Source organism: Acidovorax sp. GW458-11-26-14-TSB4, from assembly GCF_059423865.1.
The window spans coordinates 230,641-287,259 of sequence record NZ_JBWKYR010000001.1 but is presented as its reverse complement, the minus strand read 5'-3'; the positions used below and the strand labels follow the sequence as shown (position 1 = coordinate 287,259).

Sequence of the window (56,619 nt, the reverse complement as noted above, 5' to 3'; positions counted from 1 at the left end):
GGGGCCGAGTCGCGGCCGGTGATCACGGCCGGCGTGATGCCGGCCTTCTGCAGCAGCTTGAGGCCGTGGCCGTCCAGGGTGTTGAAGCGCTTGATGGTTTCGCCGGCGTCGGTGAACAGCAGGCTGCCATCGGTGAGCACGCCGTCCACGTCGAAGAAGGCCACGCGCACAGCCTGGGCGCGCAACAGGAGTTCGGGGGCGAAGTGCAAGGCCGGCTGTCCGGAAAGGGTGCTCGCCATGGCTCAGATCACCTTGGCGCGCATCAGGTCGCCGATGTGCACCACGCCGACGAGTGCCCCGGCAGCGTCCACCACCAGCACGCTGGTGATGCTGTGGGCCTCCATGAGCTCGGCGGCGTCCACGGCCAGGGCGTCCGGGGCAATGCGCCGAGGCGAGGGGTGCATCACCTGGGCTGCGGTGGCGGCACGCAGATCGGCGCCGGCCTCGATGCGACGGCGCAGGTCGCCATCGGTGAAGATGCCCAGGATCTGGCCGGCCGCATCCACGATGGCCGAGGCGCCCAGGCCCTTGGCGCTCATCTCGCGCATCAGCTCGCTGAACGAGGCCTCGGGCGCCACGCGCGGCACGTCGCCACCCGAGCGCATGACGTCGCTCACATGCGTCAGCAGCTTGCGGCCCAGGGCACCACCGGGGTGCGAGCGCGCGAAGTCTTCGGGGCGGAAGCCGCGCGCATCGAGAAGGGCCACGGCCAGCGCGTCGCCCATGGCCAGCTGGGCCGTGGTGCTGGCGGTGGGGGCCAGGTTCAGCGGGCAGGCTTCGCGGTCCACGCTGCAGTCGAGTACCAGGTCGGCGTGGCGCGCCAGCGTGGAATCGAGCCCGCCGGTCAGTGCCAGCAGCGGGACGCCCAGGCGCTTGAGCACTGGCAGGATGGCGGTGAGTTCGCCGCTCTCGCCGCTGTTGGAGATGGCCAGCACCATATCGTGCTCGGTCACCATGCCCAGGTCGCCATGGCTGGCCTCGCCCGGGTGCACGAAGAAGGACGGCGTGCCCGTGGACGCCAGGGTGGCGGCGATCTTGCGGCCCACATGGCCGCTCTTGCCCATGCCCATCACGACCACGCGGCCGCGGATGGACAGCGCCATCTGCACGGCGTTGGCAAAGCGTGCATCCACGCGGGCGGCCAGGGCGTTCAGGGCGGCGGCTTCGATGCCGAAGGTCTCGCGGGCCAGGCGCAGCGCCTGCTCGGCATCGAAAGGGGGAGGTACGGCGGTCATGCGCGAGATTCTATCGACCGGCCTGCCCGGGCTCGGATAGCATCAGCCTATGTCCTCACTCGCCCTCACCCTGCTCTACCTCTTGGCCGCGGTGCTGGGCGTGGTGGTCTGCCGCAGCCTGAAGCTGCCGCCCATGCTGGGCTACCTCGCCGCCGGGGTGCTGATCGGCCCGCATGCGCTGGCACTGGCCCAGAACTCCGAGGGCGTGCGCCATCTGGGCGAGTTCGGCGTGGTGTTCCTGATGTTCGCCATCGGGCTGGAGTTCAGCCTGCCCAAGCTGCGCGCCATGCGCCGCCAGGTGTTCGGCCTGGGGCTGATGCAGGTGGTGGTGACCATGACCCTGGCGGCCGGTGGTTCGCTGGCCTTCTCCTACCTGCTCGGTGGTATCTGGGACATGGGCTGGCAGACGGCCCTGGCCCTGTCGGGCGTCATGGCCATGAGCAGCACGGCCATCGTGGTCAAGCTCATGGCCGAGCGCGCCGAACTCGAAAGCGAGCACGGCCGCAATGTCATGGGCATCCTGCTGTTCCAGGATCTGGCCGTGGTGCCGCTGCTGGTGCTGATCCCGGCCCTGGGGTCTTCGCCCGACAAGCTGCTGGTGGCTCTGGGCTGGGCCCTGCTCAAGGCCACGGTGCTGGTGGGCCTCTTGCTCACCGGCGGCCAGCGCGTGATGCGCTGGTGGCTGACCCTGGTTGCGCGCCGCAAGAGCGAAGAGCTGTTCATGCTCAACCTGCTGCTCATCACCCTGGGCCTGTCCTGGCTCACCGAGGTGGCCGGCCTGAGCCTGGCGCTCGGGGCCTTCATCGCCGGCGTGCTGGTGTCCGAGACCGAGTACAGCCACCAGGTGGGTACCGACATCCGGCCCTTCCACGACGTGCTGCTCGGGCTGTTCTTCATCACCATCGGCATGATGCTGGACTGGCACATCCTGGTCGACCGCTGGGGCCTGGTGCTGGCGCTGCTGGTGGTGCCGATCACGCTCAAGCTGGTGGTGATCCTGGTGCTGGCGCGCGGCATGGGGGCCACCACAGGGGTCTCGCTGCGCACCGGGCTGTACCTGGCGCAGGCCGGCGAGTTCGGCTTCGTGCTGCTGTCGCTGGCCCAGACCAACAACCTGGTGCAGCCCGCGCTCATGAACCCCATCCTGGCGGCCATGGTGCTGTCCATGCTGGCCACGCCCTTCCTCATCATGCACAGCAACCGCATCGTGATGAGGCTGGTGGCCAGCGACTGGCTGCAGCAGTCGCTGCAGATGACGACGATTGCGCGCAAGTCCATCAATTCGAGCAAGCACGTGATCATCTGCGGCTACGGCCGCTCGGGCCAGAACCTGGCGCGCATGCTGGAGCACGAAGGCATTCCCTACATGGCGCTCGACCTGGACCCGGACCGCGTGCGCCAGGCCGCCGCCGCTGGCGACTCGGTGGTCTATGGCGACGCCACGCGCCTGCAGGCGCTCATGGCGGCTGGCCTGGTGCGTGCCAGCGCCGTGGCCGTGACCTACATCGACGTGCCCGCCGCGCTCAAGGTGCTGGCCAACACCCGCTCCCATGCCCCGCAGGTGCCGGTGGTGGTGCGCACCCAGGACGACCTGCACCTGGACAAGCTGCGGGATGCCGGCGCGACCGAGGTCGTGCCCGAGGCCATCGAAGGCTCGCTGATGCTCGCCAGCCATGCCCTGGCCCTGGTCGGCGTGCCCATGCGCCGCGTGCTGCGCCTGGTGCAGGACCAGCGCGATGCGCGCTACAACCTGCTGCGCGGCTACTTCCACGGGGCCGACGACGACACCGTCAACGAGCGCGACCAGGAGCGCCTGGCCACCGTCACCCTGCCTTTGGGCGCCAAGACCCTGGGCCAGGCGCTGGGCGAGCTGGCCCTGCCTGCCATGGGCGTGCGCGTGGTCAACCTGCGCCGAGCCAACGGCCATGTGAGTGCTGCGGTGGACGATGCGGCGCTGGCCGAGGGCGACACGCTGGTGCTGTCGGGCCACCCCGCGGCGCTGAGCCTGGCCGAGGCCAAGTTGCTGAAAGGCTGACAGGCCGGATCAGCCGGGCTGCAGCGCCTCTGCGGGGCCGGGCCGCCCAAAGAGATAGCCCTGGAACTGCTGGCAGCCGTTGCGCAGCAGGAAGTCGTGCTGGCCCTCGGTCTCCACCCCTTCTGCCACCACGTCCAGGCCCAGGCTGTGCGCCAGCGCGACGATGGTGCAGGCAATGGCGGCGTCGTTGGGGTCGGTGAGCACGTCGCGCACGAAGCTCTGGTCGATCTTGAGCTGGTCCAGCGGCAGGCGCTTGAGGTAGGCCAGCGAGGAGTAGCCGGTGCCGAAGTCGTCGAGCGAGAAGCCCACGCCCAGGTTGCGCAGCACCTGCATCTTCACGATGCTCTCCTCCACGTCGGTGAGCAGCAGGCTCTCGGTCAGCTCCAGCTTGAGCCGCCCCGGATCGGCGCCCGTGGTGTAGAGCGCCTGCAGCACCTGGGGCACGAATTCGGTGTGGCGGAACTCCTGCGCGCTCACGTTCACGGCCACGGTCCAGGCCGCTGTGGCATTGTCGCGGTTCCAGCGCGCCAATTGCTCACAGGCCAGGTGCAGCACGCGCTGGCCCAGCGGCAGGATCAGCCCGGTCTGCTCGGCCAGCGGAATGAACTGACCCGGCGGCACCATGCCGCGCTGCGGGTGCTGCCAGCGCACCAGGGCCTCGGCGCCCATGGTCTGGCCCGTGGCGTTGACCACGGGCTGGTAGTGCAGCAGGAACTCGTTGCGCTGGATGCCCTGGCGGATGTCGCCCTCCAGCGCCGAGCGCGCCGTGGCCGCCGCCTGCATGGCCGGGTCGAAGAAGCACAGCGTGTTGCGCCCCTGGGCCTTGGCCTGGTACATCGCCAGATCGGCCCGCTTGAGCAGTTCGTTGACGGGCTGCTCCCGGTTGCGGAACAGCGCAATGCCGATGCTGGGCGTGCTGTGCAGTTCGCTGCCATCCATGTCGTAGGGCTCGTTGAGGGCCTGCAGCACCTTCTGCGCCACCGCCTCCGACTCGACGGCGGCCCCGGTCTCCTCGCTGCTCAGGCCGGCCAGCACCACCACGAATTCATCGCCCCCCAGGCGCGCCACGGTGTCGGTGGCGCGCACGCTGGCGCGCAGGCGGTCACCCACCTGCACCAGTAGGCGGTCGCCCCACTCATGGCCCATGGTGTCGTTGATGCCCTTGAAGTTGTCCAGGTCCAGGAACAGCAGGGCGCCATGCTGGCCCTCGCGCTCGCAGGCCGTCGCCACGCGCTCCAGCCGGTCCAGCAGCAGGCGGCGGTTGGGCAGCTTGGTCAATTCGTCGTAGAAGGCCAGGCGCTGGATCTCGGCCTCGGCGCGCTTGCGCTCGGTGATGTCGCGCGCCAGCCCGCGGTAGCCCGTGAACTCGCCCTCGGCATTGAAGATCGGCTCGCCGCTGATGGACACCCAGATCGGCTCGCCCGCGGCCGACATGCGCTGGATCTCGAAATTGCGGAACACCTGGCGCTGCGCGAGCTGCTCGCGGTGCGCGCGCCACTGGCCGTCGTCTGCAAAGGTATTGGGCAACTCCCAGCGCGTGAGGCCATAGAGCTGGTTGTCGGGCAGGTCCATCTTGTTCTGCGGACTGCCCTCCAGGCGTACGAAGCGGAACTCGGCATCCTGCTCCCAATACCAGTCGGAGGACAGCTGGGTCAGGCTGCGCCAGCGCGCCTCGCTCTCGCGCAGGGCCTCCAGCGCACCCAGGTAGTCGGTTACGTCGGTGAAGGTGCGCACCCGGCCGCCGTCCTCCAGCGGGCGCGTGCGCACCTCGATGAATCGGCCGGCCACCGTGCGGCGGACGTAGCTGTCCGGCATGGTCAGCTTGCCGCCATGCGCGGCGTACTCGGCGCCCACGTAGTCCCGGGCCTTGGATTCGATCAGCTGGAAGCCGGTGCCGAAGTCGCCGCGCTCGGTCTGGAAGCGCACCACCTCCTCCACCCGGGGCTCTCTCGCGAGCAGTTCCTCGGGCAGGTTCAAGAGCTCCAGGTAGCGCTGGTTGTAGACGCGGATGCGGCCCTCGCCATCGACCTTGGTGATTCCCTGCGACACGCTGGCCAGGGTGCTCTGCAGCGCGCGGGTCTTGTCGGCCAGCAACTCGCTGGTGCGCGCCAGCTGCTCCTCCACCTGCCGGCGGGCGAGCTCGGCCCGGCGTGCCAGCTCCAGCTGGCCGATGGTGCTCAGCAGCGGTTGCAGGAACTGCACGTCGGTGGCGCTGTAGCCGCCGGGCCGGTTGGCCAGCCCCACCACGGCGACCAGCTCGCCCGAGGCCAGGATGGGCAGGCCCATGTAGGAGACGATGGGCGGATGCCCCGGCGGCAGGCCCGCAACTTGCTCGGCAGCCGCCGCGGGGTTGTTGTTCTGGATCACCGGCTGCTCGGTCGCCATGGCCTGGCCTGGCGGGGAGTCCAGGTCGTCGAGCACGATGCCCTCCTGGGCGCCGCCCATGTAGCGCTCGCGTGCAGCCTCGTCCCAGTCCACGTCGGCCATGGAGTGCAGGCGCAGCAGCGGCCTGCCGTCCTGGTGGCGCTGGACCTGGCCCAGCAGGCCGAAGCGGCTGCCCGTGAGCTCCATGAGCTCGTGCAGCAGGGCATCGAATGCCGCGCGGGGCGTGGAGCTGGCGATGAAAACCGCCTGGGCGCGCGAAATGGCCTGCAGCAGCCGGTGCTGGCGCGCCAGCATGGCCTCGGCCGCACGCCGCGCGCGCTGGCTGCTGCTGTGCTCGAGCACCGCTTCGATCTGCGCCGGCAGGGCCAGCAGGTAATTGCAGCCGGGGTCGCGGATGGCGAAATCGGCAAAGCCGTGGCGCATGGCGTGCGCCGCCTGGGCGTCGGCCCCGGCATCCACGATGATCATGGCCGGCACGCGGCCCATGTGCTCGAGCACGTCGTAGGCCGAGCCGTCGGAGAAATGCTGGCAGACCAGCACAATGTCCGGTGTGTGGTCCCTGAGCCACAGCTGTGCCTGCACGAGCGAGGGCGCCACGTGCGCCTTCCAGCCCAGCCAGGGGTCCACCAATGCATCGACGAGCGCCCGTGCGTGTTCCCGGTCGTCTTCGATCAGCAGGACGGAGATGGGCATGGCCGGTGTGGCTGGATGGTCGGATCAGGGCAGGAGGGCCTGCGTACCGCAGGTGTAACGATGATCCATTATGGGCCCGCATTTGCGGCTGCAGACCCCGCGCTGGTGTTTACACTCGCACCCTTTGTGCCATCCACCCCACACCCCATGCAGCCCCTCAGCGTCAACGAATACCTGCGCCAGCACATCCGCACCGTGCCCGACTGGCCGGCGCCCGGCGTGCAGTTCCGCGACATCACGCCGCTGCTGCAGGACCCCAAGGTGTTCCGCGTGCTCATCGATGCCTTCGTGCACCGCTACATGGACAAGGCCCTGCGTCCCGATGTGGTGGCCGGGCTCGATGCGCGCGGCTTCATCCTGGGCGCCGTGGTGGCCTATGAACTCAACGTGGGCTTCGTGCCGATCCGCAAGAAGGGCAAGCTGCCCTTCACCACGGTGGAGGAGACCTACGAACTCGAATACGGCAGCGCCACGGTGGAGTTGCACACCGATGCCGTCAAGCCCGGCGACCGCGTGCTGCTGATCGACGACCTCATTGCCACCGGCGGCACCATGATGGCCGGCCGGCGCCTGCTGGAGAAGCTGGGCGCCACCGTGACCGAGGGCGCGGCCATCGTCGACCTGCCGGAGCTCGGCGGTTCGCAGCGACTGAGGGAATCAGGCCTGCCTCTCTACACCCTGGTGGATTTCGAGGGACATTGAGCCCGCGGCCAGGCGGCGTTCAATGCGCCTGGGCGTAGGCCGCGAGAAGCTGCTGTGCCCACTGGGTGAACTGCTTGCGCATGGCCGTCAGGCCGCGGCAGGCAGGGCATCGGCAGCGCTGGCTGAGCGGCGGCGGGCTGCGCGGTCCCAGGCCTTTTCATGGAAGAAGAAGGCCACGGCCTGCACCGTGGGTTCGAGCAGGCTCAGCGTGAGCGAGGCCCAGAGGTTGCCCGTGACGGCATAGGCCACCATGGCCGCCACGCTGATGTGGATCAGGTAGTAGCTGCCGGTCTTCATGAGCATGGTCTTGTTCTGCTGGGCGAGTTGGCGGATGCGGGCCATGGTGGAATCCTTTCTTCATTCGTGCGGCAGTGCCGCCGATCATGAAATGGTAGGCATTCTCAATAGCCAGGGCCAATTGAGTTCGGCTAGTTTCAGCATTGAAACTATTGATGACCGCGCTTTGGCTGCCGCCCCGCCACACCGTGAATTCCGTCACGCAGTGGGGAATCAAAATGCCCTTGGCGGTGCCAACCCCGTTGCTATGATGGACGTCTTTTCAACTGCGGCAACGCACTAGGGAGCAGACATGGCCCTCATGGACTTCATCAAGAAACAGTTCATCGACGTCCTCCAGTGGACCGAGGATGGCGATGGCACGCTGGCCTGGCGCTTCCCGATGAGCGGCATGGAAATCCAGAACGGCGGCACGCTGGTGGTGCGCGAGTCGCAGATGGCCGTGTTCGTCAACGAAGGCAAGGTGGCGGACGTCTTCGGCCCCGGCACCTACAAGCTCACCACGCAGACGCTGCCGGTGCTGACCTACCTCAAGAACTGGGACAAGCTGTTCGAGTCGCCCTTCAAGAGCGATGTCTACTTCTTCAGCACGCGCCAGCAGATCGACCAGAAATGGGGCACGCCCCAGCCCATCACCATCCGCGACAAGGACTTCGGTGCGGTGCGCCTGCGCGCCTTCGGCAACTACGCCTTCCGCATTGCCGACCCCAAGCTGTTCCACACCGAGATCTCGGGCACGCGCGATGTCTACCCCGTGGGCGACCTCGAAGGCCAGTTGCGCGGCCTGGTGCTGCAGAACATCAGCAACGCCATTGCCGGCAGCGGTTTGCCCTTCCTGGACCTGGCGGCCAACCAGGTCATGTTCGCCGATGCGCTGACCAAGGAGCTGGCCCCCCTGTTCGCCAAGCTCGGCCTGCTGATCGAGAACCTCACGGTGCAGAACGTCTCACTGCCCGAAGAGTTGCAGAAAATCCTGGACCAGAAGATCGGCATGGGCATGGTCGGCAACGACATGGCCAAGTTCATGCAGTACCAGACGGCCCAGGCCATCCCCAAGTTCGCCGAGAACAGCGGTGGCGGCAGCGGCATCGCGGGCGATGCCATGGGCCTGGGGGCTGGCGTGGCGCTGGGCCAGGTGATGGCGCAGAACCTGCAGCAAGGTCTGCAGGGTGGCGGCAACCCCGCTCCTGCAGCGGCGGCCGTGGCCGCGGCGACCGGCGTCAAGCCCGAGGACGTGATGGCCACGCTCGAGAAGCTCGGTGAACTCAAGTCCAAGGGTATCCTGACCCAGGAAGAGTTCGATGCCAAGAAGTCCGAACTGCTCAAGAAGCTGATCTGAGGCCGGTGCAACCTACCTTCGCTACCGGCGCCAGGCGTGCGGGCAGCAGCGGGCTGACGGGCCCCTGCATGGCCGCACCCGGCTGTCGAGCGCACCGTCCGAATGGCCACTGAACCCACACAGCGTTCCTACCGCGCGCCCTGCCCGGGCTGCGGCGCGCCGGTTGAATTCCGCAGCGCGCAGTCCACGCACGCCGTCTGCGGCTACTGCCAGAGCACCGTGGTGCGCAGCGGCGACGTGCTGCAGCGCCTGGGCAAGATGGCCGAGCTGTTCGACGACCACAGCCCGCTGCAGCTCATGGCCAGCGGGCGCATCACGCTCGACGGCAAGGAACTCCCGTTCACGCTGATCGGCCGGCTGCAGTACAAGACCGAGGCGGGTGTCTGGACCGAGTGGTCCGCCTTCCTGCAGGATGGCACCCTGGCCAGCCTGGGCGAGGACAACGGCGCCTATGTCTTCACGCGGCCCATGGAAGCCGGGCGCGAGCTGCCCGAGGCCAGCCGCTTTCGCATCGGCGCCACCACGGCCATTTCCGGCAAGTCGTACTCCGTCGCCTTCAGCGGCAGCGCCACGCTGATCTCGGCCCAGGGCGAGCTGCCCAAGCTGCCGCCGCTGGGCCAGCCCTTCGACATGGTCGAGCTGCGCAGCGCCGATGGCGAGGTGCTCAGCATCGACTACGGCCATACGCCGCCGCACCTGGAGCGCGGCCGTGCCGTGCTGCTGGAGGACTTGAAGCTCACCGGCCTCAAGGACGAGTCGGCCAAGGACGAGAAGGGCCGCCAGTTCAATTGCCCGCACTGCGGTGCGCCGGTGCAGGTGCAGCTGTCCACCACCAAGAGCGTCACCTGCGGGTCGTGCGCGAGCATCATCTCGCTCGATAGCGGCGTGGGCGGCGAGCTGCGCTCGGCCGAGCAGGACGAGCCCGTGCGCCCCATCATCCCGTTGGGCAGCAAGGGCCAGCTGCAGGGTGTGCATTGGCAGGTGGTGGGCTTCCAGCACCGCATGGGGGTGGAGCCCGGCGACGACGAGCACTTCGGCTGGAGCGAGTACCTGCTGTACAACCAGAAGCGCGGCTTTGCTTTCCTGGTCGATGCCGAGGACGGCTGGAGCATGGTGCGCCCCACCACGGGTGCGCCGCAGATGGCGGCCAGCGGCCGCAGCGCCACCTACCTGGGCACCACCTACCAGCTCAAATACAGCTACGAGGCCGAGACCACTTATGTGCTCGGCGAGTTCTACTGGCAGGTCACGCGCGGCCAGAAGAGCTCGAACCGCGACTTCGCCAGCGCCAAGGGCCTGCTGTCGATGGAGCAGACGCCCAATGAGGTGACCTGGTCCTCGGGCGACAAGCTGGCCAGCGACACCGTGGCCAAGGCCTTCAAGCTCGAAGACAAGAAGGATGTGCTGCAGCGCGACGACCCGGGGCCCTTCGTGGCCAAATCGGGCCTGGGCTGCGGCACCATCATCATCATTGCGATCGTCATCATCATCCTGCTGATCCTGCTGAGCAACTGTTCCGGGTCGTCCGGCAGTGGTTACCGCAGTTCGGGCGGCTCGTTCGGCGGCTATTCCAGCGGCGGCGGGCACAAGTAATTTATCAAGGAGCTTCCACCATGATGGGAATCGAATGGCTCAAGCCCGCGGCGTTCCTCGGGTCCATCCTGTACGCGCTGATCGGCGTCGTCATCTTCTGGCTGTGCTTTGTCATCGTCGACAAGATCACCCCCTACGACCTGTGGGGCGAGATTGTCGAGAAGCAGAACGTGGCGCTGGGCGTCGTGGTGGCTGCCATGTGCCTGGGCATCAGCCTCATCGTCGCCGCCGCCATCCATTGAGGGCAGGGGGTGGCGCATTCCAACGGGCCTTCACGGGCCCTGCTCGCGTTTGTGCCTTGGCGTGCAAAGAGTTGAATAAGAATAATTATCGTTTGTATTAAAATGTGTACTTCGTGTGAGCGGTAGCGGCCGGAGGGGGCTGCACGCTCGAATATCTGGAGTACCCATGGCACACAAGCACCCTGCGGGCAGCAACAAGGCTGCCCGTTTTCATTGGACAGCCACCGCAGCCGCCAGCCTGCTGGCCTTGCTGGGCACGGCGCAGCAGGCCTGGGCCCAGGCCGATGCCGCACTGCCTGCCGTGCAGGTCACAGGCTCGCAGTACGACGCCGACGATGTGCGCCCCGAGGGCGTGACCACCGCCACCAAGACCTATATGGCGCCGCGGGACATCCCGCAGACCATCGACACGCTGGAGGTCAACAAATACAAGAGCTACGGCATCAATGACCTGGCGATCATGCTCGACGGTGTGCCGGGCGTGAACACCAAGTACGACATGCGCGGCGAGGGCGTGATGATCCGCGGCTTCAACGCCGACTCGGGCGACATCTACCGCGACGGCGTGCGCGAGAGCGGCCAGGTGCGCCGCAGCACGGCCAATGTGGAGCGCATCGAGATCCTGAAGGGCCCGGCCTCGGTGCTCTACGGCCGCAGCAGCGGCGGTGGCGTCGTGAACCTGGTGAGCAAGCAGGCGCGTTTCGATGCCAAGAGCAGCATCACCCTGCGCGGCGGCTCGTGGGACAACTACGGCGGCACGCTCGATATCAACAAGGTCATCAACGAGCACGTGGCGGTGCGCCTGACGGCCGACCGCGAGCAGGCCAACAGCTTCCGCAGCGGCATCAGCAACCAGAACGAGATGGTCTCGCCCAGCATCCTGGTGGACACCCGCACCGGCCTGCGCTGGGCCGGCCAGTACACCTACGACAACATCTGGCGCGCGCCCGACCGGGGCCCGGCCTACGACCAGCTGCCGGCCGCCGTTTCGATCCGCAAGGGCTTCGCCCACCCGGACGACTATGTGGAAGACCGCCTGCGCGTGCTGCGCTCGGACCTCTCCTACGACTTCAACAAGGCCTGGAGCGTGCGCTGGGTGGCCAGCAAGCGCGAGGCCAGCCAGGACTTCGACCACTACTTCGCCGGCACCTACTGCAATGCGGCGGGCCAGACCTCGGCGGGCGCGGCCTGCACCTGGCGCGGCCAGGTGCGGCCCAACTACGCCTGGCAGCAGACGGCCAACGAGACCCTGTCCAACACGGTGGACCTGACGGGCAAGTTCAGCACCGGCAGCATCCAGCACGAGGTGCTGGTGGGTGTGGAAGTGAGCGAGGAAAAGCGCCATCCGCGCATCGGCCAGCCCGCGTCCACCTTCAGCTACGACCCGCTGCAGCCCATCGCCTGGGGCGCCAAGCCGGCCCAGGGCAACCCGACCCAGCACAACCTGCACAAGGCTGAAAGCCAGGCCCTGTACGTGCAGGACCTCATCAGCCTGACGCCCGAGTGGAAAGTGCTGGCCGGCCTGCGCTACGACCGCTTCGACTTCCACAGCACCAACCTGCTGACCAGTGTGGGCCGTGGCTACGACGGCGACTCGGTGAGCCCGCGCCTGGGCGTGGTCTGGCAGCCGGTGCGCGAGCACAGCCTGTACGCCTCGTGGAACAAGAGCTACTCCCCCTACGGCGGGCGCGGCATGATCAGTGTGGATGTCTCGCCCACCGCCGTCTACGACGACGAGCCCCAGCACTCGCGCCAGGTCGAGGTGGGCGTCAAGAGCGACTGGCTGAACGGTGCGCTCTCGACCCAGCTGTCGGTGTACCAGCTCGAACACGCCAACATCCGCTACCGCCCCGACGCGGTCAACGACCCCTTCACCTGGGCGGTGCGCGGCAAGGAGCGCTCGCGCGGCATCGAGTTCAGCGCGGCGGGCCGCGTGGCCTCGTCGTGGTACGTGCGCGGCGGCGTGGGCGTGACCAGTGCCAAGGTGGTGGCCGACAAGCAGCAACCGGCTTTGGTAGGCAAGCACCTGCCCGACACCGCCTTGCGCAACGGCAACATCTTCGTGCGCTACGCGCCGCAAGGCCCGTGGTACGCAGAGATCGGCGCCACGCACACCAGTGCGCGCTGGCTCAATGCCTCCAATACCTCGCAGGTGCCCGGCTACACGCGCTGGGATGCGCTGGTCGGCTGGCGCCAGGGCGCATGGACGGCAACCGCTGCCCTCTCGAACCTGCTGGACAAGGAATACTGGCGCTCCGATGCCATGCCGGGCGCCCCGCGCAGCCTGCTGGTCAGTGTGAACTACCAGTTTTGACGTGGCCTCCTTGTGCGCCCGCCATTCACGCCAGGACTACACACGGCGTCTGGACATCCTGAGGCTGCACGCCGAGGCGGGCACAGGGATGCACCAATCAACTTCCAGTATGGGGGCCCCACGGGCCGCCTGGGCGCTGGCGAGTCTGGAGAGCCCCCTTTGAGCGATGCCCAACTGGCCGCCTGGGGCCAGGAGGTGCTGGCCCACGCCCGGGGGCGCTGCTGACCGAAACGCTCAGGGCGCTGAGCGCACCCGCCAGCGGCCTGTGCCCTCGCCGTTCGCAGCACAATAGCGGCTTGTCCTCGAACCCTACCTCCACCTCCCTCCCCCCCGTGCCCGCACCGGGCGTGCGCCCCATCGATGTCGCGCTGCTGGCCAGCGTGTTCGTGGTGGCGGCCTGCGGCCTGCTCTATGAACTGGCGGCCGGCGCCCTTGCGTCCTACGTGCTGGGCGATTCGGTGCTGCAGTTCTCCACCATCATCGGCACCTACCTGTTCGCCATGGGCGTGGGCTCCTGGCTGTCGCGCTACTTCGAGCGGCAGCTGCCGGCGCACTTCCTGCGCGTCGAGCTGCTGGTGGCGCTGATCGGCGGCGTGCTGCCGGCCACGCTGTTCCTGGCCAACGCCTATGCGCCCGGGGCCTTCCGCCTGCTGCTGTACGGCATGGTGTTCATGGTGGGCACGCTGGCAGGGCTGGAGATTCCGCTGGTCATGCGCATCCTCAAGCGCAACGTGGCGCTCAAGGACCTGGTCTCGCAGGTGCTGACCTTCGACTACCTGGGCGCGCTGGCCGTGTCGATGGCGTTCCCGCTGCTGCTGGTGCCGCAGCTGGGGCTGATCCGCACGGGGCTGCTGTTCGGTCTCATGAATGCCTTCGTTGCGCTCTGGGCCGTGTGGCTGTTCCGCCATGAGCTGCGCCGCCTGCGCGCGCATGCCTTCGCCTGCCTGGGCGTGATCGCGCTGCTGCTGGCCGGCCTGGTCGGCGCCGACCACATCACCAGCTTTGCCGAGGACAAGTTCTACCAGGACCGCATCGTCATCAGCACCGCCTCGCCCTACCAGCGCATCGTGGTCACCAACGGCAAGCTGGGCCACCGGCTGTACCTCAACGGCAACCTGCAGTTCGCCGAGCGCGACGAGTACCGCTATCACGAGGCCCTGGTCCATCCGGCCATGGCGGCGCATGGCGCGCCCCGGCGCGTGGCCGTGCTCGGTGGCGGCGACGGCATGGCCGTGCGCGAGATCCTCAAGTACCCCTCGGTCGAGTCCGTCACCCTGGTGGAACTGGACCCGGCCATGACGCGCCTGTTCAGCGAGGACCCGACGCTTGCCCGGCTCAACGGTGGGGCCCTGCGCTCGCCCAAGGTGCAGGTGGTCAACACCGACGCCTTTCGATGGCTGCAGCAGTGCAAGGCCCCGGGCTGCGACGCGGCGGAAGATGTCTTCGACGTGATCGTGGTGGATTTTCCCGACCCGACCAATTTTTCCATCGGCAAGCTCTACACCAACAGCTTCTACGCGCTGCTGGACAAACGCCTGGCGGCCAGCGGCTACGCCGTGGTGCAGACCACCTCGCCGCTGGTGGCGCGCCAGAGCTACTGGACGGTGGTGCAGACCATCGAATCCGTGGGCCTGCAGACGGCGCCCTACCACGCCCACGTGCCGAGCTTCGGCGAGTGGGGTTTCGTATTGGCCAGCCGCCGGCCCTGGCGCATGCCCGAGGCGCTGCCGGCGGACCTGCGCTTCCTGAGCGCGGGCACGCTGCCTTTGCTGTTCGACTTTCCGCTCGACATGGCGCGCCTGCCGGCCGAGGTGAACCGCCTGTCCAACCAGGCCCTGGTGCATACCTATGAGCGGGAGTGGGGCAAGGTCGCAGGGCATTAGGCGGCTCCTTGAGTCGCTGCGCGCCATCCCCCGGAGGGGGACGCCCCCAGTGCGGCGGGGCGGCCCTTGCTCGGGGGCGCTGGCCTGGGTCGCGCCAGTTTCGCGATCCCGAGGTCCGCACCGGCCTCTGCTTTTGGTGAGGCGCGGGGAGCTGAGTTGTTGCATCCACGCCGCGCGGATGTAACAAACGGGGGTGTGGAGTGGTTTCACGGCTCCGTGCTTGGATCGTTCACCGCGTTCCCGGCAGAATGGATACCAACGCTTACATTTTTCGCCCGATGCTCGACAGATTCTTCGTAGTCGGCGCTGAGCGGGATCCGCAGAACCTCTGGGGGCACGATCCGTGGCTCGTGGCCCTGTCGGTCGTGCTCGCGGTCGCCTCCTCTCTGATGGCGCTTCACCTGGCCGCGCTGGCGCAGCGTGCGCCGGACCGGCTGCGCCGCAACCTCATCGTCGCTTCGGGCTCGCTGGCGCTGGGCGGCGGGGTCTGGTCCATGCATTTCGTGGGCATGCTGGCCTTCGACCTGTGCGCCAACGGGCATTTCGCCCCCTGGGTCACGGCCCTGTCCTTTCTGCCCAGCCTGGTGGCGTCCTGGGTCGCCCTGCATGTGCTCACGCAGGAGCAGCCCACGGGCCGTACCATCACCTGGGGCGGGGCCCTGGTGGGCGCGGGGATCGGTGTCATGCACTACTCCGGCATGGCGGCGTCCGACATGGCGCCCCTGATCCGCTACGACGTGGGCGGCTTCCTGGCCTCGCTGGTGTTCGCCGTGGGCATGGCCATCCTGTCGCTCTGGTTGCGCTTCGGCATGCTGCGCTTCTGGTCGCGCCGGCCCTGGGTGAGCACCCTGCTCGGGGGCCTGGTCATGGGCCTGGCGATCGCCGGCATGCACTACATCAGCATCGCGGCCGTGCGCGTCGCGGGCAACGTCGCGCCGTTGGGCCCGGTGTCCGAACAGGCCAAGTACATGGCGCTGGCCATTGCGCTGATGGCGGTTCTGGTGGGGTTGGTGGTGACCACGGTCAATATCGGCCTTCGGGCGCGCTGGCTGCTGCGCACCTCCGAGCAGAGCGAGTCGCGCCTGCGCGCCGTGGTGGAAACGGCGATGGACGCCATCGTCATGGCCGATGCAGATGGCAGCATCCGCTCCTTCAATGGCGCGGCGCAGCGCATGCTGGGCTGGACCTCTGACGAGGCCGTGGGGCAGTCGGTGCGCATGTTCGTGGACCCGGCCTACGCGGACAGCCCGGACCGCTACCTGCCGCGCGACCTGGCCCGCGGCGAAGCCCGCCAGGTCGGCAAGGACAAGGACATCCATGTGGTGCGCAAGGATGGCACCCTGTTGCCCGTTCGCCTGGTGGTGGGTCGTGTGGACCTGCCGGGTCCGCCGCTGCTGGTGGGCTTCCTCACCGACCTGACCGAGCGCAAGGCCCTGGAGCTGGAGCGCAGGCGGGGCGAGGAGCAGTTGCGCTCCCTGGTGCGCAACATTCCCGGCGTGGCCTTCCGCTGCCGCTGCGATGCGGACTGGTCCATGCTGTTCATCAGCGATGCCGTCGAGGAGATGACGGGCTGGCCGGCCGAGGATTTCCTGGAGGGCAGCATCTCCTTTGGCCGCATCATCCACGAGGATGACGCCGCACGTGTCGGGCTCGAGGTGGAGCGCGCCCTGCAGGCGGGCGAATCGTATGTGCTGGAGTACCGGCTGCATACGCGGCAGGGCGCGGTGCGCTGGGTGTCGGAAACCGGCCGCGGTGTCATGGGCCCCAGGGACGAGGTCCAGTGGATCGATGGCGTGATCACGGACATGACGGCCTCCAAGGCGCAGAACGCCGAATTCGTGGGTACTGTCACGGCCATCGGCCGGTCGCAGTCGGTGATCGAGTTCGACCTCGCCGGCCATGTGCTGGCGGCGAACCAGAATTTCCTGGACCTCATGGGCTATACGCTCGCCGAGATCGAAGGCCGCCACCACCGCATCTTCTGCAAACCCGAGTACGCCGGCAGCGAGGCCTACCAGGCCTTCTGGGCGCGCCTGGGGCAGGGCGAGTTCGATGCCGGTGAATACATGCGTGTGGGCAAGGACGGGCGCGAGGTCTGGATCCAGGCCACCTACAACCCGATCTTCGACGCGCAGGGCCAGCCGTTCAAGATCGTGAAGTTCGCCACCGACCTGACCGAGCGGCGCCGCATGGAGACCGACCTGCGTGCCGCCAAGGAGCAGGCCGAGCAGGCAGCGGCGGCGCGCAGCAGCTTCCTGGCGAACATGAGCCACGAAATCCGCACGCCCATGAACGCCATCATCGGCTTCACCGAGGCGCTGCTCGACACCCCGCTGGAAAGCACCCAGCGCCGCCACCTGGGCACGGTGCACCACTCGGCGCGCTCCATGCTGCGTCTGCTCAACGACATCCTGGACACGGCCAAGCTCGAAAAGGGCGCGGTCGAACTGGAGGTGGCCGACTTCAGCCTGCGAGAGCTGTGCGACCAGATCCTGGCCTCGCTGCGCATCAACGCCGGGAAGAAGGGGCTGGACGTCATCCTCGACTTCCCGTACGACCTGTCCGACCACTGGCAGGGCGATGCCTTCCGCATCCAGCAGATCCTGCTCAACCTGATGGGCAACGCCATCAAGTTCACGCACCAGGGCCATGTCACGCTGCGCGTGTCGGGGTCCGACGGGCAACTGGTGCTTTCGGTGATCGACACCGGCATCGGCATCGATGCGGCCGGCGTGGAGCGCATCTTCGACCCCTTCGCGCAGGCCGACGCCTCCACCACGCGCCGCTACGGCGGCACGGGCCTGGGCACGACCATCGCCCGCCAGCTGGCCGAGCTCATGGGCGGCACCATCGGCGTCGTGAGCCAGGTGGGCCAGGGCAGCACCTTCACCGTGCAACTGCCGCTGCGTACGGGCCAGGCGCCCGCGGACGGCGGTGCCTCCATGCGCGACTGGCTGCGCGCACCCCTGCCCACGCTGCGTGTGCTGGCCGTGGACGACGTGCCCGCCAACCTGGAGCTGCTGCAGCTCATGCTGGAGCGCGGGGGCCACAAGATCACCACCGCAGACAGCGGTGCCCAGGCCTTCGAGTCCTTTGCACAGGAGCGCTTCGACGTGGTGCTGATGGACCTGCAGATGCCCGACATGGACGGGCTGGAGACCACGCGCCACCTGCGCAGCTTCGAGCGTGCACGCCAGCGCAAGGCCACGCCCATCATCGCCCTGTCGGCCAGCGTGCTGGAGCAGGACCGGCGCAACGCGCGCGCAGCCGGCATGGACGGCTTTGCCAGCAAGCCGGTCGAACCCGTGCGCCTGATGGCCGAGATCGCGCGCGTGATCGGTGTGCGCGAGGCCGGCGCCGACCCGGTGTTTGCCGTGACCAGCGCCTTCGGCACCTTGCATCCCCAGGAGGGTCTCAAGGTACGGCCTGAGAGGCCCCAGGTATCGCCACCCGCTGCACCCGCCATCGAATGGGAGCGCGGCGTGCGCCTGTGGACGCAGGCGCGCTACCTGCGCGAGGCCATCGAGCGCTTCATGCAGGAAAGCGGTGTGGCGCTGGCGGGCCTGCTGTCGGCGCACCAGGCCGACGATTGGGACACCCTGGCTGCGCGGGCCCACCGGCTGCGCGGTGCCGCCGGCAACCTGGCGCTGCCCGCAGTGGACAAGCTGGCGGCGCAGATCGAGAATGCCGCCCGCGGGCGCGATACCGCGCGCGTGCAGTCCGCCCTGCTGGCGCTTGCCACGGCGCTCGATGCGGTGAACGGCGCCCTGCTCAGCCCCCAGGCACCCGATGCGCAGCGCCAGGGTTCGGCCCCGGCGCCGGCGCCGCTGCAGCAGGACCAGCGCGAGCGGGCACTGGCTGCCATCGAGGCGCTGACTGCTGCCCTGGCCCAGGGCGAGCTGGCCGACGCGCCCCTGGCGGTGCTGGAAGCCGAGCTGTCCCCCGTGACCCTCAACAGCCTGCACGAAGCGCTGGACCGCTTCGACTTCGACGAGGCACAGGCCTGCCTGCAGGCCTTGCAGGGCCACCTGCGCGCTCCCGGGGAAATGCCGGCATGAGCCGGAGCATCGCCAGGTGCGGGACAATCAAGGCATGAACCCGTCCCGCCCGCCAACCTGCAGGAAACCTGCTGCATGAGCAACGTGCAGGAAGACCATCGCCCGCGCCTGCTGCTGGTGGACGACGAGCCCACCAACCTGCAGGTGCTGCGCCACATCCTGCAGGAGCACTACCGCCTGCTGTTCGCCACCGATGGCGCGCGTGCGCTGCAGGTCGCGCAGCAGCAGCGGCCCGACCTGGTGCTGCTGGACGTGATGATGCCGCAGATGGATGGCTATGCCGTTTGCCAGGCCCTGAAGGCCGAGCGCGCCACCGCGCACATCCCCGTGATCTTCGTCACCGCGCTCACCGAGGTGCAGGACGAGGCACGTGGCTTCGACGTGGGCGGCGTGGACTACATCACCAAGCCCGTGAGCGCGCCCGTGGTGCGCGCGCGCGTGCGCACCCACCTGTCGCTGGTGCGCACCGAGGAGCTGCGCGAGACGCGGCTGCAGATCGTGCAGCGCCTGGGCCGGGCCGCCGAGTACAAGGACAACGAGACCGGCATGCACGTCATCCGCATGAGCCACTTTGCCCATGTGCTGGCGCTGGCGCTGGGCTACTCGCCGGCCTGGGCCGAGGATCTGCTCAATGCCGCGCCCATGCACGATGTGGGCAAGATCGGCATCCCCGATGCCGTGCTGCGCAAGCCCGGCCCGCTCGATGCAGGCGAGTGGGACACCATGCGCCGCCACCCCCAGATCGGCGCCGAGATCATCGGCGAGCACCCCTCGGGCGTGCTGCGCCTGGCCCATGCCATCGCGCTCACGCACCACGAGAAATGGGATGGCAGCGGTTACCCCCAGGGCCTGGCGGGCGAGGCCATCCCGGTGGAGTCGCGCATCGTGGCGCTGGCCGACGTGTTCGACGCGCTCACGGCACGCCGGCCGTACAAGGAGCCCTGGAGCACCGAGGACACCGTGGCCCACCTGCGCGCGCAGGCGGGCAAGCACTTCGATCCGTCCATGGTGGAAGTGTTCATCGCTCAACTGCCCCAACTGCTGGAGATCCAGGCGCGCTGGAAAGATTAGGCTCCCCCTGAGTCGCTTCGCGCCTTCCGCCTGAGGGGGAGTTCCCCAGCGCACGCAAGCGAAGCGCCGCATGCGCGGCTTGGCGGCCCTTGCGCGGTGGCGCTGGCCTGAGGCAATGCCAGTTTCCTGGGCTGCGCCAGGTGCCGACGACCCTTGGGCGCACTCCGGCGGGTTCGGGTGACGTAGAGTACGGCCCCATGTCCCCTGTGCCCCTCTCTTCTCCGCCCTCACCGCGCCGCCGGCAGCTGCTGCAGGCTGGTGCCCTGCTGGCTGCGGGGGCTGCGCTGCCCGGCTGCGAGAAGGCGCCGCGCACGCTGGAGGGCGGCTTTGCCGGCATCGACATGGAGCGCGGCCATGCGCTGCGCGAGATGCTTCAGAAAGGTACCCTGCCCGAGCCCGCCGTGGTGCGGCGCGCGCAGGTCATCATCGCCGGGGGTGGGGTGGCCGGCCTGGCGGCGGCGCGTGCGCTGCGCCTGGCCGGGGTGGAGGACTTTGCGCTGCTGGAGCTGGAAGACCAGGCCGGCGGCAACAGCCGTGGCGGCATGGTCGGTGGCATCGCCTGCCCGATGGGTGCGCACTACCTGCCCGTGCCCGGCGACGATGCCAGTGAGGTGCAGGACCTGCTGGAGGAACTGGGCCTGCGCCAGCGCGTGGCCGGGCGCTGGCGCTACGACGAGCGCCACCTGTGCCACAGCCCACAGGAGCGCCTGTACTTCCAGGGCGAGTGGCAGGAAGGGCTGCTGCCCGTGCAGGGTGTGGGCGAAGCGACGCTGGCCCAATACCGCCGCTTCTCCGAGCGCGTGGATGCACTCTCCAAGGCGGCGCGCTTCACCATGCCCATGTCCAAGGCCTTCGCCGACGGCAAGCGGCCGCTGTCGCCGACGCACCAGGCGCTCGATGCCCTGAGCTTTGCCGCCTGGCTTGCGCAGGAGGGCCTGGACGACGCGCACCTGCGCTGGTACCTCGACTACTGCTGCCGCGACGACTACGGCGCGGGCACTGAACGGGTGTCGGCCTGGGCCGGCATCCACTACTTTGCCAGCCGCCATGGCTTCCATGCGCCGGGCGATGCCGGCAGCGACGACCGCGAAGGCGTGCTCACCTGGCCCGAGGGCAATGGCTGGCTCACCCAGCGCCTGGCGGTGCCGCTGCGCGAAGGCGGGCAACTGGCCACCGGCAGCAGCGTGCTGCGCATCACCGAGGGGCGCCATGGCGTGGAGGTGGATGCGCTCAACCATGCCTCGGGCAATGTCGAGCGCTGGCAGGCGCCGCGCTGCGTGGTGGCGCTGCCCGTGTTCCTGGCCGCGCGCGTGGTGCGCAACCCGCCCGCCTTTGTGACCGAAACGGCCAAGCGCCTGTCCTGGGCACCCTGGCTGGTGGCCAACATCCATATCGATGCGCCGCTGACGGACAGGGCCGGTGCCGCACCCGCCTGGGACAACGTGCTGTATGCCGATGCCAACCCCGGCGGCCTGGGCTATGTGGACGCCGGCCACCAGCGCCTGGACCCGCGCCCGGCCCCCACGGTGCTGACCTACTACCAGGCCCTGGGCGATGTGCCCGACGGCCGCCAGCAACTGGCCACACAGCCCTGGAGCCACTGGGCGCAGGCGGCCCTGCAGGCCCTGACCGGCCCGCACCCCGACCTGGCCCAGCGCGCCACGCGCATCGACATCACGCGCTATGGGCATGCCATGTCCATCCCCACGCCGGGGCTGCTGGGCTGGCTGCACCAGCCGGACCGCTACAAGGCTCCTGGCAGGCGCGTGCGCCTGGCCAGCGGCGAGCGCGTGGCCGTGCTGCCCACGCCGGCCACGGCGCGCCTGGCGTTTGCGCACAGCGACTGGTCGGGGTATTCGGTGTTCGAAGAGGCGTTCACGCGCGGCCACATGGCCGGGCTGCTCGCATCCGGCTAGGCCAAGCAGCGCTTCAAGGCCGCTACTGCGCTGTCCACGGTGGTCAGCACCGGCAGCCCGGTGGCCGCCTCGCACAGCCTGCGTGCGCGGGCCATGCTGAACTGCGCCAGGGCGATCACCTCGCAGCCTTCGCGCTGCAGGCGCTGGGCCTGGGCGGCCACCAGGCTGTCGTGCAACTCGCAGTTGCCTGAGTTCAGCGCAGCCATGGCGCCCTCGGCCAGGGCCAGTTGCAGCGGTGTGCCGGGCGGAAACTCCGGCGGCATGGACTGCAGGGTGGGCGCGAAGCTGGCGATCAGGCCGATGCGCAGGCGCGTGCCCACGGCTTGCTCGACCATGGCCTCGTTGGGCTTGAGCACCGGGATCTGCGGGTGCCGCACCGCCACGCGCTCGATGCAGGGCCCGAAGGCCGAGCAGGTGAACAGGATGGCATCGGCCCCCGTGCCCACGGCATAGTCTGCCAAGGCCTCGAAGCGCGCATGCATCGCGCCGTCCAGCCCCTGGCCTGCGCGCGCCAGGTCGGCCGAGAGGCTGTCGTCCAGCAGGTTCATGCGCACGGCCTCGGGCCAGTCCTGCGCGAAGGCGGTGTTGATGGGCTCCACCGAGTGGGCCAGGGCGTGGATGAGGGCGATGCGGGTCATGGTGGCGACGGCGGCGGGGCTCAGATGCCCTTGGAGCTGGGGTTGGCGAAGGCGTCGCGCGTCTCTGCGTTCAGCGGGTAGTTGATGCTCACGTTCTTGGGCGGAATGGGCTGCATGAACCAGCGGTTGTACAGCCTTTCCATCTCGCCCGACTTCATCATGCCCGTGACCACGCGGTCCACCAAGGCCTTGAACTCCGGGTCGTCCTTGCGGAACATCAGCGACTGGTTCTCGGTGCGCAGGCTCTCGCCGACGATGGCGAAGTCCTTGGGGCTGCGGTGGTTGGCGATCAGGCCCGCCAAGAGGATGTCGTCGAGCACGAAGGCGGCGGCGCGGCCGGTTTCGACCATCAGGAAGGAGTCGGTGTGGTCCTTGCCGGCCAGTTGGGTGATCTCCAGGTTCTTGCCCTTGTCGGCCTCGCGCAGCAGGCGCAGCGAAGTCGTGCCGCTGGTGGCCACCACCGACTTGCCCTGCAGGTCGGCCACGCCCTTGATGCCCGAATCGGCGCGCACGGCCATGCGCACGTTGTAGCGGAAGATGTCGGGCGAGAAGGCCACCATCTGCTGGCGCTCGATCAGGTTGGTGGTGGAGCCGCACTCGATGTCCACCGTGCCGTTGGTCACCAGCGGAATGCGGTTCTGCGAGGTCACGTTCTGGTACTTCACCTCGATCTGCGGCATCTTGAGTTCTGTCTTGATGGCCTCCAGGATGCGGTTGCAGATGTCGATGCTGTAGCCCACGGGCTTGCCGCCGCCGTCCAGGTACGAAAAGCCGAACGAGGCCTCGCGGTGGCCGTAGGTGATGGAGCCGCTGTCGCGGATCTTCTTGAGCGTGCCGCCCGCAGGGCTCTGCGCATGGCTGGCGCCGCAGGCCAGCAGGGCGGCCAGCATCAGGGTGGTGGTCAGGGTCTTCATCGGCATGGGAGCACCTTTCAGGTCCAAGTAGCAGGGAGGGGTGGAGAACGGTTCAACAGGGGCTGGGCTGGCGCGGCAGCGTGGCGGTCGAGGTCACGGCGTTGATCGCCTGCGCCAGCAGCGTGGCGATGGACAGGAGCTGCTCGCGCGTGGCGATGTAGGGCGGGGCCAGCAGCACGTGATCGCCCACATTGCCGTCCACCGTGCCGCCGAAGGGGTAGCACAGCAGGCCCAGGTCCATGGCCTTCTTCTTGAGGCGCGCGTGCACCTTCTGCGCGGGGTCGAACGGCGACTTGCTGGCGCGGTCTGCCACCAGCTCCACGCCCCAGAAGAAGCCGCGCCCGCGGATGTCGCCCACGTGTGGGTGCTGGCCCAGCGCATCGCGCAGCGCCTGGCCCAGGAAGTCGCCGTCCTCGCGCACCTTGGCCAGCAGGCCGTCGCGCTCGATGACCTGCTGCACGGCCAGCGCGGCGGCGCAGGCCACCGGGTGGCCCAGGTAGGTGTGGCCATGCTGGAAGAAGCCGCTGCCTTGCGACATGGCGTCCACGATGTGGCGCTGCGCCAGCACCGCACCGATGGGCTGGTAACCGCCGCCCAGGCCCTTGGCCACGGTGATCAGGTCGGGCACCACGCCCTCCTGCTCGCAGGCGTGCAGGCTGCCGGTGCGGCCCATGCCGCACATCACCTCGTCCAGGATCAGCAGCACGCCGTGGCGGTCGCAGACCTCGCGCACGGCCTTGAAGTAGCCGGGCACAGGCGTGAGCACTCCGGCCGTGGCGCCGCCGATGGTCTCGGCGACAAAGGCCAGTACCGTGCGCGGGCCGTGGGCGACGATGGCTTCCTCCAGCTCCCGTGCCAGGCGCAGGCCGTAGGCCTCGGGCGTCTCGCCGGCCTGCTGCTCGCGGTAGGGGTAGCAGGGCGCCACGTGCGTGGCCTCCACCAGGATGGGGGCGAACGGCGCGCGCCGCCAGGCATTCCCGCCCACGGCCAGCGCGCCCAGGGTGTTGCCGTGGTAGCTCTGGCGCCGGGCGATGAAATGCGTGCGCTCGGGCTGGCCGATCTCCACGAAGTACTGGCGCGCCATCTTGAGTGCGGCCTCCACGGCTTCGGAGCCGCCGCTCACGAAGTAGGCATGGCTGGTGCCGGCGGGCGCCGTGCGCACCAACTGGTCGGCCAGTTGCTCGGCCACCTCGGTGGTGAAGAAGCTGGTGTGGGCGTAGGCCAGGCGGTCGATCTGCGCGTGCATGGCCGCCAGCACCTCGGGGTGGCCATGGCCCAGCGAGGACACTGCGGCACCGCCCGAGGCGTCGAGGTATTCGCGCCCCGCGGCATCGCGCAGGTACATGCCCTGCCCGCCCACCGCCACGGGCGGGGTGTGCTGCAGATGGCGGTGAAAAACATGGGTCATGCCTGGATCTCCGGAACAGGTGCAAACGTCGATGGAACGAATGTACCGTAAAAACAAAATAAATGGAACATATGTTTTGATAACGGTGCGAAGTGGAACACTCGCACCGCAAGGTGTTCCGCTACAGTGCTGCGACCACCACTCCTGCGCACGCACTCCCCCTCCATGGGCCTGAAAGACACCCTCCGCGCCCGCTTCGACGGCATGACCGCCATGCAGCAAAAGGCGGCGCGCTTCGTGCTGGAACACCCGAACGACGTGGTGATCGCCTCCATGCGCACCGTGAGCGCGCGCGTCGAGATCCCGCCCGCCACGCTGGTGCGCTTTGCCCAGCTGCTGGGCTTCGATGGCTGGCCCGAACTCAAGGCCGCCCTGGTGCAGGACATGGGCCTGGGTTCCGAGCCCTATGCGCACAAGGCCCGCACCCTGGCCGAGCGCGCGCGCGATGGCGGTGCAGGCCTGGCCGGGGAGATCTTCACCACGCACCGCGACAACCTCGATGCCACCGAGCGCGCCAGCGTTGATGCCCTGCCGCGCGCCGCTGCGCTGCTGGAGAAGGCGCGCGCCGTGCACGTGGCGGGTTTTCGCGCCTGCCACCCGGTGGCCTATTCGCTGATGTACGTGTACCGTTTGTTTCGCGACAGCGTGCACCTGCTCGATGGCCTGGGCGGCTCGCTGGAGATGCAGCTGCGCGCCATGCACAAGGGCGATGCGGTGGTGGTCATCAGCTTCAGCCCCTATTCGCGCGAAGCCATCGCCGTGGCGCGCCAGGCGCGCGCGGCCGGCTGCCAGGTGCTGGCGCTGACCGACACGCCCTCCTCCCCGCTGGCGCTGCTGGCGCACGAGGTGCTGCTGTTCTCCACGCAGAGCCCCTCGTTCTTCCCCTCCGTTGCGGGCGCGCAGGCCCTGTCGGAAGCCCTGCTGGGCCTGCTGGTCAGCCGCGCCGGCAAGGCCGGCATTGCCCGCATCGAAGGGGCCGAGGCCCAGCTCTTCGAAACGGGCGCCTACCTGCCCCCCGCGCCGTGAGTGCAGCACCGGCGGGCGGCGTGCATCTGCATGTCCAGGTCGGGCTGCAGCAGCTCGACCTGTGGGACAGCGGCACGCTGGTGCGCAGCTACCCGGTCTCCACAGCCCTGAACGGCATGGGCGAGCAGAGCGGCAGCGGCTGCACGCCGCGCGGCCTGCACCGCGTGCGCGCCAAGGTGGGCGTGGGCTGCGACGCGGGCACCGTCTTCGTGGGGCGCCGGCCCACGGGTGAGCTGTACTCGCCCGAGCTCGCGGCGCAGCACCCGGGGCGCGACTGGATCCTGTGCCGCATCCTCTGGCTCACGGGCTGCGAGCCGGGCGTGAACCGCGGCGGAGCGGTGGACACGCTGCGCCGCTACATCTACCTCCATGGCTGCCCCGCCGGCACGCCGCTGGGCGTGCCGGCCTCGCATGGCTGCGTGCGCATGGCCAATGCCGATGTGATGGACCTGTTTGACCGCGTGGCCGTGGGCACACCGGTGCACATCGTGCCCTGAGGCGGCCCTGTTCTGTCACGCGCCCGTCATGCGCGCCGGGCATCGTCGCCGGTTTACATTTCTGCCGTCTGCGACCATGTCCCGACTTTCCACCCTCGCCGCCAGCGCCCTGCTGGTCTGCGCTGCCGCGTCTTCATTCACGGCCCAGGCCCAGCAGGCCTACCCCGCCACGCTGGCCGGCCACGCCGTGATGCCCGCCATGAGCCTGGTGCCCGCCCCCAAGGACGCGCCGCAGGACCTGCAGGTCAGCGGCAAGTTCACCACGGGCAAGCGCGTGGAAACGCTGGGCTCGGTCGAAGGCCTGTCGGGCGGCCGCCCCACGGGCATCTCGCTGCCCTTCGCGGGCCAGCCGCTGCAGGGCCACTCGGGCATCAAGCGCATGGCCGACGGCACGTTCTGGATCCTCACCGACAACGGTGCCGGCGCCAAGGCCAATTCGCCAGACTTCATGCTGCACCTGAGCCACTACAACGTGGACTTCAAGAGCGGCCAGTTCAACCGCCTGGCCACCGTATTCCTGCACGACCCGGACAAGAAGGTGCCGTTCCGCATCGTCCACGAAGGCACGGACAAGCGTTACCTGACCGGCTCGGACTTCGACCCCGAGAGCTTCCAGTTCGCCGGCGGTGCGCTGTGGATCGGTGAGGAATTCGGCCCCTACCTGATCAAGGCCGACCTCACCGGCCGCGTGCTCGCCGTGTTCGAGACCCAGGTGGACGGCAAGCTCGTGCGCTCGCCCGACCACCCGGCCATCACCACGGCCGGCGCACCCGATGCCAAGGCCGCGTCCTTCGAGGTCAAGCGCTCCAAGGGCTATGAAGGCATGGCCTCGTCCAAGGACGGCAGCAAGCTCTACGCCCTGCTCGAAGGCCCGCTGTGGAACGAGGCTGCCAAGGCCTATGAGGCCGTCGATGGCACCAAGCAGTACCTGCGCGTGCTGGAGTTCGACGTGAAGTCCGAGCAATGGACCGGCCGCCACTGGAAGTACGTGCTGGAGGCGAACCACCACGCCATCGGCGACTTCAACATGATCGACGGCAGCACCGGCCTCATCATCGAACGCGACAACGGCGAAGGCACGGCCGACAAGGCCTGCCCCGAAGGACAGAAGCGCACGGACTGCTTTCACGACCTGGCCAGGTTCAAGCGCGTCTACAAGATAGAGCTGACCGACGCCAATGTGGGCGGCCCCCTGCGCAAGGTGGGCTACATCGACCTGCTGTCCATCCAGGACCCCAAGCGCCTGGCGAAGAAGCCGCTGAACAACGGCGTGCTGACCTTCCCCTTCTTCACCATCGAGAACGTGGATGTGGTGGACGGCACGCACATCGTGGTGGGCAACGACAACAACCTGCCCTTCAGCTCCAGCCGCGAGCCGAACAAGGCCGACGACAACGAGCTGGTGCTGCTCGAAGTGGGCGAGCTGCTGCGCGCGAAGTAAGCACACGCCACTGTGCTTCTTGCGCAAAGGGCTGTCCCGGAGGCAGCCCTTTTGCATGGCGGGCAGCGCGGTGCGGGGCCGGGTGGCAAAATCGGCGGCCAACCCCTGAAAGCCGCGCCACCATGTTCACAGGCATCGTTCAAGCCACGGCAGGCATTGCCGCCATCCATGACCGCGCAGGCCTGCGCACCTTCACACTGGATTTTCCCGAAGGCTTCTGCCAGGACCTGGCCATTGGCGCCAGTGTCTCCACCGACGGGGTCTGCCTTACGGTGACCGAGATCCTCTCGCCCACGCAGGCCAACTTCGATGTGATGCAGCAGAGCCTGAACATCACCACGCTGGGCAGCTATGCCCAGGGTGACCGCGTGAACGTGGAGCGCGCGGCCAAGGACGGTGCCGAGATCGGCGGGCACCCGCTGTCGGGCCACATCGACTTCTCGGGCACGCTGGCCAGCGTGCGCGAGTTCGACAACAACCTGGTGTGGCGCGTGGCCGTGCCGCCCGAGTTCCGCAAGTACGTCTTCGCCAAGGGCTACATCGCCATCCACGGCGCCAGCCTCACCGTGTCGGAAGTGAACCGCTCCGAAGGCTGGTTCGAGGTCTGGCTGATCCCCGAGACCCGCCGCGCCACGGTGTTCGAGGGCAAGAAGGACGGCGACCGCCTGAACATCGAGATCGAGCGCAGCACCCAGGTGGTGGTGGACACCGTGCGCGAAGCCGTGCAGGAAAGCCTGGGCCGGCTGCAGCCTGTGCTCGAAGCCCTGCTCAAGGAAAAGGGCCTCTCCCTGGAGGACTTCGTGCAACCCCCCGTGATCCCGCACTGAAGCTCAGCCCGCGACGTAGTCGAGAAAGCCGGTGACACGGCGCAGGCGCCCGTCGGCGTCCACCTCGGCCACGTCGGTGCCACGCGCCACGGGTTCGGCCCCCGGGGCCGCGAGCGCCCAGGAAAAGCGCACCACGCTGTGGTGCCCCTCGGGCGTGCCCAGCAGCGCGAAGCGGTAACCGGCAAAACGCTGCTGCGCGCCCGCGATCAGGGCCGCCATGCCGTCATGGCCTCGGCCTTCCATCATGGGGTCGAGGTAGTGCACCTCGCTGCTGAAGGCCTCGCGCACCAGGCGCTCGCGTTCTGCTGTGTCGGTGGCGTTCCAGGCGCTCAGGTAGCGCGCGGCGATGTCGGGCGCGGCGCTGGCGGCGGTCTGTGCAGTGGATTCAACGGTGTTCATGGCAACTCCTGAGGACAAGGGGGTGAAAGAAGGGATGTCGGATGCACGGGCATCCCACGCAGCCCATTCTTCGCGGCGGTCCCGCCTGCGTCGATGACCTGGCAGGTCATGCGCCGTGGGCCGCACCCGGATAATCCGGGCCCTGCATGCCGAATTCCTCGCTTCCCCCTTCTCCTGTACCTGGTGCGCCGCGCGCTCTGCAGCTGCACGACCTGCCCGGCCTGCTGCAGGTGCAACTGGCCTGCTATGGCACGGGCTTCGTCGAGAGCGCCGAGGTCTTTGCGCGCCGGCTTGCCAGCCCGGTGAACTGCTCGCTGGTGATCGAACGTGACGGGCAGGTCTGCGCCTACCTCGCGGCCTACCGCTCGGTGCAGGGCAAGGTCACGCCTCTGCACGGTGACTTCGAGGCACCGGCCGGCACACCCGACACGCTCTACCTGCACGACATGGCCGTGCTGCCCGCCTGTGCGGGCCAGGGCCTGGCGCAGGCACTGCTCACACCCCTGTGGGCCCAGGGCGCGGCCTGGGGCCTGCGGCACACGGCCCTGGTCTCGGTGCAGGGCTCGCAGGGTTACTGGGAGCGCCATGGCTACGCCGTGCAGCCGCTGGCCGATGCACTGCAGCGTGAGCGGCTGGCAAGCTACGGCGAGGGGGCCGTGTACATGGTGCGAACGCTGGCGCCCTAGCCAGCGCCTTGCGTACGCCATTGGGCCTGTGTGAACGGCGCCACGGGCTGGGCATCCGTCGCAGGCGGTGGTCATAATGGGTGGCATGCCCAACCGCTGGAAACCCAATGTCACCGTGGCCGCTGTCATTGAACGCGATGGCCGCTTCCTGCTGGTGGAGGAAGAGACCACCGATGGCCTCAAGCTCAACAACCCCGCCGGCCACCTGGACCCGGGCGAGTCGCCCATCACCGCCTGCGCGCGCGAGGTGCTCGAAGAGACCGCCTTCGATTTCGAGCCCCTGCACATCATCGGTGTGTACCTCAACCGCTTCACCAAGACGCGCACGGGCGACGACATCACCTACCTGCGTTTTGCCTTTGCCGGCAACCTGGGCACGCACCATGCATGGCGCGCGCTCGATGAAGGCATCGTGCGCACCGTGTGGATGACGGCCGAAGAGATCCGTGCGTGCCCCGAGCGCCACCGCAGCCCGCTGCTGCTGCAATGCCTGGCCGACTACCTGGCCGGCCAGCGCTACCCGGTATCGCTGGTGCACACCGATATCTCGGTGACGCAGGCCCCGGGCTGAGACCGCGCGGGATGCGCAGAGGATTTTTTCCGGACCGCATGTAACCGGCGTGGTGGACGGGACGAACTAACAGGCAGAGAGCGTGGCGCCGCGCGATCTGAACAACCCCTGTTTCGACCCCATCCTTCTGGAGCCATCCACCATGCTGCACACCACCACGTCTTCTTCCTCTTCTTCCGCATCCCTCGCCCTGGCCGCGGCGCTGCTGGCCCTGTCCTCTGGTGCCTTTGCCGCCGACGCCCCCAAGGGTTCCAAGGGCGCAGCCATTGCCGCCAACGACAAGGTGCACTGCTACAACGTGCACGAGTGCAAGGGCAACAGCGACTGCTCCACCGCCGAGCACAGCTGCAAGGGCCAGAACGCCTGCAAGGGCCACGGCTTCAAGGCCAAGACCGCAGCCCAGTGCCTGAGCGAAAAGGGCACTATCGGTGATATCAAGGGGTGATGGCCCCTGGTGGCTGTGCCATGCCGCAGCCGCCTGCTCCCCATGGCACATGACCCCATCGCTGTGCGCGGCACCGGCTTCGGCCTGGGCCTGCGCACCCCGCACTACGCGGATTTTCTTGCTGCTCCCCAGCCGCTCGACTGGCTGGAGATCATCACCGACAACTACCTCGTCGAGGGCGGCAAGCCGCTGGCGGTGCTCGATGCGCTGCGGCGCGACTACCCCATGGCCATGCACGGCGTGGCCATGTCCATCGGCTCGGCGCAGGGCGTGGACCTCGGCTACCTGCGCCAGGTCAAGGCGCTGGCCGACCGCATTGAGCCGCTGTGGGTCTCCGACCACCTGTGCTGGGTGGGGCCGGGCACCGGGCAGTGGCTGCACGATCTGTATCCGCTGCCCTACACCGATGCCTCGGCGCGCCATGTGATCGCCCAGGTGCGCCGCGCGCAGGATGTGCTGGGCCGCCGGCTGGTGCTGGAGAACGTCTCCAGCTACATCCGCTATGCGGACGACAGCGCGAGCGAATGGCAGTTTCTGGCCCACATCGCGCAGGAGGCCGACTGTCTGCTGCTGGTGGACGTGAACAACATCCACGTGAGCAGCGTGAACCACGGTTTCGACCCGCTGGCCTACCTCGATGCGCTGCCCGCACACCGCGTGCAGCAGATCCACCTGGCCGGCCATTCGGACCTGGGCGACCACATCATCGACACCCACGACCACCCGGTAGCCCCGCCCGTGTGGGAGCTGTATGCCCAGGCCTGCGCGCGCTTCGGCGCCGTGGCCACCATGGTCGAACGCGACGACCGCATCCCGCCACTGGCCGAACTGCTGGACGAGATGACCGTGGCGCGGCGCATTGCCACCGAGCATGTCCCGCGGGCGGGTGCCTTGGAGCAGGCGACCCTTTCCTGGCCAGGCGCCACGCCGCTGCCCGCGCGGCCGCTGCAAATGCAGCAGCAGGAGCTGGCCGACCGCATCCTGGCCGAGCCGCTGCAGCCTCTTGCGGACGATGACCCCGTGGAGGGCCGCCTAGGCATCTACCACCATGCCTACCGCGCGCGGCTGGCGGAAGTGCTGGCCGACACCCATGCCAAGACCTGGCTGTACATGGGCTCGGGCATCTTCGAGGCCCATGCACGTGACTACGCCGTGGCGCACCCGCCCACGGTGCGCAGCCTCAACCGCTATGGCGAGGACCTGGCCGGCGTGCTGCGAACGCTCTACCCGGAGAACCCGGAGCTCTACGAACTGGCCCGGCTCGACTGGGACCTGCGCACGCGCTTCGATGGCGCCGATGTACCGGCGCTGGATGGCGATGCCGCATCCGATGGGGCCTGGACCCACCGCCGCGCGGTGCTGCACCCGAGCGCGCTGCTGCGCCCGCTCACCACCAATGCCGTGGCCCTGTGGAATGCCATCCATGCCGATGAGGAGGTGCCTGAGGCCTTTGCGCTAGCGGAGCCGGCCACGCTGCTGGTCTGGCGCAAGGGACACCAGCCGCACTTTCGCACGCTGGACAGGCAGGAGGCGGCATGGGTCGCCCACCTGCAGGCGGGCGCTTCGGTGGAGCAGGCCTGCGGGCTGCTGCAGGCCGAAGGCCTGCTGCCCACGCCCGATGTGCTGGCGCCATGGCTTGCCGGGCTGCTGCGCGATGGCCTGGTGCGCGCCGACCTGCCGGCCGCTGCGGCTGCTACTCCGCCGTGAGCTTGCGCTCCTTGATGATGGCGGCCCACTGGGCCGATTCCTTTTTCATGAAGGCTGTGAGTTCGGCACGCGTGGTGGGCTGCGGCGTCAGGCCATGCTTGTCCAGCGCCTCCTTCACGGCCGGGTCGTTGAGCACGGCCACGATCTCCTTGTTCCAGCGGTCCAGGATTGCCGCGGGCGTCTTGCCCGGCGCCACGAAGGCATACCAGTTGAGCGCCTCGAAGCCCGAAAAGCCCGACTCGGCCACCGTGGGGATACCCGGCAGATAGGCCGGCCGTGTGAGCCCGGTGGTGGCCAGCGGCACCAGCCGGCCGGCCTCCACATGCGGCATGGCCGTGGGCGGGGCCGAGAAGTACGAGGCCACGCGCTCGCCCAGCAGGTCCTGCAGGGCAGGGGCGCCGCCCTTGTAGGGCACGTGCACCATGTCGATGCCCGCGCGCTGGTTGAACAGTTCCCCCGCCAGGTGCGAGGCCGAGCCCGCGCCGGTGGAGGCGAAGTCCACGCTGCCGGGTTTCTTCTTGGACAGCTGCACGAACTCGGCCAGCGTCTTCACACCCGTGGCCTTGTGCACCACCAGCACGTTGGGGAAGTTCACCCCGCCCGAGACAGGGGCCAGGTCCTTGAACGGGTCATACGGCAGCTTCATGAGGTGCGGGGCGATGGTCAGCGGGCCGATCGAGCCCAGCAGCAGCACCGTGCCGTCGGGCGCGGCATTGGCGACGAACTGGTGCGCGATGTTGCCGCCCGCACCGCCCTTGTTGTCCACCACCACCTGCTGGCCGATGTTCTCGCCCAGCTTCTTGGCGATCAGCCGGGCTGCCGCGTCGGCCGCGCCGCCGGCGGCGAATCCCACGACCAGGGTGACGGGTTTCTTGGGCAGAAAGTCCTGGGCCTGCGCGGGCGTGGACAGGGCCAGGGTGGTGAGTGCCGTCGCCTGCAGCAACAACCATTGGCGTTTTTTCATCGGTGTGTCTCCTTGGTGGGTCTTTGGGATTCAGTCATCGCCCAGGCCGATGGGGTGGGGCTGGCGCTTTTCCACCGCATGGCGCAGCAGGGCCGCGGTGCGGAAGATGCCGTGGGCGAACTTGCTGTAGGGCATGGTGGCAAAGAGCGCCATCACCGCGCCCAGGTGCAGGCACAGCAGCAGGGCCAGGGCCGGGGTGCCGCGCGCCAGCCACAGCGCCAGGCCGCTGGTGCTGGTGAGGAACAGCAGGGCGATGAAGGCCCGGTCCATGGGCTTCTGGGCGGCGTCGCCGTGCTGCGGGTGGCGCCGGTGGTTCAGGTGCCACAGCCCGGCCGTGCCCAGCGCCAGGGCGGTGCCGCCCACGGCGCCCAGCAGCTTGGGCAGGCTGGGCAGATCGTAGGGCGCGGCCCAGCCCAAGGCATAGTGGTACAGCGTGGCCACGCTGGTGGCCGCGAAGCACAGCGCAAAGCCGTAGAAGGTCAGGTGGTGGAAGCGCCTGCGCCACAGGGTGTAGGCGTCGTCCTCCTCGTGGCAGCCCTCGCCATGGCCACCATCGAGGTACTTCAGGCGCAGCACCGCATCCGTGGCCTCGACCGCGGCAGGGCCGCTCAGGGGTGCCCCGCTGGTCGCGGGCGATACGTCGCACCAGAAGCGGTGCACGCCCAGGGCCAGGGCCAGCGTGGCGAATAGGAACACCGGCGCGAACAGGCCCACCAGCAGGTTGTGCGGGAACAGGCGGTAGAAATTGCCACCCAGGTTCTGGCCCCACAGCGCCGCCAGGCCCTGGCCCTGCAGCACCACTGCGAGCAGCAAAAACAGCGTGAGCCCTGCCACCAGGGCCAGCGCCAGCGTGAGCCCATTGCGCTGGTACAGCGCGCCCAGCGCGGGTGGCCAGGCGTAGTCGGCATAGGTCTGGCCGCGCACCTGGGCCATGGCCTGCGGCACGTTGACCGCGAATTCGTGCGGCGGAGCGTACTGGCAGGCGTGCAGGCAGGCCCCGCAGTTGTGGCACAGGTTGGCCAGAAAATGGATATCGGCCTGGCCGAATTCGAGGCGCCGCGTCATGGCCGGGAACACGGCGCAAAAGCCTTCGCAGTAGCGGCAGGCATTGCAGATCTGCATCTGGCGCGCGACCTCGGTCTCGGGGGCTGACAAGGAGACGATGGCGCCATCGGCCAGCTCCCGTGCGTCCTGCACCAGGGCCTCAAGCGACTGCATGGGCCACCTCCTGGCTCTGTGCTGCGCGCGCGGCGTTCGTGCCCGCGATGCGCCCGAAAGCCGTGCCGATGGACATGCCGACCCCGGCCGTATAGCCCTTGCCCAACACATTGCCGGCCATCATCTCGCCGGCCACGAAGAGATTCGGGCTGGCCTGTCCGCCGAAGTGCACGGCGGCACTCTCGTCCGTGCGCAGGCCGAGGTAGGTGAAGGTGACGCCGGGCCTGAGGGCATAGCCGTAGAACGGCGGCGTATCGATGGGGCGCGCCCAGTGCGTCTTGGCGGGCACGAGGGCCTCGGTATGGCAGTCGTCGAGCGCGGTGTGGTCGAAGCGGCCCACACGGCAGGCAGCGTTGTAGCCATCGAGGGTGTGCATAAACCGGTCCACGTCCAGCCCCAGCCGCTGGGCCAGTTCGGGCAGGCTGTCGGCCTGCACGCCCGGGAACACCGGCGGCATGAAGCGGCCCACGGCCTGGCTGTCGATGATGGAGTAGCCGATCTGCCCGGGTTGCTGGGCCACCAGCCGCCCCCAGATGGCGTAGCGCTTGGGCCAGAAGTCCTCGCCCTCGTCGTAGAAGCGCTCGGCCTGCTGGTTGACCACCACGCCGAGCGAGACGCAGTCGATGCGGGTGCAGATGCCGCCGTCGTACAGCGGCGCGCGCGCGTCGATGGCCACCATGTGGGCCTGCGTGGAGTCGCCGATGCGGTCGGCGCCGTGGTCCTCCAGCAGGTGGCGCAGCAGCACGCCGCGGTTGCAGGCCGTGCCGCGGATCAGGAAGTTGTCCGACGGCCATTCGCCGCGCTCGTTCTGGCCCCAGGCCTCGCGCAGCCATTCGCGGTTGGACTCGAAGCCGCCGGCGGCCAGCACGCAGGCGCGGGCACGGATGCGCTGGCCGTTGCAGTGCGCGGCGATGAAGCGGCCACCCTCGGTCTCGATGCGCTCCACGGGCGCTTCGTAGCGCACCTGCACCCCCAGGCGCTCGGCGCTGCGGTAGTAGGCGTTGACCAGCGCCTTGCCGCCGCCCATGAAGAAGGCATTGGTGCGCGCCGTGTGCAGCGCGCCGGCCAGCGAGGGCTGGAAGTGCACGCCATGGCGGCGCATCCAGTCGCGGCAGGTGCCCGAGGCGCGGATCACCAGGCGCGCCAAGTGCTCGTCGGTCAGGCCGCCGGTCACCTTGAGCAGGTCCTGCCAGAACTCTTCTTCGGGGTAGGCGTCGACCAGCACGTCCTGGGGGGTGTCGTGCATGCAGCGCAGGTTGCGCGTGTGGGCCGAATTGCCGCCGCGCCATGCGCGCGGGGCCGCCTCCAGCAGCAGCACGCTGGCGCCGGCTTCGCGCGCCATGAGCGCGGCGCACAGGGCGGCATTGCCGCCGCCGATCACCAGCACGTCGGGGGTAGTGCTCGTCTCCATGGGTCAGCGCTCCCCTCTGCGGGGAGCGCGGGGGCTCGTCCTGCGCATCATCGTGGTCTCCGGGCGGTGCTGCCGCCGCATGTCGTGGTGGTGCCACTGTAGGGAGACCGCTGCAGGGCGTGCAGCGGGTTCAGGTCATGCAGGTATCACGAATCGTGATGGCTTGGGGCGCTTTCGATCAGGGTGGTGCCGAACCATTGGCCGGCCCCCACCAGGCCGCGCACGCAGTCGGCCACCACCACGCGGGCGGCCAGCGCGGCGGGCGAGAGCTCGTCCTCCGACAGGCTGCACAGCAGGTTCACGCGGCGCGCGGGCGCATCGGTCAGGCGCGCGCACTGGAAGCGCCGGGCGGCATCGGGATAGCGGCCCATGGCCGCCCAGGGCTGCAGGGTGGAGCCCAGGCCGGCGTCCACCGCGGCCATGACCATGGCCAGGGAGTCGACCTCCAGCACGATGTGCGGGGCCACGCGGTCGCGCGCGAAGGCCGTGTCCAGCGTGCTGCGCAGGCCGTGCGGGCCGGTGGGCAGGATCAGCGGCTCGTCGCCGAGCTCGGCCACGGTGATGGTCTCGGGCAGGCGGCGCGCGCCCGGGCCGCCGCGCGCGCAGATCAGGAACAGGTCTTCCTCCAGCAGCGGCAGCACCTGCCAGCGCCGCGCGGTGCCCGACTGCTGCGCCTGGTGCAGCCGGGTGTCGAACAGCACGGCCAGGTCGAGCTGGCGCGCATGCAGCATGTCGGTAAGGTGGCCCGACATGCCTTCGACCATGTGCAGCCGCACGTCGGGGTAGCGGCTGCGCATGGCCTGCATCAGCGGCAGGCCCAGCACGCCCGAGGTGGTGGGCGCCAGGCCCACGGTGACGGTGCCCGACAGGCGTGCCTGCTGCGCCGCGCGCACGGCCTGCTCGGCATGGCGCAGGGTCAATTGCGCCTCGCGGAAGAAGGCCAGCCCGGCCTCGGTGGGCGCCACGCCGCGCGGCGTGCGGTGCAGCAGGCGGGTGGCCAGCTCCCCTTCGAGCCGGGTGATCTGCTGGCTCAGCGCGGACTGCACCACGTCCAGGTCCAGCGCGGCGCGGCTCATGGAGCCGCGCTCCACCACGCGCACGAAATAGCGCAGTTGTCTCAGTTCCATCGGGGAATCCTTCGGGCCGTGTGCGGCGCTCAGCCATCATCTTGTGTGATGGCGCAATGTTCGCACAAGCGCAGGAGTCACACCCCGTTCGGCAGCAGTGCGGCCAGGGCCTCGCGCATCCAGCGTGCAATCAGCTGCTGGCGCTCGCGCGGCATGCGGTCCAGGGTCGAGGCCACGCTGATCGCGGCGACCGGTGCGCCCTCTGCGTTGCGCACGGCCATGCCGGCGGCCAGCACGCCCTGGGTGGCGTGGTTGCCCACCACCGACCAGCCGCGTTCGCGCGTCGCGCGCACCAGCAGGGCCAGGCGCTCGGGCGTCATGCCGCCATAGTGCGGCAGGGCCTGCGCATTGGCCGCGATGCAGGTGTCCACCTCGTCGTCGGGCAACGCTGCCAGCAGCGCCAGCCCGGCCGCGCCCACGCCCAGGGGCTGGCGCGTGCCGACCTGGATCACCAGGATCTGCACCGGGTGCGTGCCCACGTGGCGCGCAATGCAGTGCGAGGCCGGCCCCTCGCGCACGATGGCAAAGGCCGCATCGCCGCAGGCGCGGCTCACGCGTTCGAGCACCGGTGTCAGGCGCATGGCCATGTTGGGCAGGGCCGTGGGCGCGGCCACGGCCGCCAGGCGCGGCCCGGCCACGTAGTGGAAACGCCCGCGCCGGGCCACATGGCCACCTTCGAGCAGGGTGGCCAGCAGGCGGTAGACGGTGGCGCGCTCCAGGCCCGCGGCGCGGCACAGCTCGATCACGCGCAGGCCTTCGCGCCCGCTGGCCAGGATGGCGTCGAGCACCTGCAGCCCCCGGCGCAGGGTACGGCTGCCCGGGTCCTCGGCAGTGCCATCTGCCAACAGGCTCTGGGCTGAATCGTCCGGCAGGCGGACGTTTCGATTCGCGGGTCGGGAGGGCATGGGAAAGAATTTGTCCGTCGATGCAACCAACGCGCAGTGTGCCGCAGAGCCACGCCGCAGGGGGCGCCAAGACAGGTTTTCCAACACATCCAGGAGACAAGACATGAGCTCGCACACCACCACCGTTATCGCGCCGCGCCGGCGCCTGCTGGCCCTGGCCGCCGCTGCCCTCGCCTGCACCACCGCCCTGCCCCTGCAGGCCCAGACCGCCAGCGCCACGGGCTGGCCTGCCAAGCCCATCAAGCTCGTCGTGGGCTATGCAGCCGGCGGCGCCACCGATGTGATCGCGCGCCTGGTGGCCGTCAAGCTCGGCGACCAGCTCGGCCAGCCCGTGGTGGTGGACAACCGCGCAGGCGCCAACAGCAACGTGGGCGCCGAGAACGTGGCGCGCGCCCCGGCCGACGGGTACACGCTGTACGTCTACACCATCGCCAACACCATCAACGCCTCGCTCTACCCCAAGCTCGGCTACGACCCGGTCAAGGACTTCGAGCCCATCGGCATGATCGCCAAGATCCCCAACATCCTGGTGGTCAACCCCAAGCTGCCTGTGAAGAACCTGGCCGACTACGTGCGCTATGCCAAGGAGTCCAAGGACGGCATCACCTTCGCGTCCTCGGGCAGCGGCTCGTCCATCCACCTCTCGGGCGAGATGTTCAAGATGCAGTCCCAGCTCAAGATGCTGCACGTGCCCTACCGCGGCAGCGCGCCGGCCGTGACCGACCTGCTGGGCGGCCAGGTGGATTCGATGTTCGACAACACACCCTCGGCCCTGCCGCATGTGCAGGCAGGCAAGCTGCGTGCCATTGCCATCACCAGCGCCCAGCGCTCGCCGCTGCTGCCCGATGTGCCCACGCTGGCCGAGTCGGGCTATGCGGGCTTCGACGTGCAGTCGTGGTTCGGCCTGGCTGCGCCCACGGGCACGCCGCGCCCCGTGGTCGAGCAGCTCAACGCCGCCCTGAACAAGGTGCTGGCCCAGCCCGAGGTGCGCAGCCGCCTGCAGGAGCTGGCCGCCACGCCCGATTCGGGCACGCCCGACAAGATGCGCAGCTTTGCCGCCGCCGAGATCAAGCGCTGGCGCGAGGTCGTCAAGGCCTCCGGCGCCACCGCCGAGTAAGCGACCCCTCACCCACCACGACCCTGCTTCCCATGTTCCCCATCGACTTCTTCTGGCGCGCCGCCCAGCGCTGGCCCGACCGCATCGCCATCGACGCGCCCGAGGGTGCCATCCGCTACGACGCGCTGGCCGCGCGCGTGGCGGCGCTCGCGGCCGGCTTTACCGCCATCGACCCGGCGCCGCAAAGCCGCGTCGGCATCTGCGCCGGCAACAGCGCCGACCACATCGCTGCGCTGCTGGCGGTGCTGGCCTGCGGCAAGGTCTGGGTGCCGCTCAACCCCAAGAGCACCCGACCCGAGATCCGCCGCATCATCGATGCGACCGAGCCGTCCATCCTGGTGCTGGACGCGGCCTGCGCCGATCTGCTCGACGGGGCCCCCGGGACCTTGCTGACAACCGCAGGGCTGGCGGACCTGGCCGCCGCGCACGCCGGCGCACTGCGCCCCGTGATCGACCTGCCGGACGATGCCACCCAGGCCATCAAGTTCACGGGCGGCACGACGGGTGTGCCCAAGGGCGTGATGCAGCCCTACCGCGCGTGGATGGCCAACATCACCAACCAGATCCACGCCTGGGGCTTCGATGAGCACGAGCGCTACATCGTGGCCGCGCCCATCACGCACGGTACCTCCACCTACCTGCTGCCCATCCTGGCGCAGGGCGGCTGCCATGTGGTGCTGGGCGGCGCGGGCGCCGAGGCCGTGCGCACGGCTTTCCGCGAGCGCGGCGGCACGGTGTGCTTCATGCCGCCCACGCTGGTCTACATGCTGATGGCGCTGCCTGGCGTATCGCGCGCGGACTTTCCGCGCCTGCGCCGGCTGATCTACGGCGGCGCGCCCATGCCGCCCGAGAAGATCCGCCAGGTGCGCGATTTCTTCGGCCCGGTGCTGGGCACGACCTACGGCCAGACCGAGGCGCCGCAGATCCTCACGGTGATGCAGCCCGAGGATTTCGAGGACCCGGCCAACTGGGCGGCCGTGGGCCGCACCACCTGGTTCAGCGACGTGGCCATCATGGCGCCCGATGGCCGCTTGTTGCCCACCGGCGAGGTGGGCGAGGTGGTGGCGCGCGGCGATCTGCTCATGACCGGCTACTGGCGCCTGCCCGAGAAGACCGCCGAAACCCTGGTGGACGGCTGGCTGCACACCGGCGACCGCGGGCTCATCGACGAGCGCGGTTACGTCTACCTCAAGGACCGGCTCAAGGACATGGTGATCACCGGCGGCTTCAACGTCTACCCCGTGGACGTGGAGAACGCGCTGGGCCAGCACCCGGCGGTGCACGAATGCGCGGTGTTCGGCCTGCCCGACGACAAGTGGGGCGAGACCGTGCAGGCCGCCGTGCAGCGGCGCCCCGGCGAGCAGGCTACGGAGGCCGAGCTGATCGCCTTTGTGCGCGAACGCCTGGGCCCGGTGCAGACGCCCAAGCACATCCATTTCCACGAGAGCCTGCCGCGCTCGCCCGTGGGCAAGGTGCTCAAGTCCGCCGTGCGCGATGCGGCTTTGGCCGCACTGGCCACCACGGCCTGAAGGAACCATTCACATGACCACTACCGCTTCCAAGACCCCCGTCACCCGCCTGTGCACCCACACCCTGACCAGCCTGCATTACCGCGATGCGAACCTGGTGGAGGACCTGATGGGGAAGAAGACCTTCACCGAGGTGATGCTCATGCAGATCCTGGGCCGCGCGCCGCGCGGCGTGGACCTGCGCATCACCGACGTGGTGCTCATCGTGCTCATGGAGCACGGCCTCACGCCCAGCGCCATCGCCACGCGCCTGATCTACATGAGCGCGCCCGAGAACCTGCAGGGCGCCGTATCGGCCGGCCTGCTGGCCGTGGGCAGCTCCTTCGTGGGCACCATGGAGAACTGCGCCGGCCTGCTCGACCGCATCGCGGGCGCGGCCGAACCGAAGGCCGAGGCGCTGGCCATCGCGCGCCACTACAAGGGGCTCAAGTCCCCCGTGCCGGGCTTCGGCCACCACCTGCACAAGCCGGTGGACCCGCGTGCCTACAAGCTGCTGGAGATGGGCCGCGCCGAAGCCGAACTGCAGGGCGACCAAATCCGCGCGCTGGAGACCCTGTCCCATGCCGTGGACGAAGTGGCCGGCCGCGCCATCACCATCAACGCCACGGGCGCCGTGGCCGCGCTGCTGGGCGAGATCGGCGTGCCCACGGCGGTGATGCGCGGCTTTGCCGTGATCTCGCGCGCGGCCGGTCTGGTGGCGCACATCGTGGAAGAGCAGAACAGCCCCTCGGGCCGCTTCATCTGGGACACCATCGAGCATGCGATTCCCTTCGTGGGCGGCGCAGGCCAGGAAGGCCAGGCATGAGCGCCAATGAAGGCACCGTGCTCGTCACCGGCGCCAGCCGGGGCATAGGCCGTGCGGTGGCCACGCGGCTGATGGCCGACGGCCTGCAGGTCGTGAACTTCGACATCGCGGCTCCGGAAAGCCTCGGCGCGCATGAAACCTTCGTGCAGGTGGACCTGGCCGACGAGGCTGCGCTGCGCGACGCGCTGGCCCGCACGGTGGCTGCGCGGCCCATCACCCGCCTGGTGAACAACGCGGGCATCGTGCGGCCCGCCGGCATCGATGCCGCCACCAGTGCCGACCTGCAGGCCGTGATGGCCGTCAACCTGGCCGCTGCCATCGCCTGCGTGCAGGCCCTGCTGCCGGCCATGCGCGCGGCGCGCTTCGGGCGCATCGTCAACATATCGAGCCGTGCTGCGCTGGGCAAGGGCGAGCGCATCGCCTATGCCGCCAGCAAGGCAGCGGTGCACGGCTTCACCCGCACCCTGGCGCTGGAGCTGGGTGCCGACGGCATCACCGCCAACGCCATCGGCCCCGGGCCCATCGCCACCGAGCTCTTCGAGCGCGTGAACCCGCCCGGCGCGCCGGCCACGCAGCGCATTCTGGACACCATCCCCGTGCGCCGCATGGGCCAGCCCGAGGAGGTGGCGCACCTGGTGGCCTCGCTGCTCGACGCACGTGCGGGCTTCATCACGGGCCAGGTGGTCTATGTGTGCGGCGGCATGACCGTGGGGCTGGCGCCATGAGCGCGACAAGCAGCATGCCACCCGCGCTGCCGCTGGACCTGTCGGGCCGCGTGGTCTTCGTGGCCGGCGGCGGGTCGGCCGGGCCGGGCTGGAGCATTGGCCGTGCGGCCTGCGTGACCTATGCGCGCCTGGGTGCCCGCGTCTGCGTGGCCGACCGCGACTCGGCCTCGGCCGAAGAGACCATGGCGCTCATCCAGGCCGAGGGCGGCACGGCCGCCACCTTCGTGGGCGACGTGGCCGAGGCGGCGGACGTGAAGCGCCTGTTCGCCGAAGCGCGCGAGCGCTTTGGCGGCGCCATCGACGTGCTGCACCACAACGTGGGCATCGGCAAGACCGGCGGCCCGCTGGAAACCAGCGCCGAAGACCTGGAGCGCATCCACGGCGTGAACGTGGGCAGCCTGCTGCTGGCCTGCCAGGAGGTGCTGCCCGGCATGGTGGAGCGCGGGCGCGGCTCCATCATCACCATCTCGTCCATCGCGGGCATGCGCTACCTGGGCTACCCGCACCTGGCCTACGGCGTGACCAAGGCCGCGGTCACGCACTTCACGCGCATGGTGGCCCAGCAGTACGCGGGCCAGGGCGTGCGTGCCAACACCGTGGTGCCGGGGCTGATCGACACGCCGCGCATCGCCAACACGGTAGCGAAGATGTTCTCGGACACCAGCCTGGATGAAGCGCGCGCCGCGCGCGCCCGCCAGGTGCCCATGGGCCGCATGGGCACCGCCTGGGACGTGGCCCATGCCTGCGCCTTTTTGGCCAGCGATGCATCGGCCTATGTGACCGGCACCGAGCTGGTGGTAGACGGCGGCATTACGGGCAAGTTCGTGTAGCCGCTTCAGAAGCTGTGCATGACACCAGCGGAAACGCCGGTGGCCGTGCGCTTGTTGGCCGCGCCCTGGAAGTTGTTGCGCCAGCGTGTGTGGTCCAGTTCGGCATAGACCCGCGTGCGGCGCGAGAGCTTGTACTCGGCAAAGGCCACCATGCGGCCGTAGCCGTCGTCGGCTGCAGCGGTGCGTGTGCGGTCGATCTTGTAGTAGGTGGCGGTCAGGTCCAGCAGCGGCAGTGCTGCCCAGGTGGCGCCTGTGGACAGCACGCGCTGCTCAGTGTGCGTGGCCGCGCCCGTCTGCGCCTTGCTGCGCCCGGCGTTGGCGGCCAGGCGCACGCTGCCCCACTGGTACACCGCGCCCAGCGTGGCGGCATCGAGCGGGCGCAGGTTGGCGTCTTTGAAGGTCTGCCAGGCGCCGGACACGGTGAGGCCGCCATCGGCATAGGCGAGGCCCAGGCCGTGCGAGGACAAAGCGGACGATTGGGATGCGACTTCGCCTACCCCCAGCATTGCCCGCGCGGTGAGGCCGCCCCAGCGGCCGCTGAGCTTGACGGCATTGTCCAGCCGGTAGGAGCCGGTGTTGGCGCCCGCGCTGCCGTACTCGATGCCCAGGCCGTGCTGGCTCAGCGCGGTGACGCCGATGTTGGGGTTGACGCTGGCAAAGCGCATGGCCAGCGGGTCCACGGGCGAGATGGCGTCCGCCAGCAGCGTGGTCTGCCGCCCCAGCGCGATGCTGCCCCAGGCGTTCTGCAGCCCGACCCATGAGGCGCGGTCGAAGTATTTGGCACTGTTGGCGGGCGCACCGGTGTCGGCATTGAGGCCGCTTTCCAGGTGGAACAGCGCGCGGGCGCCGCCGCCCAGGTCTTCGCTGCCGCGCACGCCCCAGCGGCTGGTGGTGTGGATGCCGCTGCCCAGGCTGTGGTGCGAGCCGGGGGCGGGCGCATTAGCGGCCGTGAGCCCGCTGGCGTGGCGCAGGCCCAGGTCCACCACGCCGTAGAGCGTGAGTTGGGTGGATGCGGTCTGGGCGAACGCGGGCGCGCAGGCCAACAGTGCGGACAAGGCGCACAGGGCGCCGGTCGTGTTCTTCATGCGGTCTCCTCGGTGGTTTTCGTTCTTTTCCGGCAGGGTCAATCGGCCGTCAGCTGCGCTTTCTGTACCACGCCGCGCCACTTGGCCAGTTCCTGGCGCACGGTCTGGGCCAAGGCCTCGGGCGTGCTGCTGTCCACCACGGCGCCCTGCTCTTCGATGCGGCGCGCCACGTCCTTGTCGGCCAGGGCGGTGTTGAGTGCCTTGTTGAGCTGGTCCACCACGGCCTTGGGCGTTTTGCCCGGCGCGAACAGCGCGTACCACTGGGTGATCTCCACGCCCTTGATGCCGGCCTCCTCCAGCGTGGGCACATCGGGCATCAGCGAGGAGCGCTTGGGCCCGGCCAGCGCCAGGGCACGCAGCTTGCCGTTCTTGACGTGCGACGAGGCCGAGAACAGGCTGGGGAACATCACCTGCGTCTGGTTGGCCATGGTGTCGTTCATCGCCGGGGCCGAGCCGCGGTAGGGCACATGCGCCATCTGCGCGCCGCTCTCCAGCTTGAACATCTCGGCCGAGAAATGCGGCGCCGTGCCGTTGCCGGCCGAGGCGTAGTTGTAGGAAGTCGGATGCGCCTTGGTCAGCGCCACGAACTCGGCCACCGTCTTGGCGGGCACCTTGGGGTTGATGACCATCAGCGTTGGCGAGTAGCAGACCATGCCGATGGGCTCGAACTGGGTGATGGGGTCGTAGCGCAGCTTCTGCAGGGCTGGGCTCATGCCGTGCGTACCGATGTAGCCGAACAGGATGGTATGGCCATCGGGCGCAGCGCGCGCCACGAACTCGGCGGCAATGGCACCGTTGGCGCCGGCCTTGTTCTCCACGATCACCGACTGGCCCAGCAGCTGCGACATCTTCTGCGCCACCACGCGCGCCATGCCGTCGTTGCCGCCCCCGGCGGCCGTGGGCACGACCAGGGTGATGGAGCGCTCGGGAAAGGCGGCGTGCGCCGCCAGCGGTGCACCGGCCAGCGTGGCGAGGGCCAGTGCGGCGGCCAGCATGCGGCGGCGCGTTGGAGGGAGGGCAGAAGGGTGGGTCATGGTCTTGTCTCCGGTCATGTCGTTGTGGATGGGGTAAGCGAAGGGGATCAGGGGTGGGCTGCAGCGGCTTGTGCGACGAACAAGGTGCCTTCCAGGATCTTTCGGGCCGTGCGCACCAGCGCGGCCTGCACCAGCGTGCATTGGCCGTCCACCAGGGCGAGTTCCACGTCCACGTGGATGCGGCCGGCCGGGTGCAGCACCTCCACGCGGCGCGTGCCCGCGCTGGGCGCGGTGCGCGTGTCGCTGGCCACGGTGCCGGGCAGCACCAGGGCGGCCGCCACGCCGATGGCGCCGGTCACGGCATGCGAGCGGTGGCAGCGCCGCGGGGTGAAGTAGCGCGAGGCGATGCTGCCGGGCGCCGGTCCGTCGGAGACGATCACCGGCTTGGGCAGCACGCTGCCCGAGACATTGCCCATGCCCATGCGCAGCCCGGCCTCGCAGCGCAGGGCTTCGAGGCGTGCCAGCAGCGCGGTGTCGGCATCGAGCTCGGCGGGGCTCTCGTCGCCGCGAAGGCCCAGGTCCGCGGCGCGCACCAGCACCATCACCTGGGCGGCGTCGATGCAGGTCACCGGCAGGCCCTGGATGGTGTCGATGCGCTGCCCGGTGGGGAAGATCTGCCCCGTGACGGCGCCCCAGGCGTCGAGGAAATTCATCAGCACCGGTGCGGCCGTGCCCTGCACGCCATCGATGCGCACGTCGCCCTCGTAGTGCACGCGGCCGCCGCGGGTCTGCACCTGCAGGTCGATGCGCGAACGGGTGTTGACGTTGTAGACGCGTACGCGCGTCACGTCCCCCGTGCGGCTGGCGGGCACCAGGCCCTGCTCGATCGCGAAGGGGCCCACGCCGCTGAGCATGTTGCCGCAGTTGGGGCGGGTGTCCACGCGGGCCTCGTCCACGCTGACCTGGGCGAAGAGGTAGTCCACGTCGCAGCCGGCATGGGCCGAGCGCGAGACGATGGCGACCTTGCTGGTCAGCGAGTTGCCGCCGCCCAGGCCGTCGATCTGCAGCTCGTGCGGCGAGCCCAGCGCTGCTATCAGCGTGCGGTCACGCTCTGCCGGGTCTGCGGGCAGCCAGTTGGCCAGAAAGAACGGCCCCCGGGAGGTGCCGCCGCGCATCAGGACGCAAGGAAGGTGGTAGCTCATGGGTCCGCATGGTGCGGCGCCCCGGTTTGTTTGTGAATTGCATTGTTGGCAATGATTGATGCACTGGGCGCAATAGAATCTGGTGCCTGTACGTGCTCCAATCAGCGCTGTAAATTGCAACTTTGCGAAGCATTGATGCACGGTGTGCAACGCGCTGTGCACCCCCTGGAGGCCCATGCACCACAAATTCGACCTCGCCGACATCCAGGCCTTTGCCGCCGTGGCGGAGCTGCAGAGCTTTCGCGCCGCGGCCGAATCCATTCACCTGTCGCAGCCGGCCTTCAGCCGCCGCATCGACAAGCTCGAAGAGGCCCTGGGCGTGCGCCTGCTCGACCGCACCACGCGTCGCGTGACGCTCACCGCCGTGGGCCGTGACTTCGCGCGCAAGACGCGCCTGTGGCTCGACGATCTGGACGGCATGCTCATGGGCCTGGGCGACGTGGCCGCGCGGCGCATGGGCGAGGTGACGATCGCCTGCGTGCCCTCGGCCGTGTATTACTTTTTGCCGCAGGTGGTCAAGCGCTACCACGAGATGTTTCCGCGCATCCGCGTCAAGGTTCACGACGCCAGCGCCAACGAGGTGCTGGTGGCCGTGGCCCAGGGCGACGCCGACTTCGGCCTGAACTTCATCGGCAGCCAGGAGGCCGAGATCGAATTCAAGCCGGTGCTGGCCGAACGCTTCGTCGCCGCCTGCCGGCGCGACCATGTGCTGGCGCGGCGCAAGCAGGTCACCTGGGCGGAGCTGGGCCAGCACGATTTCATGTCGGTGGGCAAGACCTCGGGCAACCGCCTGCTCATGGACCTGGCGCTGGCCAACGTGCCCGACCGGCCGCAGTGCCTGTACGAGGCCAAGCACGTGACCACCCTGCTTGGCCTGGTCGAGGCCGGCCTGGGTGTGGCCGCCGTGCCCAGCCTGGCCATGCCGGGCAAGGACCACCCCACTTTGGTCAGCATTCCCCTGGTGGAGCCGGTGGTCACGCGGCAGATGGGGCTCATCAAGCGCCGGGGCCGCTCCCTGTCGCCGGCGGCCCAGCAGCTCTATGACCTGCTGGTGGCTACGCGTAATGCGCGCCCGCGCAGCGTGCGGACCGCCAAAAAAATACAATTGGCAGGATGACAGCACCCACCAAGCACCGCGTCGTCGTCGGCCTTTCCGGCGGCGTGGACTCGGCCGTCACCGCCCACCTGCTCAAGCAGCAGGGCCACGAGGTGGTCGGCATCTTCATGAAGAACTGGGAAGACGATGACGACAGCGAGTACTGCTCGTCCAACATCGACTTCGTGGACGCGGCCGCCGTGGCCGACGTCATCGGCATCGATATCGAGCACGTGAACTTCGCGGCCGACTACAAGGACCGGGTGTTCGCCGAGTTCCTGCGCGAGTACCAGGCCGGCCGCACGCCCAACCCCGACGTGCTGTGCAATGCCGAGATCAAGTTCAAGGCCTTTCTCGACCACGCCATGCGCCTGGGCGCCGAGAAGATCGCCACCGGGCACTATGCGCGCGTGCGCCAGAACCCCGACACCCGCCTGTTCGAGCTGCTCAAGGGCCTGGACCCCGCCAAGGACCAGAGCTACTTCCTGCACCGCCTGAACCAGGCGCAACTGGCCAAGACCCTGTTCCCCGTGGGCGAGCTGCACAAGACCGAGGTGCGGCGCATTGCCGAGGAGATCGGACTGCCCAATGCCAAGAAGAAGGACTCCACCGGCATCTGCTTCATCGGTGAGCGGCCGTTCCGCGAGTTCCTGAACCGCTACATCAGCCATGCGCCCGGCCCCATCCAGGACGACCGGGGCCGCACGCTGGGCAAGCATGTGGGCCTGTCCTTCTACACCCTGGGCCAGCGCCAGGGCCTGGGCATTGGCGGCATCAAGGAAAAGGGCGCCCAGCGCGGCGGTGGCGAGCACGAGCCCTGGTTCGTGGCGCGCAAGGACCTCGCCAAGAACACGCTGCGCGTGGTGCAGGGGCACGACCACCCCTGGCTGCTGTCGCACGCGCTCACGGCGCAGGACGTGAGCTGGACGGCCGGCCATGCGCCGCCCCCAGGCACGTACGGCTCCAAGACCCGTTACCGCCAGCCCGATGCGCCCTGCACCGTGGTGGCGGCTGATGGTGCGGGCCTCTCTCTGCAGTTTCCCGACGCCCAGTGGGCCGTGACGCCCGGCCAGTCGGCCGTGCTGTATGACGGCGATGTCTGCCTGGGCGGCGGCGTGATTTCCAACGCTACCGAATAGCTCAGCGGATCCAGTGCTGCAGCCCGTCGCGCTGCAGGCTGGCTTCGAGCAGCGCCTGCAGGCGCAGGCCGGCGTGCAAGTCCTCCTCGGTGGTCTCGTAGTGCATGCCGGCCAGTGAGGCGGCTGCAGCGTCGCTTGCGCCGTGCAGTTGTGCCACCTTGGTAGCCAGGTCCGAGGTCTCCTGCGGGCGCAGGCCGGTGAAGGCCTGGCGCAGGTCCGGCAGGTGGGCCACGAAGGCCTCGTCGTCCCACTGCCGCACCAGCGCATCCAGGCCTTGCAGCAGGGCCGGCAGGCGCAGCAGCAGCTCGGGTGCGGCGGTCATCATGCCGTTCAGGAACTGCACGGCCTCGTGCGGCAGCGCGCCTGGGCCGAAGCGCTGGCGCACCACGGCATCGAGTGCCGCGTCGTCCCAGTGGCCGTCGAGGTAGAGCAGCGCGGTGGCGGCACCGGCCACGCCGGGTGCGCAGCCGGCGCCGGTGGCAAAGCGCGTGAGGTGCTCCACCAGCAGGCCGGCATCGATGGCGCCCGTGCCGGCATCGTCCAGACCCGCCAGCAGGCGCCCCAGCTCGCGCAGCGACAGCAGCAGCCGCACGGCCGGCTCCTTTGCGTCCGGCGCGGTCTGGGCCAGTGGGGGCAGCAGGTACAGCGCCGCAGGCCAGACGCGCAGCAGCAGATCGCGCAGCTGCGGGTTTTGCTGCACACCCAGCGGCTCGCGCGCCCGCCACAGCGTGACCAGGCGGTGCCCGCATTCGACCACGGAGGACAGCGAGGCGTCTTCGCCCAGGTGCTCCGACAGCATGGCCAGCAGCTGCGGCAGCCGTGCGTGCAGGCCCACCAGGCAGGCGCGCTGCAACAGGGCCACGGCGGCGCTGGCGCTGCGCCCGCGGCCGTGCTCGGACAGCGCTGCTTCTTCGCGCATGAGCCGCGCGAGGCAGACCGCCTCCACGCTTGCGCCCTCGCTGGCGAGGGCAATCAGGCGCGCCTCCACCATCGGTGACCAGGCCGCACGCCATTCCTCGAACAGCATGTTCAACCGGCTGCCGCCCATGAAGTCGGGCCCGGCCACCCACTTGGCCAGGTCGGTATCGAGGTAGGCCATGGCGTGCAGGAAGCGGCTGCGCTCGCGGTGGGAAGGCTTGCGGTACAGGTCCAGCCGCACCGTGCGCGCGGTGCTGTCGTCCAGGCGCACGCCGGCCGCACGGGCCAGGCGGCGTGCATCCTCGATCAGCGGCGGCGAGCCGGCCGAGGGCGGCACGTCGCCGATGCGGGTGCCGCCGAGGAAGGACCGGAGGTCGGCCGTGAAGCCGCGCGTGCCCTCGTCCATCGCGCCCTTGACGAAGCATGAGCGGATCGCGTCCAGCAGGTCCTGCCGGCCCGGCCCGGCATTGCCGCGCAACTCGGCCAGGCGCACGGCCTGCAGCGCAGCGGCCTGCACCAGCGCGGTGGAGACAGCGTCGGTCTGGTCCTGTGCCCGGGTCTGCTGGGCAAAGCGGGCCAGGGTGTCCAGGGCCACGGCGGTGAGGGGGTGGACCGCCGGTGCCATGGCGTGCGCGGTGCCGGCCTCCAGCGCCTCCCACGCCTGCTGGTAGTAGCCCGGCGACGGCATGCCCGCGCTGTAGCCGTTGAGCGCATCGAGCTGCTCGAAGCTGTAGCGGATCAGCCAGGCCTCGGGCTCGGCCGTCTTGGGGGCCCTTTTGGCCTTGGCGCTGGTGGCCAGGGGCTTGGCAGCTTTCCAGCTGCGCAGCAGTTCGGGGGTGTGAAAGCCGCCGGTCACCACGACGATGGGGCCTTGCACTTCGTTGCGCCAGCGGCGGATGTGGGCCGCCATGTGGCGCTCGCGCGGCAGGCTGAGTTCGGCTTCGAGCACCTCGGGCTCGTAGTCCTGCCGGGCCATGGCGCACCAGCTGAACACATCGGCGAACAAGGTGCGCCAGTCGGCCAGGGCCTCGGGTGTGCGCAGCTCGAACAGCCGGTCCCACAGGTCATGGTGGTCCACGCAGCCGAGCTGGCGCGCCATGGCGTTCAGGTAGCGGCTGTGGGCGAAGTGGCGCTCCTCCATCTGGCTGCGCGCGGCGTCGGGGGCTGTAGTGCCGTCCTCGGCATCGCCATCGCCGCCGTAACGGCGTTCCCATGCTTTTTGGCGCCAGGGCAGGTCGATCAGTGCAACCTGCGCACCCAGAGCCGCACCCTCGCGCACGGCGATCCATTCGGGGCTGTAGTCGCACAAGGGGTAGAAGGAGCTGCTGGTCACCGTGCGGGGGCCGGCTGGCTCACCCTGCTCCGCGTCGTCGTCTGCCGTAGGCGGCTCAGCCTTGCGCTCGCGCGTGGCCTGGCACAGCCAGGCCACCGGGGTGCGGGTCAGCGGGTCGCTGAGCAGGGGCAGCAGGCTGTCCAGGTCGTCCGGTCCCTCGATCAGCACCGCGGCCGGGCGCACTTCGCGCAGCAGGTGGCGCAGCGCCCAGGCGCAGGCCGGGCTGTGGTGGCGCACCGGCACGAAGTAGATGCCCTCGTCGCCGAGCAGCTGCGGCAGCAGGGCCGCGATCTCCGGCGGCAGGCCTGCAGGCTGCGGTGTTGCGCTCACTGCTATTGCCACAGCGAGCGGGCCGCGTCGTGGAACGCCTTCCACTGCGGGTCACGCCGCGCTCGTTCGCGCACCACGGTGTCGAAGTAGTGGCGCACACGCTTGGCGTCGTCCGCACTGTCCTTGAGCACCACGCCCTGCAGCTGGCCCGCGATCTCGCGCGGGGTCAGCTCGCCGCCGTTGAAATGGCGCGCCTGCAGCGCGGCGGCATAGGCCACATTCACCGCCTCGGCGGTGGACATCACGGCATCGAGCCCCTTGATGGCCGTGCCCTCCTGGGTCTGGCCGGCGCGCAGTTCCTGGAAGGTGGTGACCAGGAGCGACACCACGTCGCGCGGCACGTTGACCGGGGCCTCGCTGCCGGCGAGTTCGCGCGAGAGCTGGGCCATCACCAAGTCCACTTCGAACTGGTGGTCGCGGATCGGGCGCACGGTCTCGAAGTTGAAGCGGCGCTTCAAGGCCGACGACATCTCGTGCACGCCCCGGTCGCGCAGGTTGGCCGTGGCGATGATATTGAAGCCGCGCTGGGCGAACAGCCGTGCGTCGTCGCCGAGTTCGGGGACCATCAGCTGCTTGTCGCTCATCAGCGAGATCAGCACGTCCTGGATCTCGGGCGGGCAGCGCGTGATTTCCTCGAAGCGCACCAGCTTGCCGGCGCGCATGGCCTGGTACAGCGGCGACGGTACCAGCGCGCGCTGGCTCGGCCCCTCGGCCAGCAGCAGGGCGTAGTTCCAGCTGTACTTGATGTGGTCTTCGGTGGTGCCGGCCGTGCCCTGCACCGTGAGGCCTGAATCACCGCTGATGGCTGCCGCCAGCAGTTCCGACAGCAGCGACTTGGCCGTGCCCGGCTCGCCCACGAGCATCAGGCCCTGGTGGCCCATGAGGGTGACGATGGCGCGGTCCACCAGCGGGTCGTCGCCAAAGAACTTCTGCGTGACCTGCAGCTTGGCATCGCCCAGGATGAACTGGCGCACCGCACGCGGCGAGAGCTTCCAGCCCGGGGGCCGGGCATGGGTGTCGGCCGCGGCCAAGCGGGCCAGTTCGTCGGCCCAGCGCTGCTCGGGCGCCAGGCGCACGGATTGGGTGGCAGAAGGGGGAATGGTGCTCATGGTGGCGTTGGTAGGGACGGCGCCGCTGGGGCAGGGTGAAAAAGCCGATCGCAGCTATTTTGGACCAGCTTGGCACGCTCTCGGTGTTGGCACGTGCGCTTTTCCATCGTCAACCGCGCAAGCGACGGCCGCTTCACACCCGCGGAGGATGCCGCCATCGCGGACCGGACCTTCAAGGGGTTGGACACCAACAACGACGGCATCGTTGCACGCAACGACCCGCCGCGCCCGGCACCGGCGCGTGGCGATGGGGACTGAAGCCGCGGCAAGGTCTGCACGCGCAAACAAAAAAACCGGGGCATGCCCCGGTGTTTTTTTGAGCGCCCCACCCTGGGATGGGGCACACCATGTACACGGTCAGTCGTCGCTCGACGCCAGGCTGATCAGGATGCGCAGCACGTACCAGAGCATCAGCGCGATCGACGCGAACAGGTGCAGCGCGGCACCGGCGGGGCGGTCGGTCGGGTAGTCGTGGATGATGCGCGAGGTGTCGTACAGCACGCAGGCACCGGCGAACAGCACCATGATGCCCGAGAACCAGATGCCGAGCTTGAAGCCGAAGATGGCGCCGGCCACGATGGTGCCCAGAGCCACCAGGCCACCCACCTTGAGAATGCCGCCCAGGAACGAGAAATCGGACTTGCTGGTGAAGGCCGTCCAGGTCAGGGCCGCCACCATCAATAGCGTGATGAAGCCTGCCGCGCCAATGGCGCCGGGCGCCACGATCTGCGCGATGCCGAACAGGGGCGCGAAGATCAGGCCTTCGGCCAGCACGTAGATCCCGAGGCCCATGAGCTGGGTCTGGGGCTTCTCGGCGTTGTCGGCCAGGTACGAGGCCAGCCAGCCCACCAGCATGAAGGCGCCCATCACGCCCAGCCAGATGAACTTGTTGCCGCTGGCCATCAGCATCTTGGCGGTGGTGTTGGAAAAGCCGCTCAGCATCAGCACCGCCGACAGCACGACGAAGGCCAGGATGGCCGCGCCCAGGTGCTTGTAGGTGGAGACGATGAACTCGCGCCGCTCCATGGGGGCGCCGGACGGGTCTTCAGGGGTCAGGACATTGGTATTCACAAGGATACTCCTCGGTGGTGGTTGCTACTTCTCACACAGGGGGCGGCCTTGTGGGCCACCCCCTGCCTCTCTCTCTCTGGGTATCTGAATCAGGCGGCGGCCAGTTCGTCGGCGCGGCGCAGCCTGCGGTTGGACCACACGCCGCCGGCGCCCACCAGGGTCAGGATGACGGCCAGGATCCAGATGCCGGCGCCGCTGAAGGACTGGGCCGTCGAAGCGGCCTCGGCCTGCATGCGCTTGCGCGTGTCTTCGTAGCTGATGACGGCCTTGCCGCCGGTCACCACCTCATAGACGATGTCGCTGTCGCCGCTGTCGTACAGGGCCGTGATCTTTTCGTCGATGATGTCCTGCACGATGTCCTTGGGCGTGCTGTGCGCGATGCGCAGTTTGCGGGCCTCGCCGCCGGCATCGGGCGCCACGGTGATCTCGTAGTACTGCTTGGTGGAGCGGCGCTTGCGCTTGACCGTCACCTCGCTGGCACCGGTGACCTTGCCGGCCACCGTCTGCAGCTGGTCGCGCGCGGTGTAGGCGTGGTCGCCGTCGGCCTTCCAGCTACTCCAGATGGCCAGGCCGGCCAGGCCTGGGCCTGCCAGCAGGATGAGCCATGCGTAGCCCGTGATGAAAATCAGAATCTTTCGGACAAAACCCGGCATGAGAATACCTCCCTCAATCATTCACATTCACTGAAAACCCGCCAGCTCATGGGCTGTTTCGGGCTGCGAGGGCTGGATCATCGCGGCAGTCGGGCCCGCAAGATGTCGCAAATTGTGAGAATGGAGAGACCTCACCAAAAAAACGTGAATTCCTTCCGGTTTCGTCGCTCGATTCAAACAGTTACGGCTTGAATTCGGGCTGCGAGGCCCCGACAAAGGCCTCGCGCGCGCCTCACCAGGGCATCTTCTTTTCCCAATCGGCGTCGAAACCGGTGCAGGCCTGCGCGATCGCCAGGTAGTCGGCGTAGGCCTCGGCCAGCAGCACGGGCGGCACACTGGCCAGCGGCAGCGCGTTGTCGCTCCAGCTGCGCGAGCGGCTGTTCTCGAAACTCAGGGTCTTGAGCGCGGCGGCCACGTTCTCCTCGGGTAGGGTGTTGCCCGAGAACTTGATGGACACGCGCACGCCCACGCTCGCGAAGTCCTTGGTGTATTCGTAGAAGAAGCCGCCGTCCTCGGCCTGCGCACGCTGGTAGCCGAGCTTGGTGAAGGCCCCGCGCAGCGTGAAGCTGTCGCTGACCCAGCCCTGGCGGTCCTTGATCTCCGTGACGGGCAGGCCCTTGTCGTCGGTGAAGGAGAGTGCGGGTGACTGGCGCGACATCTGCGGGAACAGCGGGGCCAGCTTGTAATCCTTGAAGTGCTTGGTCCAGGCCCCGGCCGTGGCCGCATCGACCAGAGAGGCATGGGCCAGGCGCACCTGGGCGCCCTCGCTGAGCTCCACCTCGTCGTCCTCGGTGTTGATCAGGCTGCCATCCTCGGTGGGTCGAAAGCTCTGCAGCGCCGTGCCCTCGGCGTCCACCTCCAGCCACACCAGGCGCTGCACCAGCCGGCCGGCCACCGGGTGGCGGTGCAGGTACTCGCGCCACTCGGCCACCGGCCACAGGCGGCCCGTGCACATGGCCTCGAACAGGCGCGCGGTCTGCAGGTCGATGACCTGCTTGAGCTCCTTCTTGCTCGTGGACAGCAGCGCCTTGGTCTCCTTGGTCTGCGCCGGGTCGTCGTTCTGGCGTGGCTCGGGCAGGGCCTTGATGGCCTTGCCTTCAGGGTTGCGCAGCTCGGGCTTCATGGCGGCGTCGAGCACCATGGTGAAGATGCGGTCGCCATAGGGCAGCGCCAGGGTGCCGGTATCGTCCAGTCCGGCCGTGGGAATGGTGCGGTCGGCCAGTTGGTCCTGCGTCCAGCCGTTGCGGTCGGCAATCTCCTGCACCAGGCCGCGCGCCTTGGTCTGCACCGAGGCCGTGCGGTAGCGGCGCGACAGGCCCAGCATCAGCTGGATCACCACCGGGTCGTTGCCCGGGGCCACGCCTTCGAGCATGGCCTCGATCTGCGAGCGGCGCTGGTAGTGGTCGCGCATGTACTGCTGCAGCAGGGTCACGATCTCGTGGCCGGGCGCAAAGGCGGCCAGGGCCAGGATGCCCTTCTCGCCGATGGCACTGCCCAGGTACTCGGACATCTTCTCGCGCTTGCATTCCTCGAACACCTGCTCCTCCGACTTGGCATAGTCGGCCTCGTAGTACTGGCGGTACTCGGGCTTGGCGTTCTGCCAGCCCTTCTGGTAGGACTGGTAGCGCTGCGGCGCATGCGCCTTGGCGTAGGCAATGCCCTCTTCCAGCGGCGGGTGGCGCGTGTCCTGGGCGATGAACTGGCGCAGCACGCTGCTGCCCAGGGCCTGGCGGCTCGCGGCATCGAGCAGGCCCATGTAGCGCGTGAGCAGGGCGTTGCCGCCGGGCTCCTTGAGCTTGCAGGCCAGTACCACCCACCAGCGCAGCACCTCGGGCTCCACGGCCGTGCCGTCGGCCCAGCGCGCTGCCGGCAGCGCATCCATGGCAAACCAGGCCAGGCCCGCGGGCGGCTTGGCCTTGAGGCCCTTCTTCGCCTCGGCCAGCAGGATGGCGGGCGCCAGGCGTGGCGAGATGTCCTCGCCCAGGCGCTCCAGTGCGGTGAGGAAGGCGGCACGCACGGTCTCGCGGCTTTCCTTTTCGAGCGCTTTGGTCAGGGCAGGAACGGCGTCGGCGTATTGCAGTTCGGCCAGCCAGTTGGCGGCCTCGATGCGCACCTCGCTCTTGGTGTGGGTGAGCGATTCCACCACCTGGCGGCCGATGCCGGGCAGCGTGGACAAGGCCTTTTGCGCCATGGGCCGGTGCGTCTTGCCTTCGCCCAGGGCCAGTTCCATCACGCGCGGCAGCCAGCGGGCCGGGATGGTCGGGAAGGTGGCCAGGGTGCGCAGCGCGGGCCCGAGCTCCAGCGTGCTCGCATAGCGGTCGCCGTTGTTCTGCTGCGCTGCCAGGCCCAGGGCCTGGTCGAGGAACTCGGGGTGCTCGGCGAAGAAGGGCCACACGCGCTCTGGCGGCAGCAGGTCGGTGGCGCTGGGCGTGTTCCAGTAGTCGAACAGGGCCGTGCGCGCCACCTCGATCAGCGGCGTGCCCGAGCGCTTGAGCAGGTCGGCCAGGGCGCGCAGGTCGACGCTGCCCTGCGGCTGGCCGGCCAGCCATTTGTGGAAGCCATCGTCGAACCAGAAGCTGCGGCTGTAGCGCGACACGCCCAGCCAGCGGACCAGGTGCGAGGGACCGAAGGACGGCAGCGCGAACAGCCGGTTGCCATGCGTCACGGCCTGGGCCACCTCGCTGTTGCGCAGCTTCTCCATCTGCTTCCTGTCGAGCTGGCCGTTGAGCAGGGCCAGCGCCTGGCGCATGTCGTCC

General features: G+C 69.0%; 48 protein-coding genes (2 of these 48 cut by a window edge). 27 read left to right on the top strand and 21 right to left on the bottom strand.

Translation table 11 applies throughout. From position 1 onward, the window contains the following. Both AC07X5_RS01340 and AC07X5_RS01335 read right to left on the bottom strand, forming a co-directional pair. Positions 1-239, bottom strand: partial view of a KdsC family phosphatase gene (locus AC07X5_RS01340; RefSeq protein ID WP_494768764.1) — the beginning only. 325 nt of this gene lie to the left of the window's left edge; only the first 239 of its 564 coding nucleotides appear in the window; it begins with the start codon at positions 237-239; the stop codon falls past the left edge of the window. 3 nt (positions 240-242) lie between these two features. Beyond that, positions 243-1,235 carry a KpsF/GutQ family sugar-phosphate isomerase gene (locus AC07X5_RS01335; RefSeq protein ID WP_409963660.1) on the bottom strand — a complete coding sequence of 331 codons (993 nt, stop codon included), beginning with the start codon at positions 1,233-1,235 and terminating at the stop codon, positions 243-245. A gap of 49 nt (positions 1,236-1,284) precedes the next feature. On the opposite strand from AC07X5_RS01335, the gene AC07X5_RS01330 reads away from it, so the two are divergent. Next, positions 1,285-3,270, top strand: a complete 1,986-nt coding sequence (locus AC07X5_RS01330; RefSeq protein ID WP_494768763.1) for a monovalent cation:proton antiporter-2 (CPA2) family protein — start codon at positions 1,285-1,287, stop codon at positions 3,268-3,270. 9 nt (positions 3,271-3,279) lie between these two features. Here AC07X5_RS01330 and AC07X5_RS01325 read toward each other — a convergent pair whose 3' ends face one another. Continuing rightward, on the bottom strand, positions 3,280-6,348 hold the full coding sequence (locus AC07X5_RS01325) for a bifunctional diguanylate cyclase/phosphodiesterase (protein WP_494768762.1): 3,069 nt from the start codon (positions 6,346-6,348) through the stop codon (positions 3,280-3,282). 147 nt (positions 6,349-6,495) lie between these two features. On the opposite strand from AC07X5_RS01325, the gene AC07X5_RS01320 reads away from it, so the two are divergent. Continuing rightward, positions 6,496-7,050, top strand: a complete 555-nt coding sequence (locus AC07X5_RS01320) for an adenine phosphoribosyltransferase (RefSeq protein ID WP_409963654.1) — start codon at positions 6,496-6,498, stop codon at positions 7,048-7,050. A gap of 87 nt (positions 7,051-7,137) precedes the next feature. Here AC07X5_RS01320 and AC07X5_RS01315 read toward each other — a convergent pair whose 3' ends face one another. Next, positions 7,138-7,392 (bottom strand): DUF2061 domain-containing protein, encoded by a 255-nt coding sequence (locus AC07X5_RS01315; RefSeq protein ID WP_409963652.1) that lies wholly within the window; start codon positions 7,390-7,392, stop codon positions 7,138-7,140. Here AC07X5_RS01315 and AC07X5_RS01310 point away from each other — a divergent pair. The 9 genes from AC07X5_RS01310 (at position 7,391) to AC07X5_RS01270 (ending at position 21,763) form a co-directional block, all read left to right on the top strand. Then, a complete protein-coding gene (locus AC07X5_RS01310; RefSeq protein ID WP_494768761.1) occupies positions 7,391-7,630 on the top strand; it encodes a hypothetical protein in 240 nt (79 codons plus the stop codon). The genes AC07X5_RS01315 and AC07X5_RS01310 overlap by 2 nt on opposite strands. A gap of 9 nt (positions 7,631-7,639) precedes the next feature. Beyond that, on the top strand, positions 7,640-8,686 hold the full coding sequence (locus tag AC07X5_RS01305) for an SPFH domain-containing protein (RefSeq protein ID WP_494768760.1): 1,047 nt from the start codon (positions 7,640-7,642) through the stop codon (positions 8,684-8,686). A gap of 102 nt (positions 8,687-8,788) precedes the next feature. Beyond that, the gene (locus tag AC07X5_RS01300) at positions 8,789-10,279 is read left to right on the top strand and encodes a DUF4178 domain-containing protein (RefSeq protein WP_494768759.1); all 1,491 of its coding nucleotides are present in this window, start codon (positions 8,789-8,791) and stop codon (positions 10,277-10,279) included. A gap of 20 nt (positions 10,280-10,299) precedes the next feature. Next, entirely contained in the window at positions 10,300-10,521 is a 222-nt protein-coding gene (locus AC07X5_RS01295) for a DUF350 domain-containing protein (protein ID WP_409963644.1), read from the top strand. A gap of 166 nt (positions 10,522-10,687) precedes the next feature. Next, complete coding sequence (locus AC07X5_RS01290) at positions 10,688-12,835, top strand: TonB-dependent receptor (RefSeq protein ID WP_494768758.1); 2,148 nt, start codon at positions 10,688-10,690, stop codon at positions 12,833-12,835. Positions 12,836-13,131: 296 nt separating this feature from the next. Beyond that, the gene (locus AC07X5_RS01285; protein WP_494768757.1) at positions 13,132-14,718 is read left to right on the top strand and encodes a polyamine aminopropyltransferase; all 1,587 of its coding nucleotides are present in this window, start codon (positions 13,132-13,134) and stop codon (positions 14,716-14,718) included. Between the two features lie 278 nt (positions 14,719-14,996). Further along, positions 14,997-18,776 carry a PAS domain S-box protein gene (locus AC07X5_RS01280; RefSeq protein ID WP_494768756.1) on the top strand — a complete coding sequence of 1,260 codons (3,780 nt, stop codon included), beginning with the start codon at positions 14,997-14,999 and terminating at the stop codon, positions 18,774-18,776. A gap of 75 nt (positions 18,777-18,851) precedes the next feature. Further along, positions 18,852-19,847 (top strand): response regulator, encoded by a 996-nt coding sequence (locus tag AC07X5_RS01275; protein WP_494768755.1) that lies wholly within the window; start codon positions 18,852-18,854, stop codon positions 19,845-19,847. Positions 19,848-20,044: 197 nt separating this feature from the next. Further along, complete coding sequence (locus AC07X5_RS01270) at positions 20,045-21,763, top strand: FAD-dependent oxidoreductase (RefSeq protein WP_494768754.1); 1,719 nt, start codon at positions 20,045-20,047, stop codon at positions 21,761-21,763. Here the strand turns inward: AC07X5_RS01270 and AC07X5_RS01265 are convergent. The 3 genes from AC07X5_RS01265 to AC07X5_RS01255 are packed head-to-tail and all read right to left on the bottom strand — an operon-like array spanning position 21,760 to position 24,723. After that, positions 21,760-22,401: an aspartate/glutamate racemase family protein gene (locus tag AC07X5_RS01265; protein WP_494768753.1), complete on the bottom strand. Its 642-nt coding sequence runs from the start codon at positions 22,399-22,401 to the stop codon at positions 21,760-21,762. The two genes, AC07X5_RS01270 and AC07X5_RS01265, sit on opposite strands and share 4 nt — an antisense overlap. A 20-nt stretch (positions 22,402-22,421) precedes the next feature. Further along, positions 22,422-23,321 carry a transporter substrate-binding domain-containing protein gene (locus tag AC07X5_RS01260; RefSeq protein WP_494768752.1) on the bottom strand — a complete coding sequence of 300 codons (900 nt, stop codon included), beginning with the start codon at positions 23,319-23,321 and terminating at the stop codon, positions 22,422-22,424. 46 nt (positions 23,322-23,367) lie between these two features. Next, entirely contained in the window at positions 23,368-24,723 is a 1,356-nt protein-coding gene (locus AC07X5_RS01255; protein ID WP_494768751.1) for an aspartate aminotransferase family protein, read from the bottom strand. A 165-nt stretch (positions 24,724-24,888) separates the two neighbouring features. Between AC07X5_RS01255 and AC07X5_RS01250 the strand changes: the two genes are divergently transcribed. The 4 genes from AC07X5_RS01250 to AC07X5_RS01235 all read left to right on the top strand — a co-directional run bounded on the left by AC07X5_RS01250 (position 24,889) and on the right by AC07X5_RS01235 (position 28,514). Beyond that, positions 24,889-25,749 (top strand): MurR/RpiR family transcriptional regulator, encoded by an 861-nt coding sequence (locus tag AC07X5_RS01250; protein ID WP_494768750.1) that lies wholly within the window; start codon positions 24,889-24,891, stop codon positions 25,747-25,749. Further along, a complete protein-coding gene (locus tag AC07X5_RS01245) occupies positions 25,746-26,246 on the top strand; it encodes a L,D-transpeptidase family protein (RefSeq protein ID WP_494768749.1) in 501 nt (166 codons plus the stop codon). Before AC07X5_RS01250 ends, AC07X5_RS01245 begins: the two co-directional genes overlap by 4 nt. 76 nt (positions 26,247-26,322) lie before the next feature. Then, positions 26,323-27,687 carry an esterase-like activity of phytase family protein gene (locus AC07X5_RS01240; RefSeq protein ID WP_494768748.1) on the top strand — a complete coding sequence of 455 codons (1,365 nt, stop codon included), beginning with the start codon at positions 26,323-26,325 and terminating at the stop codon, positions 27,685-27,687. A gap of 122 nt (positions 27,688-27,809) precedes the next feature. Beyond that, positions 27,810-28,514 carry a riboflavin synthase subunit alpha gene (locus AC07X5_RS01235; protein WP_494768747.1) on the top strand — a complete coding sequence of 235 codons (705 nt, stop codon included), beginning with the start codon at positions 27,810-27,812 and terminating at the stop codon, positions 28,512-28,514. Positions 28,515-28,517: 3 nt separating this feature from the next. Here the strand turns inward: AC07X5_RS01235 and AC07X5_RS01230 are convergent, their stop codons facing one another. After that, the gene (locus AC07X5_RS01230; protein WP_494768746.1) at positions 28,518-28,913 is read right to left on the bottom strand and encodes a nuclear transport factor 2 family protein; all 396 of its coding nucleotides are present in this window, start codon (positions 28,911-28,913) and stop codon (positions 28,518-28,520) included. A 146-nt stretch (positions 28,914-29,059) separates the two neighbouring features. Here AC07X5_RS01230 and AC07X5_RS01225 point away from each other — a divergent pair, with 146 nt between their 5' ends. The 4 genes from AC07X5_RS01225 to bufB all read left to right on the top strand — a co-directional run bounded on the left by AC07X5_RS01225 (position 29,060) and on the right by bufB (position 32,322). Continuing rightward, positions 29,060-29,599: a GNAT family N-acetyltransferase gene (locus AC07X5_RS01225; protein ID WP_494768745.1), complete on the top strand. Its 540-nt coding sequence runs from the start codon at positions 29,060-29,062 to the stop codon at positions 29,597-29,599. 85 nt (positions 29,600-29,684) lie between these two features. After that, positions 29,685-30,170, top strand: a complete 486-nt coding sequence (locus tag AC07X5_RS01220) for an NUDIX hydrolase (protein WP_409954642.1) — start codon at positions 29,685-29,687, stop codon at positions 30,168-30,170. Between the two features lie 142 nt (positions 30,171-30,312). Further along, positions 30,313-30,615 carry a BufA2 family periplasmic bufferin-type metallophore gene (gene bufA2 / locus AC07X5_RS01215; RefSeq protein ID WP_409954641.1) on the top strand — a complete coding sequence of 101 codons (303 nt, stop codon included), beginning with the start codon at positions 30,313-30,315 and terminating at the stop codon, positions 30,613-30,615. Positions 30,616-30,657: 42 nt separating this feature from the next. After that, positions 30,658-32,322 carry an MNIO family bufferin maturase gene (gene bufB / locus AC07X5_RS01210; protein ID WP_494768744.1) on the top strand — a complete coding sequence of 555 codons (1,665 nt, stop codon included), beginning with the start codon at positions 30,658-30,660 and terminating at the stop codon, positions 32,320-32,322. Here the strand turns inward: bufB and AC07X5_RS01205 are convergent. The 5 genes from AC07X5_RS01205 to AC07X5_RS01185 all read right to left on the bottom strand — a co-directional run bounded on the left by AC07X5_RS01205 (position 32,309) and on the right by AC07X5_RS01185 (position 37,947). Further along, positions 32,309-33,286, bottom strand: coding sequence for a Bug family tripartite tricarboxylate transporter substrate binding protein (locus tag AC07X5_RS01205; protein ID WP_494768743.1), 978 nt, complete (start codon positions 33,284-33,286; stop codon positions 32,309-32,311). The two genes, bufB and AC07X5_RS01205, sit on opposite strands and share 14 nt — an antisense overlap. Positions 33,287-33,316: 30 nt before the next feature. Beyond that, positions 33,317-34,504, bottom strand: coding sequence for a tricarballylate utilization 4Fe-4S protein TcuB (gene tcuB / locus AC07X5_RS01200; protein ID WP_494768742.1), 1,188 nt, complete (start codon positions 34,502-34,504; stop codon positions 33,317-33,319). Beyond that, complete coding sequence (gene tcuA, locus AC07X5_RS01195; RefSeq protein ID WP_494768741.1) at positions 34,491-35,915, bottom strand: FAD-dependent tricarballylate dehydrogenase TcuA; 1,425 nt, start codon at positions 35,913-35,915, stop codon at positions 34,491-34,493. Before tcuA ends, tcuB begins: the two co-directional genes overlap by 14 nt. 146 nt (positions 35,916-36,061) lie before the next feature. After that, complete coding sequence (locus AC07X5_RS01190; protein ID WP_494768740.1) at positions 36,062-37,042, bottom strand: LysR family transcriptional regulator; 981 nt, start codon at positions 37,040-37,042, stop codon at positions 36,062-36,064. A 77-nt stretch (positions 37,043-37,119) separates the two neighbouring features. After that, on the bottom strand, positions 37,120-37,947 hold the full coding sequence (locus AC07X5_RS01185; RefSeq protein WP_494768739.1) for an IclR family transcriptional regulator: 828 nt from the start codon (positions 37,945-37,947) through the stop codon (positions 37,120-37,122). A gap of 103 nt (positions 37,948-38,050) precedes the next feature. On the opposite strand from AC07X5_RS01185, the gene AC07X5_RS01180 reads away from it, so the two are divergent. The 5 genes from AC07X5_RS01180 to AC07X5_RS01160 are packed head-to-tail and all read left to right on the top strand — an operon-like array spanning position 38,051 to position 42,953. After that, positions 38,051-39,064 carry a Bug family tripartite tricarboxylate transporter substrate binding protein gene (locus tag AC07X5_RS01180; protein WP_494768738.1) on the top strand — a complete coding sequence of 338 codons (1,014 nt, stop codon included), beginning with the start codon at positions 38,051-38,053 and terminating at the stop codon, positions 39,062-39,064. A gap of 32 nt (positions 39,065-39,096) precedes the next feature. Next, positions 39,097-40,593 carry a class I adenylate-forming enzyme family protein gene (locus AC07X5_RS01175; protein WP_494768737.1) on the top strand — a complete coding sequence of 499 codons (1,497 nt, stop codon included), beginning with the start codon at positions 39,097-39,099 and terminating at the stop codon, positions 40,591-40,593. A gap of 13 nt (positions 40,594-40,606) precedes the next feature. After that, entirely contained in the window at positions 40,607-41,398 is a 792-nt protein-coding gene (locus tag AC07X5_RS01170) for a citryl-CoA lyase (protein ID WP_494768736.1), read from the top strand. Then, positions 41,395-42,123, top strand: coding sequence for an SDR family oxidoreductase (locus tag AC07X5_RS01165; protein WP_494768735.1), 729 nt, complete (start codon positions 41,395-41,397; stop codon positions 42,121-42,123). Before AC07X5_RS01170 ends, AC07X5_RS01165 begins: the two co-directional genes overlap by 4 nt. After that, on the top strand, positions 42,120-42,953 hold the full coding sequence (locus AC07X5_RS01160; RefSeq protein ID WP_494768734.1) for an SDR family NAD(P)-dependent oxidoreductase: 834 nt from the start codon (positions 42,120-42,122) through the stop codon (positions 42,951-42,953). The genes AC07X5_RS01165 and AC07X5_RS01160 overlap by 4 nt, the downstream gene beginning before the upstream one ends. 5 nt (positions 42,954-42,958) lie before the next feature. Here the strand turns inward: AC07X5_RS01160 and AC07X5_RS01155 are convergent, their stop codons facing one another. From AC07X5_RS01155 to AC07X5_RS01145, 3 genes are read right to left on the bottom strand one after another with little or no spacing between them, the layout of a single operon-like run. Next, positions 42,959-44,038, bottom strand: coding sequence for a porin (locus AC07X5_RS01155; protein ID WP_494768733.1), 1,080 nt, complete (start codon positions 44,036-44,038; stop codon positions 42,959-42,961). 38 nt (positions 44,039-44,076) lie between these two features. Further along, positions 44,077-45,072, bottom strand: coding sequence for a Bug family tripartite tricarboxylate transporter substrate binding protein (locus tag AC07X5_RS01150; RefSeq protein ID WP_409954628.1), 996 nt, complete (start codon positions 45,070-45,072; stop codon positions 44,077-44,079). A gap of 47 nt (positions 45,073-45,119) precedes the next feature. Beyond that, positions 45,120-46,214: a 4-oxalomesaconate tautomerase gene (locus tag AC07X5_RS01145; protein WP_494768732.1), complete on the bottom strand. Its 1,095-nt coding sequence runs from the start codon at positions 46,212-46,214 to the stop codon at positions 45,120-45,122. A 175-nt stretch (positions 46,215-46,389) separates the two neighbouring features. On the opposite strand from AC07X5_RS01145, the gene AC07X5_RS01140 reads away from it, so the two are divergent. Together AC07X5_RS01140 and mnmA are read left to right on the top strand one after the other, a co-directional pair. After that, positions 46,390-47,331: a LysR family transcriptional regulator gene (locus AC07X5_RS01140; protein ID WP_494768731.1), complete on the top strand. Its 942-nt coding sequence runs from the start codon at positions 46,390-46,392 to the stop codon at positions 47,329-47,331. Then, on the top strand, positions 47,328-48,449 hold the full coding sequence (gene mnmA / locus AC07X5_RS01135; RefSeq protein WP_494768730.1) for a tRNA 2-thiouridine(34) synthase MnmA: 1,122 nt from the start codon (positions 47,328-47,330) through the stop codon (positions 48,447-48,449). The genes AC07X5_RS01140 and mnmA overlap by 4 nt, the downstream gene beginning before the upstream one ends. A 1-nt stretch (position 48,450) precedes the next feature. On the opposite strand, the gene AC07X5_RS01130 is transcribed toward mnmA, so the two are convergent. After that, a complete protein-coding gene (locus AC07X5_RS01130) occupies positions 48,451-51,030 on the bottom strand; it encodes a DUF5682 family protein (RefSeq protein WP_494768729.1) in 2,580 nt (859 codons plus the stop codon). 2 nt (positions 51,031-51,032) lie between these two features. Next, positions 51,033-52,139 (bottom strand): ATP-binding protein, encoded by a 1,107-nt coding sequence (locus tag AC07X5_RS01125; RefSeq protein ID WP_494768728.1) that lies wholly within the window; start codon positions 52,137-52,139, stop codon positions 51,033-51,035. 93 nt (positions 52,140-52,232) lie between these two features. Here AC07X5_RS01125 and AC07X5_RS01120 point away from each other — a divergent pair, with 93 nt between their 5' ends. Beyond that, positions 52,233-52,397, top strand: a complete 165-nt coding sequence (locus tag AC07X5_RS01120; RefSeq protein WP_494768727.1) for a hypothetical protein — start codon at positions 52,233-52,235, stop codon at positions 52,395-52,397. Positions 52,398-52,496: 99 nt separating this feature from the next. Here the strand turns inward: AC07X5_RS01120 and AC07X5_RS01115 are convergent, their stop codons facing one another. The 3 genes from AC07X5_RS01115 to AC07X5_RS01105 form a co-directional block, all read right to left on the bottom strand. Then, positions 52,497-53,210, bottom strand: a complete 714-nt coding sequence (locus AC07X5_RS01115) for a Bax inhibitor-1/YccA family protein (protein WP_494768726.1) — start codon at positions 53,208-53,210, stop codon at positions 52,497-52,499. Between the two features lie 89 nt (positions 53,211-53,299). Then, positions 53,300-53,863: a hypothetical protein gene (locus AC07X5_RS01110; protein ID WP_409954620.1), complete on the bottom strand. Its 564-nt coding sequence runs from the start codon at positions 53,861-53,863 to the stop codon at positions 53,300-53,302. Positions 53,864-54,095: 232 nt separating this feature from the next. Next, positions 54,096-56,619: the 3' portion of a DUF4132 domain-containing protein gene (locus tag AC07X5_RS01105; RefSeq protein ID WP_494768725.1), read on the bottom strand. Its footprint extends 1,289 nt past the window's final position; only the last 2,524 of its 3,813 coding nucleotides appear in the window; its start codon lies off the right edge, out of view; its stop codon occupies positions 54,096-54,098.

Bases quoted from the DNA above. Each gene is read 5' to 3' on its own strand.
- AC07X5_RS01335 (WP_409963660.1), bottom strand. From the start codon at position 1,235: ATGACCGCCGTACCTCCCCCTTTCGATGCCGAGCAGGCGCTGCGCCTG.
- AC07X5_RS01330 (WP_494768763.1), top strand. From the start codon at position 1,285: ATGTCCTCACTCGCCCTCACCCTGCTCTACCTCTTGGCCGCGGTGCTG.
- AC07X5_RS01325 (WP_494768762.1), bottom strand. From the start codon at position 6,348: ATGCCCATCTCCGTCCTGCTGATCGAAGACGACCGGGAACACGCACGG.
- AC07X5_RS01320 (WP_409963654.1), top strand. From the start codon at position 6,496: ATGCAGCCCCTCAGCGTCAACGAATACCTGCGCCAGCACATCCGCACC.
- AC07X5_RS01310 (WP_494768761.1), top strand. From the start codon at position 7,391: ATGGTGGAATCCTTTCTTCATTCGTGCGGCAGTGCCGCCGATCATGAA.
- AC07X5_RS01315 (WP_409963652.1), bottom strand. From the start codon at position 7,392: ATGGCCCGCATCCGCCAACTCGCCCAGCAGAACAAGACCATGCTCATG.
- AC07X5_RS01305 (WP_494768760.1), top strand. From the start codon at position 7,640: ATGGCCCTCATGGACTTCATCAAGAAACAGTTCATCGACGTCCTCCAG.
- AC07X5_RS01300 (WP_494768759.1), top strand. From the start codon at position 8,789: ATGGCCACTGAACCCACACAGCGTTCCTACCGCGCGCCCTGCCCGGGC.
- AC07X5_RS01295 (WP_409963644.1), top strand. From the start codon at position 10,300: ATGATGGGAATCGAATGGCTCAAGCCCGCGGCGTTCCTCGGGTCCATC.
- AC07X5_RS01290 (WP_494768758.1), top strand. From the start codon at position 10,688: ATGGCACACAAGCACCCTGCGGGCAGCAACAAGGCTGCCCGTTTTCAT.
- AC07X5_RS01280 (WP_494768756.1), top strand. From the start codon at position 14,997: ATGCTCGACAGATTCTTCGTAGTCGGCGCTGAGCGGGATCCGCAGAAC.
- AC07X5_RS01275 (WP_494768755.1), top strand. From the start codon at position 18,852: ATGAGCAACGTGCAGGAAGACCATCGCCCGCGCCTGCTGCTGGTGGAC.
- AC07X5_RS01270 (WP_494768754.1), top strand. From the start codon at position 20,045: ATGTCCCCTGTGCCCCTCTCTTCTCCGCCCTCACCGCGCCGCCGGCAG.
- AC07X5_RS01265 (WP_494768753.1), bottom strand. From the start codon at position 22,401: ATGACCCGCATCGCCCTCATCCACGCCCTGGCCCACTCGGTGGAGCCC.
- AC07X5_RS01260 (WP_494768752.1), bottom strand. From the start codon at position 23,321: ATGCCGATGAAGACCCTGACCACCACCCTGATGCTGGCCGCCCTGCTG.
- AC07X5_RS01255 (WP_494768751.1), bottom strand. From the start codon at position 24,723: ATGACCCATGTTTTTCACCGCCATCTGCAGCACACCCCGCCCGTGGCG.
- AC07X5_RS01250 (WP_494768750.1), top strand. From the start codon at position 24,889: ATGGGCCTGAAAGACACCCTCCGCGCCCGCTTCGACGGCATGACCGCC.
- AC07X5_RS01240 (WP_494768748.1), top strand. From the start codon at position 26,323: ATGTCCCGACTTTCCACCCTCGCCGCCAGCGCCCTGCTGGTCTGCGCT.
- AC07X5_RS01235 (WP_494768747.1), top strand. From the start codon at position 27,810: ATGTTCACAGGCATCGTTCAAGCCACGGCAGGCATTGCCGCCATCCAT.
- AC07X5_RS01230 (WP_494768746.1), bottom strand. From the start codon at position 28,913: ATGAACACCGTTGAATCCACTGCACAGACCGCCGCCAGCGCCGCGCCC.
- AC07X5_RS01225 (WP_494768745.1), top strand. From the start codon at position 29,060: ATGCCGAATTCCTCGCTTCCCCCTTCTCCTGTACCTGGTGCGCCGCGC.
- AC07X5_RS01220 (WP_409954642.1), top strand. From the start codon at position 29,685: ATGCCCAACCGCTGGAAACCCAATGTCACCGTGGCCGCTGTCATTGAA.
- bufA2 (WP_409954641.1), top strand. From the start codon at position 30,313: ATGCTGCACACCACCACGTCTTCTTCCTCTTCTTCCGCATCCCTCGCC.
- bufB (WP_494768744.1), top strand. From the start codon at position 30,658: ATGGCACATGACCCCATCGCTGTGCGCGGCACCGGCTTCGGCCTGGGC.
- AC07X5_RS01205 (WP_494768743.1), bottom strand. From the start codon at position 33,286: ATGAAAAAACGCCAATGGTTGTTGCTGCAGGCGACGGCACTCACCACC.
- tcuB (WP_494768742.1), bottom strand. From the start codon at position 34,504: ATGCAGTCGCTTGAGGCCCTGGTGCAGGACGCACGGGAGCTGGCCGAT.
- tcuA (WP_494768741.1), bottom strand. From the start codon at position 35,915: ATGGAGACGAGCACTACCCCCGACGTGCTGGTGATCGGCGGCGGCAAT.
- AC07X5_RS01190 (WP_494768740.1), bottom strand. From the start codon at position 37,042: ATGGAACTGAGACAACTGCGCTATTTCGTGCGCGTGGTGGAGCGCGGC.
- AC07X5_RS01185 (WP_494768739.1), bottom strand. From the start codon at position 37,947: ATGCCCTCCCGACCCGCGAATCGAAACGTCCGCCTGCCGGACGATTCA.
- AC07X5_RS01180 (WP_494768738.1), top strand. From the start codon at position 38,051: ATGAGCTCGCACACCACCACCGTTATCGCGCCGCGCCGGCGCCTGCTG.
- AC07X5_RS01175 (WP_494768737.1), top strand. From the start codon at position 39,097: ATGTTCCCCATCGACTTCTTCTGGCGCGCCGCCCAGCGCTGGCCCGAC.
- AC07X5_RS01170 (WP_494768736.1), top strand. From the start codon at position 40,607: ATGACCACTACCGCTTCCAAGACCCCCGTCACCCGCCTGTGCACCCAC.
- AC07X5_RS01165 (WP_494768735.1), top strand. From the start codon at position 41,395: ATGAGCGCCAATGAAGGCACCGTGCTCGTCACCGGCGCCAGCCGGGGC.
- AC07X5_RS01160 (WP_494768734.1), top strand. From the start codon at position 42,120: ATGAGCGCGACAAGCAGCATGCCACCCGCGCTGCCGCTGGACCTGTCG.
- AC07X5_RS01155 (WP_494768733.1), bottom strand. From the start codon at position 44,038: ATGAAGAACACGACCGGCGCCCTGTGCGCCTTGTCCGCACTGTTGGCC.
- AC07X5_RS01150 (WP_409954628.1), bottom strand. From the start codon at position 45,072: ATGACCCACCCTTCTGCCCTCCCTCCAACGCGCCGCCGCATGCTGGCC.
- AC07X5_RS01145 (WP_494768732.1), bottom strand. From the start codon at position 46,214: ATGAGCTACCACCTTCCTTGCGTCCTGATGCGCGGCGGCACCTCCCGG.
- AC07X5_RS01140 (WP_494768731.1), top strand. From the start codon at position 46,390: ATGCACCACAAATTCGACCTCGCCGACATCCAGGCCTTTGCCGCCGTG.
- mnmA (WP_494768730.1), top strand. From the start codon at position 47,328: ATGACAGCACCCACCAAGCACCGCGTCGTCGTCGGCCTTTCCGGCGGC.
- AC07X5_RS01125 (WP_494768728.1), bottom strand. From the start codon at position 52,139: ATGAGCACCATTCCCCCTTCTGCCACCCAATCCGTGCGCCTGGCGCCC.
- AC07X5_RS01110 (WP_409954620.1), bottom strand. From the start codon at position 53,863: ATGCCGGGTTTTGTCCGAAAGATTCTGATTTTCATCACGGGCTACGCA.